Source organism: Flavobacterium frigidum (assembly GCF_048286735.1).
Taxonomy (GTDB): Bacteria; Bacteroidota; Bacteroidia; order Flavobacteriales; family Flavobacteriaceae; genus Flavobacterium.
The window spans coordinates 1-57,671 of sequence record NZ_JBLVPU010000016.1 but is presented as its reverse complement, the minus strand read 5'-3'; the positions used below and the strand labels follow the sequence as shown (position 1 = coordinate 57,671).

Below are 57,671 nucleotides of genomic sequence, written 5' to 3'. Positions count from 1 at the left end.
ATGTAAAGCAGTAGAACACGTTATAGAATGTGAGATTTCAGGGCCGGAACTTTGCAAATCATGGGCAACCCATGAAGAAATGTTTCCCAAAGTTGTCGTTGGAGAAGCCAAAGTTTGTGCTTTGCCAGTTTTTAAATACTCCTTATAGTGTTTTTCAAATAAATCTGTTGCACCACGAGAGGAACCCATGTTGATTCCAAAAACGTCGTTTGAAGACCAACCTGCCTGCTGAACTGCTTTTCGGGAAACTTCGATAGCATAAAGAACCGATTTGTCAAGGAATTTATATTTGGTATCTGACATTTTAAGCGCTTCTATTCCATCAACAGCGTCTACACTTAGTGGTGCTATAAATGTTGCTGCATTATCTATTATTTCTTTAACAAAATAATGTTTATCATTGAGATAATTTTGCCAGATTACAGTAGGATTGTTCCCTAATGGAGATATTGATGAAAGTGCGGTAATAGATATTATTTGTGACAAGATGTTTGGATTTTATTACGCAAAGATTCGCAGAGCATTTTCGCAGAGATTCACAAAATTCAAAAAGAGAAATCAGCTTGGCGAAACTTAATTTTTCACTTTATGACTTTGAGAAATAATTTTTTATTTACCCATAAAGGTCGCAAAGTTTTTCGCAAAGTGCGCAAGGTTTACCTCCGAATAGCGAACTTTAGATTACTTTGACTACTTTATATTTCTAATATTGACTTACAAGTCCGAGACATTTTTAGATTTCACAGCAGTATCTTATTGAAAACGGGGTCCTTTTTAGCCCTGATAGCAGTGAAAATCCTTTATTGCCTCCTTTCTTTAAGGAGGCAATAAAGATTGTAGCGAATAGCAGGAATAGCTACAAATTTAAACTATTTCAAGGGCTTCTTCGACTACCTGATATACTTTCTGCAACTGTTGTTCCGTAATGACATAAGGAGGTAAAATATAAACAATATTCCCGACAGGTCGCAAAATTACTCCGTTTTCGATAAAAAAATCATAGAGCTTGTTGCGTAGTGTTCCATAATAAGTCGCCGTACTTTCGGTTTTAATTTCTAAAGCAAAAATGACTCCCAAAACTCGGGTTGTCACTACTTTCGGATGGTTTTTCACGCGCTTTTCAAATTCCAAATGACTATGATTAACGCGAACAATATTGGCTTGCATTTCACTGGTTTGTAACAATTCTAAACTAGCTAATGCTGCCGCGCAACCCGTAGGATTTGCTGTAAAGGTGTGTCCATGAAACAAAGCTTTATTGATATCGTCATCATAAAAAGCATCGAATAAATCCTGTGTAAAAGTCGTAATCGCCATAGGAATAGTTCCTCCGGTTAAAGCTTTAGACAAGCACATCATGTCTGGTTTTTCTACCAAATAATCTGTAGCAAATATTTTTCCGGTTTTTCCAAAGCCTGTCATCACCTCGTCTGCAATAGTTAGAACGCCATTTTCTTTACAAATTCGCATCAATTTATCTAATGATTCCAGTTCGTACATCACCATTCCAGCGGCTCCTTGAACCAAGGGCTCATAAATAAAACCCGCACAATTGTTATTTTTTAGTATAGATTGTAAAGCATCGTAACTTTCCTGTTCCTGCCCTTTCACTGGAACGGGAATCCGAACTATATCGATAAACATACCTTGAAAAGCTTCGACAAAAAAGGAAATTCCACTAGCTGCCATTGCTCCAAAAGTGTCTCCATGAAAAGCATTTTCGAAAGCAATTATTGTCGTTTTCTTTTGCCCTTTATTGAAGAAATACTGCAAAGCGACTTTAATCGCAACTTCAACAGCTGTTGATCCATTATCAGAGAAGAATATTTTTTGTTGGTTTTTTGGTAAAATCTCCATCAGCTTCTCGGCTATTTCAATTGCAGGCTCGTGTGTAAAACCACCAAACAAAACATGTTCTAATGTTGTCAGTTGCTTGTAAATGGCATCGGCGATAAATGTATTCGAATGTCCGTAGGGATTAACCCACCACGAAGCGATTGCATCAATGTATTCTTTATTATTTTCATCCCAAAGCAAAGCTCCTTTACCTTTTTTAATGGCAATTGGCAACGCTGCAGTTTTATGCTGGGTATACGGATGCCAAAGATATTGGCCGTCTCTTTCTGTAAGCCCCCTAACCCCCGAAGGGGGAATGTTTGTGCTACTCATAATTATAAATTCAATAGTTGTTCCCGAAACAAATCAGCATATTCTTTAATTACATTTTGATCAAAATAGGGTTCTTGTTCTATTCTTCCAATACGTTTTAAACCCGTTTTAATCAAAATTATTTCTTCTGTAGCTTTGTTTTCATCTCCGGAGAAAACAATCCCTGCTACTGCTATTTTTCTGTTTTGCAAAGCTTCAATAGTCAACAGAGTATGATTAATACTTCCTAAATAATGCCGAGAAACAACAATTACTTTATAATCGGGCTGAATCAGATCAATTACACAATCGGTAGTGTTTAATGGTACGAAAACACCTCCCGCACCTTCAACGACCAAATGATTATCGGTTACGGGCTCACTAATTTTACTTAAATCAATGGTAATTCCATCACGTTCTGCAGCAAAATGTGGACTCGCAGGTGTATTCAAAGCATAGCTATTGGGATGAATTATTGTTTTTTCATTAGACAAAAATCGTTTGACTTTATGACTGTCAGAATTTTCTAAATCACCCGCTTGTATGGGTTTCCAATAATCGGCTTCTAAAGCTTCTGTAATGATAGCTGATGCAATGGTTTTACCTACGTCGGTTCCAATTCCTGTTATAAATAGTTTCATGATTTATATTTAATCGCAAAGGTCGCAAAGTTTTTTGCAAAATTCTTAGCCTTTTCTAATAAAAAAACAGCTAATTAAAGCTGTTTTCTAAGTTATTCTTTTAATTCGTCCAATACTTTTCTGATTTGCTTAGCATATTTCCCGTAAAACGACTGTACCCAGATTTCTGTTACAAATCCTATAAGAATAATAGCGAAAATTAAAATTAGAAGTGGTACAAACAATTTATTTTGCTGTATTTGACCTGATAGAAGGTCGGCAAATTTTGGAATTTTATGATATATATATCCAACAAAAAATAGCACAAAAAAAGGGAGAAGTGAAAAAGTAAATGTTTTATACAACTCCATATTTAATCGTATATCAAAATAAGTTTCATATAAACTATCTTTTGTATTCAGAGTACTTTTATTTAACCTATTATAAAAGAAAAGTAATTTCCCTAAATAATAAATACTAATAGCGACCATGATTGCATAAATCAAATAATACGGTGCAATCATTGGTGCTGGGAATCGAGGCCCCATTGGAATAAACCCAAAGCATATCATTGCTATTGTTTGTATGATAAGTTCAAAACGTAGATTTTTTCTAACCTTATCAATAGGCATATTAGCCGATTTTAATTTTTCTAAATTATTAGGAAGTACAATGTTTTCTGAATTATCGTTGCTCCAAGCGGATTGTATGTCGTTAAAGTCCATATCCTTGATTTTTAATTATTTCTTTTAATTTTTCTTTTGCTCTGTTTAATTTAACTCTTGCATTCCCTTCAGAGATACCTAAATTATCTCCTATTTCCTTATGCGAAAAACCCTCCAGTTGATAAAAAATGATAGCCTTATCTATTTTTTCTAATTTCTGAACTGCTTTGTAAAAATGTTCTATTTGGCTCTCCTTAATTTCTGAATCATCAGTTTCTTCTTTAATGTTTTCAGATGCTATTTCGTATTTATCAACTTTCCTTTTTTCTTTCTTTAGAAAAACGATAGCTGTATTAATGGCCACCCGATACATCCAAGTCGAAAACTGGCTTTCATTTCTAAACGAATCATACGATTTCCAAAGTTGACAAACAATCTCCTGAAACAAATCCTGTTGATCATCATGATTGTCCATATACATTTTGGAAACCTTGTACAGTATTCCTTTATGCTTTTCGATGCGTGTTAAAAAATCTTGTTCTTTTGCCTTCAAAATATTAGTTCAATATAGGTTTTACAGTATAACCCGCTTTTCTCAATAAGTTTATTACTCCCTGTTCCCCCAATAAATGTGCGGCTCCTACTGCAAAAAAAGTGCTTTTATCTTTCATCATATCTGGCATTTTCACAGCCCAGTTTGTATTTCGAACCTCTGACATCCATTTTTTTGCGTTTTCATTCATCACCTTTGGAGCCGTAATGTCTTTATATAATTCTGGAAGGTCTTCCTGAATGTAATTTTGAACTAACTTTTTTGTAGTATCGTCATTTGATTCCTGTAACATTGTAATCATTTTCGCATCAGAATAAGCTTTGCTTAAGAAATCCATTTGTGCTTGAAGTGTTTCAAATCCAGTAACATTTATATTAGAATCTTTGGCCATTGCAATAAATTCCATTTCATAACTTTTAATATCAACACACCCAAAAGATTTCATCGTCATTAAACTCATTACTGTCATTAAACTAAACTTGTCAACTTGTTTGACTGTCATTCCTGTTCGCTTTTGTAATAAAGCATCAAGGACATTCAATTGTTCTGGGCTCAATTTTTTACTTAATGGTTCTTTTCCATATGCCAGTTGTTGAGCGGCACTCAATTCCTTAGGATCTGATAAATTAACCTCTAAGACTAAATTATCAGAAGCAGTAAATGCTTTTTTCGTTTTATCAGATAGGAAATAATCATTCCCACAAATCATGTGAATGGTGCCATATAAATAAGAGGATTTCGACAACCCATTTCCTGAAATTTCCCACAAAAGAGATTTATCATTTGAATTGTCTGACACTGATTTTTTTGTTTGCGCAAAAACTCCACTTGAAATTAATAATACTGCTACTACTGCAATTGATTTAAATAATTTTTTCATAATAATTTGATTTTTGATTGATTTAGATGATTGAAACTCGTTAAGATTATTTAGTATATTTAGTTCTTAAAACAGAAAACACGCCTGCCATAAAGAAGCAAGACATTATCAATAGCCTATCCAAAATTGGTTTATCATAAACATATTGGTTTACTATAGCGTAGCTAAGTCCAATTGAACTGATAAAAATCATAACAGGTCCGAAATCATTTCTTTCGCTAAATTTATTTGTGGTTTTTGTTTTCATAATGGTTTTGTTTATTTGATTACCACTCGTAAGTGATTAAACAAGCAAAACGTTACAAAAAAAATTAAAATTTTTTAAAGAAGTGAGAGAATACAATGCATAACAGCCGAAATTTCTTCGGGCGAATTATAACTATGCAAACAAAAACGCAAGCGTTCCTGACCCTCTGGCACGGTTGGCGAAAGAATGGCTTTTACATCAAATCCATTTTCCTGCAATTGGGTTGCTATCGCTTTTACTTTTTCATTTCCGGGAATGATGGCGGATTGTATGGCGGATTTGCTGCGGACAAAAAGTGGTTTTAATCCCAGCAAATTTTTTTTCTGATTGAAACAAATGATGTTTTCTCGCAGTATTTCTATATTGTTTTTCTGTTTTTCTAAGTTGAAATACGCAACCAAAATCGTGGCAACAGAATGAGGCGAAAGCCCAGTGGTATAAATAAAACTTCGGGCAAAATTTATTAAATAATCCCTCAATTCAATCGATCCTAAAATCGCAGCACCATGACATCCCAATCCTTTCCCGAAAGTCATAATTCGAGCAAAAACGTGATCTTGCAATCCAAGCATTTGAACGAATCCTTCGCCTGTTGATCCAAAAACACCCAAAGCATGCGCTTCATCAACAACAAGATAACACTGGTGTTTATTTGAAACCAAAATTAATTCTTCTAGATTTGGACAATCACCATCCATTGAAAAAACAGATTCAGTGACAATATAAATAGTGGTATCTGGATTCCGTAAAATCAGCTTTTCTAAATCTTCAAAATCATTATGATTAAACTTGTAGGCTTTCTCTTTTGAGAGCTGGATTCCGTCCCGAATAGATGCATGACACAATTCATCGTATAAAATCAAATCTCCTTTTTGTGGGACTGATCCAAAAAAACCAACGTTAGCATCGTAACCAGAATTGAAAATTAACGCGGTTTCTGATTGGTGGAAACTGGCAATAAAGTCTTCTGTTTCTTGATACAACTTATGGTTACCAGATAATAATCGGGAACCGGTTGCTCCGTTTATTTTGATTTTTCTATTCAATAATAATTGATGTACTTCATCAAAAATACCTTCGTTTTTCGAAAAACCTAAGTAATCGTTAGAAGCAAAATCAGTCATTTTACTTGGCAAAGACAATTGTCGCAAAGCATTATTTTGCTTTCGACTCTCCAATTTAGCGGACAGAGAAGATGGAAATTGTTTCATAGGCAACAAAAATACTAAAGTTGGATGAATTTAGCCCAGATTGAAATGGTAAGCCTCGCAAAAGGAAACACTATTTTTTGTAGAAGTGGCACAGCGACAGAAGGAAGCTCGTGGCGGTAATAACAAAAAAGTGTTTCCTTTAAGAGCTAGTATTGAAAAGCGGGACAGCTCCAAAAAAAAAGCCTAACAATTACGTTAGGCTCTATTTATATTCTGAATTGTTTTAGTCAACTAGCACAATTACTTTATTATCTTTCATCTCAATTGTTCCAGACTGGATAGCTATCGTATAATTTTGTTCATCTAGCTTCGTAAATTTCACAGATACTTCCTTGGCCAAGGCAAAAGTAGAAGCTGTAATTTTCACAACACCTTTTCCTAAAATAGAGACAATTGGAGCGTGATTATTCAAAATCTGAAAGCTTCCATCAACTCCTGGTAGTGTAACCGAAGTCACTTCTGCCGAAAATAATTTTGCCTCTGGTGATACTATTTCTAATAACATATTTCTTTTTAGTTTAAAGTTTAAAGTTTAAAAGTTTAAAGTTACGAGTGAACCTTAAACTTTAAACTTTTAAACTAATTTTAAGCTTCCGCTAACATTTTTTCTCCAGCTTCGATAGCTTCTTCGATAGTACCTTTAAGGTTAAAAGCTGATTCTGGCAAGTGATCTAATTCACCGTCAATAATCATGTTAAATCCTTTGATAGTATCTTTGATATCAACTAACACCCCTTTTAATCCTGTAAATTGCTCCGCAACGTGAAAAGGTTGAGATAAGAAACGTTGCACACGACGCGCTCTTGAAACAGATAGTTTATCTTCTTCAGATAATTCTTCCATACCAAGAATTGCGATAATATCTTGTAGTTGTTTGTACTTTTGTAAAATTTCTTTTACTCTTTGTGCACAGTCATAGTGCTCATTACCTAAAATTTGAGGAGTAAGGATTCTTGAAGTTGAATCCAATGGATCCACTGCAGGATAAATACCTAACTCAGCAATTTTACGAGACAATACAGTAGTAGCATCAAGGTGAGCAAAAGTTGTAGCCGGAGCCGGATCTGTTAAATCATCCGCAGGTACGTAAACCGCTTGTACAGATGTAATAGACCCTTTGTTTGTAGAAGTGATACGCTCTTGCATCGCACCCATTTCAGTTGCCAATGTTGGTTGATATCCTACCGCAGATGGCATACGACCTAAAAGTGCCGAAACTTCAGAACCTGCTTGTGTAAAACGGAAGATATTATCCACGAAGAACAATACATCTTTCCCTTGATCAGTTCCTGCTCCATCACGGAAATATTCAGCGATAGACAATCCAGAAAGTGCTACACGAGCACGAGCTCCTGGAGGCTCATTCATTTGTCCGAAAACGAAAGTAGCTTTAGACTCTCTCATTCCTGGCATATCTACTTTAGATAAATCCCATCCTCCATTTTCCATAGAGTGCATGAATTCATCCCCGTATTTTATAATTCCTGACTCTAACATCTCACGAAGTAAGTCATTCCCTTCACGTGTTCTTTCTCCTACTCCTGCGAATACTGAAAGTCCACCGTGACCTTTTGCAATATTGTTGATCAACTCTTGAATCAATACTGTTTTACCAACACCAGCACCACCGAACAATCCAATTTTACCCCCTTTTGAGTAAGGCTCAATTAAATCAATTACTTTAATACCTGTAAATAAAACTTCAGATGAAGTTGAAAGGTCTTCGAATTTTGGCGCTTGTCTGTGAATAGACATTCCGTTTTCTCCTGTTTTTGGTAAATTACCTAAACCGTCAATTGCATCTCCAATTACATTGAATAAACGACCGTAAACATCGGCGCCAATTGGCATTTGGATAGGATTCCCTGTTCCAACTACTTCATAACCTCTACTCAAACCATCTGTTGAGTCCATCGAAATGGTACGTACCGTGTTTTCACCAATGTGAGACTGTACTTCAAGCACTAATAAAGTACCATCTTTTTTTGTGATTTCTAACGAATCATAAATTTTTGGAAGTTCAACATCCTTACCGTTGAAAACGACATCAACTACTGGTCCAATGATCTGGGCAACTTTTCCTATTACTTTTGACATTACTTATGTGTTTATTAAATAGCTATTTAGGTTTATGAAATTATACCAATCGAAACGTATCGATTAAATGCTTTTTTCAGAGCGCAAAGATAATTTTTTAAAATATAAAATCAATTATTTTTTTACAAAAAAAAGGATTTTTTTAGTAAATTGTCCTTAAACAACTAAGCAAAATAAAAAAGTCCCCTATTATTCTCAATAAAAAGAAAGACCACTTACAAAGCGTAAGTGGTCTTTAAAGTATGATTACTAATTATAATCTATAATACTTCTGGAAATAAAATACGGTATTTACTTAAATCAACACCTTTAATATTTGAACCGTATTTAAGATTAATTGCTTCAATAAATTTATTGGCTATTAAAGCATAGCCCCTTGGTGAAGGATGAACTCCATCTAAAGAGAATCCACCTCCAGTTACAAAAGCCGAAGTCACATTAAAACCATTCGCATTAATTCCTCCAGAATCTATTTGTCGTAAAAAAGCATTAGCATCAACAAACGCCAGACCTTTTGTATCTGCCAAAGATTTTATAATTGTATTATAAGAATCGGTAGCTGTTTTTAATTCGGCAACTTCAGTTGGAATTAAAATATATTTATCTTGCAAAGGATATGTAATACCAAATTTATTCAAAGGAGCAGGTGGTGCAATACCAATTCCTGAATTGAGTGCTATAGGCGCTGTACCAATTGCTGACTGAGTAGTCAAAAGAACTAAATCAGATGAATTTGCCTGACGTGCCTGCCCAAAAACATTGCCATAAAAAGCTGCAGTCTGAGCACCTAATGAAGGTGTAAAAGCCGCAGTAAGTTGAGCTGACAAATTAGTTAAAGTTTCATCTTTCATAAGTAATGGATTTGAAACTGTAGTTGATAATAAATTAATTCTATCTCCCGCACCAAAAGCAGTTAGTGCTTGTTTAAGCGGTCCATATAATTGAGCATTCAACGCATTGACAGTAGCTGTACCAATCGCAACATCTCCTCCGCCTAAAACACTAATTGACAACGGATTGTGAGGAACGGTTTTGAAAAAAGGAATGGAAGTAACGTAAGGTATGTTTGCAACAACACCTTTTGCCCCAGCGGAAGTTAATGTATTTACTAGTGCAGTGTACGTACCATCAAAACCAACACCTGGAGCACCAGTTACAGGAGTAATAGGGTTTGAACCATCACCACCTGATGTCGCATATCCTAAAACATCGTTATTCCCTATCCATAAAGAGAAAAAGGTAGGCGTTTGACTCATTGCATAAGCCAACACAGATGTAGACCCGTTAGGAGCAAAGCGAACATAGTATGGATTTGCTGTACCAGCGGCTAGTCCAGCAGCACTGCCATAAGTAGGTGACAATAAATGAAAACTTTTTGCGCCAGGAACTCCTGTGTTATTGTAAGGACCAGCAGCAGCAATTGCAGGATTAAAAACTTCTGTTGATGGATTACCCGGAACATTCATAGGAACAGGCCTTAATGGAGGTTGACGAAGAAGTAGGTACAATCTTGAGCCAAAAGCCGGATTCGTTTGCCCTCCAAATAACAATCCACCAATATTATCAGCCATAAAAGGAATTTTAAACTCTCCTCCACCAACAAGTTTAAATTGTTGAGCCATAACATTTGTATAAGAACCTTCTTGACCTTTTATAAAAAGTGCATTATCACTGAAACCAGCTGTTAAAGAATTTCCTAACGCAACGTATTTTGAGAAATTTGCTGTGCCAGAAGTCAAAGGCTTACCGTCAGATGAATTTGCCTCTACAACAACTTCATCATCATTATTACATGCTACAAATGCTAGCGAAGCAAATAGTAACCATTTAAAATTTTTTATCATTGTTTTTTAAATTTAAATTTATTGAATTACGGATTGATAGTCCAAGATGCAAAATATTGTTGACCAATTAAACCAGCTCCTAATACTTGACCATATTCTTTACCTCCAATGTTTGATGCTCCGACTTTTAATGTTGACTTCAAAGAAGGAATATTGTAATTTAACTGGGCATCTATAACTGTTGCTGATGCTATTGTACCATCTGCAAAAGAAGACTGCCATAAGTATTCGCTATTCCATCTTCCGCTAACATTAAATCCAAAATTTGGAAATAACTTTTCGTTTCCAATAGACGCTTTCACACGATGTTTTGGCGTGTTGAAACCCGCTTCAAAACTCGGATCTTTAGATTGATCAAAACCAAACTCTGCAAAATTATAATTAGCACCAATTTCAAAATCCTTATACACTTTTCTTGATAATCCAAGACCGAAACCTAGCGATTTAATTTCTAAAGGGGTATTAGTGTATAATTGAAATGCTCTTGTATTTCCTGTTCGTATAGCATGTACAGTTTGAGCACCTTGATCAGTAGGAAAAACTGTTAAATCTGCAGCTGTAGGATTAGGTGAATCTTGAGCAGTACCATATAATGGAGCCAAAACATTTAAGTTTCCTATGAAATTATTATAAATGTTATAGTATCCGTTAATATCAATAGATGTTTTGTTGATAAAAGAACGGTAGCCAAGTTCAAAAGCCTTAACCTCTTCAGGTTTTACTAATCCAGCAGTTGTTTTTCTTAACAATGTTGCATTGCCAGATGAACTAAAAGCTACAACAGAAGCAGCAGTATACGAATTATTGTAAGCGTTCAATCCATTGATGGTAGTCGTTGACCCCACTGTAGATACAGCCGCTCCTGTAATAGGTAATGTCTCTGTAAAACGAGTCAGGTTATCAGGTGCTGAACCTAATAAAATGGCACTTCCTACATTAAATCCTATGTACTGATCCTGTGTAGAAGGGTTTCTAAAACCTGTTTGGAACGACCCTCTAAAGTTATGATTTTTGTTCTGACCACCAGAATACACAACAGAAAGTCTTGGAGAATAATTTCCATCAAAATTTTGTGCTTTGTCGTAACGAATGGATCCAGTAAATTTTAGGCGATCATCCATTAATTTTTTCATTATTTGTGTATAAGCACCGTATTCATTATAATTGATTGGACCATTAGTATCGGTATAAATACGACCAAACGAATTTAACTGATATTCTCTGTATGATCCACCTACCTGAATTTCAGCAAATTTAATTAAATCTTTAAAATTATAATTCGCATCAGAATGATAAATTCTTGAATTGTCAACTAATTTAGAACCTGTTAACACACTTGCTTCGTTAGTTACTTGACTAAAAGCATTTCTAAACTCAGGAGTACCTGGCAAGAATCTACCCTGATCTGCTCTTGCTCTAGCGGCTATGTGTGCATCTGCTGGTAACATACCTCCAAGTGTAGAATTGGCAAATGTAGTACCATAATCTGTAAACCATTGGCGATCAGACTTCCACTTTCTATTTATATTGATACCTGTAAACAACATGTCATACGATTGTCCACCATCTTCAGTTGTAGTATATCCTCTAACAAAGAAGTTTTTCCCTTTGAATTCAATTTTATGTTGCTGCATAAAAAAGTTATTCAAATAATAACGGTTTGCACCTTGATATACTGTATTTCCGTAACCAAATTTACTTTGAACAATTACTTCTAATCTTTCGTCACCGAAAGGGCGAACATGTAATGAAAGGTCAATTTTTGTATTTGAAACTCTATTATCAGTTAAATCTACCTCATTATAACCTGTTCTTGATATTTTATCACTTGGTAAAGTAGGTGCGCCAATAACTGTTGACACTTCGTCACCATATACATTGATTCCGTCATATCCATAATGAGATCTATCTCTACCTGCTACCGTTTTATCATCATAATTTACTGCATGCCACTCTGTTCCTCTCATGTAAGTGAAATTCACTTTACCTGCAACATATTTATTAAATGCTTTGGCCATACGTACTCCATAATCAATGTAATCATTTGTACCGGCTGCTTTTTGGGAAGTTTGTCCAAATTTTGCATATCCCGTAATACCTTGGCTTGTAAATGGACTTTTACTGGTCATAAATAAAATTCCATTAAATGCATTTGCCCCATATAAAGCAGAAGATGCTCCGGGAAGCAATTCCACACTTTGAACATCAACTTCAGATAACCCTATTAAGTTTCCTAATACGAAGTTCAATAACGGAGAGGAGTTATCCATTCCATCTACCAACTGCATAAAACGAGTGTTGGCAACAGATGCAAATCCACGTGTATTAATTGATTTAAATGACATACTTGACGTATTCATTTGTACTTCTTTCATGTTTTCTAATCCATCATAGAAAGAAGGTGAAGCCGTTTTCTTAATTTCGGCAATACCCATTCTTTCAATAGTTACTGGAGACTCTAAAACTCTTTCAGGAGTTCTTGACGCAGAAACTACAATTTCATCTAATTTATTCTCTTCATCTACCAGTTTAACTGAGATTTTTTGATTAAGAGAAGAAACAGCTACTCTCTGAGATGCAAAACCTACACTTGTAACCTCAATAGTGTACGGTGGCTTTCTAGAAGATTTCAAAATAAAAGAACCATCTACATCAGTAGTAGTACCAGCGGAATCACCAATGATTTTAATGTTGGCTCCAGGAATAGGTTGGTTGTTACTGTCTGTAACAATACCTGAAATTGAGTTTTGTGCAAAAGTCAAGCTGCAAAAAAACAATGTCAAAAAAAGTAAATACACTCTCATTGGTTATAATTTGTTGGTTTATGTGGCCAAATTACAAATATTTTTGATATTAATAAAAAAGGACCTTTAAAATTTCATATTTAGCAGTTAATTTGCGCCATTTAAACTTATTCACTATTGATTTTTTAAAATTATATGTTAAAAATTATGTAATAACAACAGAATATCATTATGCGCGCATATAAAAAATACACATATCATAAAAAATTTATTAATTTTTAAATATTTGATAAAAATAACAAATAACACAAATTCGCATCTTTTTCGTAGTCTTTTCGAGCATTTAAAAGGACTTTTGCAAAAAAAATAACAAAAAACAGCCTTGAAAAAAAATCTTTCAAGGCTGTTTTTATATAATAAGGATTTAAAAATTTATTCTACTGTAACTGATTTGGCCAAATTACGAGGTTGGTCTACGTTGCAACCACGCAGTACAGCAATATGATACGACAATAGTTGCAATGGAATTGTCGTAATAAGTGGTGATAAAGCATCCGAAGTTTCTGGAATTTCAATCACATAATCGGCTAACTCACGTACTTGTGTGTCCCCTTTAGTAACTACCGCAATTATTTTCCCACTTCTGGATTTTATTTCTTGAATGTTACTTACAATTTTGTCATAATGCCCTTGTTTTGGTGCAATAACAACTACTGGCATACTTTCGTCGATTAAAGCGATAGGACCGTGTTTCATTTCAGCTGCAGGATACCCTTCAGCATGAATGTAGGAGATCTCTTTTAACTTTAAAGCGCCTTCTAAAGCAACCGGGAAATTATATCCTCTTCCAAGATACAAACAGTTAGGAGCATCCTTGAATGTTAAAGCAATTTCTTTTGCTTTTGCATTGGTTTCTAAAGCTTCTTTAACTTTTTCAGGAATAATTTCTAGTTCCTGTAAATACATATGAAAATCACCATGCGATAAAGTTCCCTTTGCTTTTGCTAAACGCAAAGCAATCATGGTTAATACTGTAATTTGAGTCGTAAACGCTTTGGTAGATGCAACTCCTATTTCAGGACCCGCATGCGTGTAAGCTCCTGCGTGAGTTTCTCTAGAAATTGAAGAACCCACAACATTACAAACACCAAACACAAATGCACCATGTTCTTTGGCTAATTTTATAGCAGCCATGGTATCTGCTGTTTCTCCAGATTGAGAAATAGCAATAACGATATCTTTTTTGTTTATAATTGGGTTTCTATATCTAAACTCCGAAGCATATTCTACTTCAACAGGAATACGAGCAAACTCTTCAAAAACATACTCGGCAACTAATCCGGCATGCCATGACGTTCCACAGGCTACTATTATAATTCGATCCGCATTTAGAAATTTTTCTAAATTATCTTCTACACCTGCCATTTGAATAAGACCTTCATTCGCGTGCAATCTCCCGCGATAAGTATCTTTTATAACACTTGGCTGCTCGTAAATTTCTTTTAACATAAAGTGATCATATCCCCCTTTTTCAATTTGCTCTAAGTTCATCTGAAGCTCTTGAATAGTAGGATTGACTAATGAGTCATCTTTAATCTTACGCACTTTCATTTGTTTGTGCAATCTAATATTTGCCATTTCGCCATCTTCAAGGTAGATCGCATTTGACGTGTACTCTATAAAAGGAGACGCATCTGAGGCTATAAAAAATTCTCCTTCACCTACCCCAATGGCTAGTGGACTTCCTAATCTTGCAGCAACAATTTCATTTGGATTTTTTTTATCAAATACAGCAATTGCATAGGCACCTACCACTTGATTTAAAGCAACTTGAACTGCTTTTCCTAATTTTAATCCGTCTCTTTTTTGAACTTCTTCTATTAGGTTAATTAGAACTTCAGTATCTGTGTCTGAATGAAAAACATAGCCTCTTTTTGTCAATTCTGCCTTCAAAGGAGCATAATTTTCAATAATTCCGTTGTGCACAATGGCTAAATCTCCAGAATTTGAAATATGCGGATGAGAATTTACATCGTTTGGCACACCATGTGTTGCCCAACGTGTATGACCAATGCCAATACTTCCATTCGTTGTGATCTCTTTTGAAGCTTTCGCCTCTAGATCTACTACTTTCCCTTTGGTTTTAGAAACCTTTAACTGCTCACCGTCATACAGCATTACACCGGCACTATCGTAACCTCTATATTCAAGCCTCTTCAATCCTTTTATAACTATAGGGTAAGCTTCTCTAAATCCGATATATCCAACGATTCCACACATATTTGTATCTTAATTAGGTTTTGTAAAAATAATTTCTAGTTTTAATCTTTTGTCATCAGTCGAAGATTTACCACCATACAAAATGGTTCCAAATGGATTCATAACCGACGGTTTTGGTGCTCCCGTAATAAAAGCATTTGGTGTTTTTACCTTATAGAATATAGGATTGTTAATGTCTTCAGTTACTACCAAACCTAACTTAATATTAGTTGAATCTTTGAATTTGATAAGGTTCCTTATATGGTTTGTAATTCTAATTTTATAGGAGGTTCCTCTTTTGGTAGTAGCATTTGTAATTAGATTACCATCAAAAATGATTTTATCTTTTTTGGAATTGAGACTATTGGTAGTTCCATCTAAAAAATAATCCACAATAGGTCGATTGTTTTTTAAATCATAGACATACACCCTCTGAGGTTCTATATTTCCCGACATAGCCGCAGCATCAATATGAAAAACAAGATTGGCCTCATTAACCAACCAACCACTTTTTCTAATAGATTCTAATTCACCTGGAGTTTCAAAAAGGCTTATTACTGCTAGAGATCCTTCTCCTCCTTTGAGATACAGCTTGTCATCTCCTTCTACACTATTTCCTGTTTTTGGCAAAGCATTATAAGCAAGTCCGCTATTGGAATAATTAGTGTTTTGCAAGCTCACTGAATTTCCTGTGAAATCTAAAACAATAGTTTTTGGGACACGTGTAACGGTAGTCACAGTACCTACTGTCGTAGAAAGATCTTCGTTGTATTTTATTGTAATTTTACCTGCTTTAAAATTCAACATTGCTGTATTTCCAGCACTGCTTCCTGATTTTTCCATCTTAAAATAAAGACCTCTAAAATATTCTTTGAATACAGAATTTGAGGCCAATTTACCTAAAGCCACGGCATCAAGAATCTTGGTTTTAAAAAAACTTTTGTTTAAGTTCAATTTCATCCCAGGAGGAGTTCTTGTTGTGGTAACTACTTTTGTATCTGCATCGGTTGAAGTAACCACGTGTTCTGCTGGATCAAAGAAAAATTTATCGTTTTGAGCCAAATTGGCATCGTCATTAAGGCGATTTGGATTTTTATCATTATCAAAATCGGCATTTTGATCTGTAAAATATTTTTGAGGTTGCACAAATCCGCCCATTGGATCGGTGTCTCTCATGAAATATCCGGACTCATAAATACTTAACTTCATTTCTGCTTTATCAGGCCCATAAATGGAGTCAAGCGTATACTCACGACTTCCATCTGTATTTAATACTGTTTTAGAAGCATCAATATAATATGGAATTGTTAAAATAACACTTTCAATGTTCGGACTTGTGCCAATGCTTGTAGGTGGTGCAGTTATGGTTAATTGAGTTGCAAAATTTGCGGTAGTTTCACCAAAATTGGGATTATTATAAATTCCTAACGGATTTACTTCAAGATTGTTGGATTGTATTGGACCCGTCTTGTGCCCGTAAGCTAAAACATTGTAGATTTGTTTTTCTAGGCCAAAATTATTTTCACCAATTAAATCACCACCAATTTCATTATAATCCTTGTCGCAAGAATATAAAAAAACAACACTTGCAACTACCAGAATTTTCTTAAAAAAAGAATTATTGTACATATTAAATAGAAAAGTTTAATTTAAAGAACCTCGTTTGTATAGAAATTAGTATACAGCTCTGCGAAAGCATCTTTCGGTGCGAAAGGTAAAAAAGGTTTTCCTGAAGATTCTATAAATTTTGTTAAACTTGGAGACAGGTTTTCTGAGGCAATAATCACTGCATCGGAATGCTTAATAGTAGCTTTAATGATATTTTCATAGCTTGGTATTTCCAAATCAACTATTGCTTCATCAGGAACACCGTCAAACTTTACTTTATTAATCATCTCAACATCGAGAGTCCCATCAAAAGACTGACTGTATACAGAAGTAACAATCTTAGTTTCTGAAAACAACGCCTCATTTTTGTAAAAATGTTTCATGTATATGGGTAACATCGCAGCCATCCAGCCATGAACATGAATAATATCTGGAACCCAGTTCAATTTCTTTACCGTTTCAACAACTCCTTTTGCGAAGAAAATAGCACGCTCATCATTATCTGGATACATCACTCCTTCTTCATCAGCAAATGTGGCTTTTCGCTTGAAATACTCATCATTGTCAATAAAATAAACCTGTATTCGCTCTTTTGGTATCGAAGCCACTTTAATAATCAAAGGCATATCCAAGTCATTCACTACCAAATTCATCCCCGAAAGTCTAATTACTTCGTGCAATTGATGTCTTCTCTCGTTAATATTTCCATACCTTGGCATAAAAATTCTTATTTGTCCGCCTTGATCATTGATCATTTTGGGTACGTCATAAGACATTAAAGAGACCTCATTTTCAGCGAGATAAGGCACCACTTCAGATGATACATATAATATCCTCTTATCTTTCATATTGTAATTTACTTAATTTATTGGCAATAAAAACCATGCAAAATTACAAAAATTTATGCAGTTATTAACTAAAATAGTAAGTTTGCATTTAATTTTAATAAAACAGCCATGCCTATTTTCTACGGAAAAGCACCTTTGATCGACTATATGAAATCGATAAAAACGGTAAATTCTACAGTTGGATTTGTTCCTACGATGGGTGCTTTACACCAAGGTCATTTGGCATTAATGCAGCAATCACTTCTAGCGAATGAGAATACTGTTGTAAGTATTTTTGTTAACCCAACACAATTTAACAACCCAGAGGACTTAGCAAAATACCCCCGAACATTTGATGCAGATGTACAAAAATTGACAGATTTGGATCCAAAAATTATTTTGTACGCACCAACTGTTGAAGATATTTATGAAGGAAAACCTACTTCACAGTCATTTGATTTTGATGGTCTTGAAAACCAAATGGAAGGCAAATTCAGACCCGGCCATTTTGACGGGGTTGGCACTATTGTAAAGCGCCTTTTTGAAATAGTAGCGCCTACAAACGCATATTTTGGCGAAAAAGACTTTCAGCAATTGCAAATTGTGAAAAAAATGGTTGCCAAAAATAACTTATCTGTAAACGTAGTTGGTTGTCCAATTCACCGTGAAAGCAACAACCTGGCAATGAGCTCTAGAAACGAACGCTTAGCTCCAGAAGAAAGAGCTGAAGCGGCTCTCATCTACAAAACACTAGCCGAAGCAAAAGAAAAATTTGCAACCAAAAGTATTTCAGCTGTTTGCGAATGGGTACAAAAAACGTTTCAAGACAATCCTCATTTTACTTTAGAATATTTCACTATTGCTGATGAAGAAACACTTTTGTCTAGTTCTCGGAAAAATAAAAATAAAAAATATCGCGCTTTTATAGCAGTACTTGTCAATAACATTCGATTGATTGACACCATTTCATTAAATTAATTTACTTTTGTAGCATGCAAATTCAAGTTTTAAAATCAAAAATTCACCGAGTTAAAGTAACCGGCGCCGATTTAAATTATATTGGTTCCATTACTATTGACGAATCATTATTAGAAGCTTCCAATATAATCGAAGGGGAGAAAGTCGCTATCGTAAACATCAACAACGGAGAACGTTTTGAAACCTACGCAATCAAAGGGGAGAAAAATTCTGGCACCATAACACTTAATGGACCTGCAGCTCGAAAAGTACAAAAAGACGACATCATTATTATTATTTCCTATGCGACAATGGAATTTGAAGCCGCTAAAACATTCAAACCATGGGTTATTTTCCCAAATGAAAACGATAACTCATTGACATAGTCGCGTAAATATGAATATCTGATTACATTTGTTTATGATTCCTGGGTGTTATTTTTCAATAAAAGTCACCCAGAAACAACACCTTTAACAACAAATTGAATAATTAAGCATCTTAACCTCACGTTTTCTGGACCCAATTTATAGCAAGCTATACTTCAAATATATATATTTTGAAGCGAGGTTACCGATCTTGTTTTCGAATTAAAAGTAAATAAAGTATTATATTGCTCTCTTAATTTAGATGTATTTTAATCTCTAAACACGCCTTATTATGAAGCAATTACTACTCTTATTTTTCTCGATCGCAGCATTTTCACAAAAAACCACCGAGCCATTTGATTCTAATGCACTAGGTGAAAGTCGTGAAATTACAATTGCCTTACCTGCTTCTTTCGAAAAAAATCCCACAAAAAAATATCCACTTCTTATTTTACTGGACGGGGATTACTTGTTCAATCCGTTTTATGGAGCACTATCTTATGGCGCCTATTGGGATGATTTACCTGAAATGATCATTGTTGGCATCAGCCAAAATAAAAATAACGAACGCATAGAGGACAGTACTTATGATGAAGCTGACGGTGTTCCTACAGAAAAAGGAGCCAAATTCTTTGAGTTTATTGGTGCCGAATTACTTCCTTATCTCGAAAAAAAATACCCTATTGCTCCCTTCAAAATCATAGCGGGACACGATACGACAGCTGGATTTCTGAATTTTTTCCTTTATAAAGACAAGCCGCTTTTTAATGGTTATATTTCCTTAAGCCCCGAACTAGCGCCCGATATGGAAAACCGAATTGCAGAAAAAATTTCCGCAACCAAACAACCCCTTTTTTATTATCAATCTATTGCAGATGGCGACATTAAAGAAATTCAAGAAACTGTGAAGCAATTAGACAAAAATATAAAACAAAGCGACAACCCTTTACTACATTATAAATTTGATACCTTCAAAGAGGCCTCACATTATTCTTTAATTTTGTATTCAATACCCAATGCGTTATACCATATTTTTAATGTGTACAAACCCATATCATCTGCAGAATTTAGTGATAAAATTGTTGTTTTGCCTTCGGGATACGTAGATTATTTGGTAGATCGATACGCTACATTAAACAATAGTCTTGGTTTAAAAATTCCGATTCGTGTTAACGATTTTAAGGCCATTGAAGCGGCCATACTAAAAAATAAAGCGTACAATGAACTGGATCAATTGGCCGAAATTGCCAATAAAAATTATCCAAAGTCAATGCTCGCCGAATATGAATTGGGTCTAATGTATGAAAAGCAAGAAGATTTTAAAAAAGCTGCCAAACGCTATCAAAATGCCTCGCAGATGGAAGAAATAGGAGATTTATCTAAGACGATGATGACTAACAAATACGAAGATATGATTGCCAAAACACCTAAAAAATAATGTCTAAAGTAAAAACAACTTTTTTTTGTCAAAACTGTGGTGCCCAATATGCTAAATGGCAAGGACAATGCAACTCCTGTAAAGAATGGAATACAATTGCTGAAGAAATCATTCAAAAACAAGAGAAAACAGCTTGGAAGAGTGAATCAGCTACCACTAGCAAAGCACCTAAACCTTTACGAATAAACGAAATCGATTCTGCTCAGGAAATCCGTATGGATACAACTGATGCAGAGCTCAATCGCGTGCTAGGTGGTGGAATCGTTCCGGGTTCTTTGATTTTATTGGGTGGCGAACCTGGAATAGGAAAAAGTACTCTTTTACTACAAATTTCTTTAAAATTACCTTATAAAACCTTGTATGTATCTGGCGAGGAAAGTCAGAAACAAATAAAAATGCGTGCTGAACGCATTACACCAAGCGGAGACAATTGCTACATCCTAACCGAAACAAAAACCCAAAATATTTTCAAGCAAATTGAAGCCATCGAACCAGAAATCGTGATTATCGACTCTATTCAAACGCTTCATACGGATTACATAGAATCTACCCCGGGAAGCATATCACAAATTCGGGAAACAACAGCCGAATTGATCAAATTTGCCAAAGAAACTAATATTCCTGTCATTCTAATTGGGCATATTACAAAAGACGGAAACATTGCTGGTCCTAAAATTCTGGAACACATGGTCGACACCGTTTTACAATTTGAAGGCGATAGAAATCATGTATACCGTATTTTACGCTCTCTAAAAAACCGTTTTGGTTCTACTGCCGAAATTGGGATTTATGAAATGTTAGGCAATGGGTTGCGCGAAGTTTCTAACCCATCCGAAATATTAATTTCGCATAAAAATGAGGAATTATCTGGAACCGCAATTGCATCTACACTTGAAGGCATGCGCCCATTAATGATCGAAATTCAAGCACTCGTAAGCACTGCAGTGTACGGAACTCCACAACGCAGTACCACGGGTTACAATGCCAAAAGGCTCAATATGATTTTGGCTGTATTAGAAAAAAGAGCTGGTTTTAGGCTTGGTGCCAAAGATGTTTTCCTAAATATCACGGGAGGAATTTCAGTAGATGATCCCGCGATAGATTTGGCTGTAGTTGCTGCCATATTATCCTCGAATGAAGATATTGCAGTGAACAAAGATTTTTGTTTTGCTGGCGAAGTGGGACTTTCTGGTGAAATACGTCCCGTAAACCGAGTAGATCAACGCATTCAGGAAGCAGAAAAATTAGGTTTTTCGACTATTTTTGTTTCTAAATACAATAAAATTGCCCTGAAAAATACTGGAATACAAATTAGGATGGTCGCTAAAATAGAAGATGTAGTTAGTGAGTTGTTCGGGTGATATTTAAAATAATATTCCTTTTATAGGTTCATTGCTGCAAGAAATTACGAATGCTTGGTAAATGAAGTATAAGCTTTAGTTTTAGATTTGTTTAGTACAGAGATTACGAGTATGCACTACAGGGTTTAACAAATGTTATCTTTTATTTTACTTTTTTAAAATTTTATTACTTACTAATTACTGGTATTGGTGATAACTAATTTAAAAAAAAATTAAAGGCAAATTACACTGTTACAGAAAAATGTGAGGAATAATTGTTGTACCTCAATACAGGCACAATAAACTAAAGAAAAATAATCATACTGAAATTAATAATAGATAAAGTAAAACATCAAAATATGAAGACTCTAGAAAATGATCATGAAATAGAACGTGTAAATGCATTGATAGCGTTCGATATAATGGATACTCTTCCGGAAAAAATGTTTGATGATATCACAAAAATTGCTTCTTCAATTTGTAATACGCCAATATCACTAATCAATTTTATTGATAGCGAACGTCAGTATTTCAAGTCAAATTTAGGACTTGAAAAAGGTGAACCAGCACCATTGGAGCATTCTTTTTGTACACATGCGATTGCAGATCCTCAGTCGCATTTCGAAGTTACAGATGCTCGTATAAATTCTCAATTTGCCTCGAACCCATTGGTGACGGGTCACCCCAATATCGTTTTTTATTATGGCATTCCACTGGTTACTTCGGAAGGTTTTGCATTAGGTTCATTGTGCGTCATAGACCAAAAGCCAGGTAAATTATCCGCAGCACACTATGAAGCAATGTAAAGTTTATCAAACAAGATAATGTTTTTATTAGATCTTAGAAAGAAAAATAAATTGTTAATCTCTTATCAGCAAAAATTACAGGAATACTCTTCAGACATGGAAGCTTTTTCGGCAATGGTATCACATTATTTGAAGCAACCGTTGGGTTCTGTTCAAGCAGCGCTAAAAATTATCAAGGTAAAACACGAGGATTTATGGGACGATAGCGACCAAACAATCTTTGAATTAATTAACAACACTACTAAGAGAATGAACCTTTTGATACATGATTTACTGGATTATGCAAAAGGAGGTTTTATTGCCAAAGAGTATGAGTCTATCGATGTAAACTTATTGATTAGATCTATTTTTGAAGAACTAACTGAAAATATCGGTGGCCACAAGCCAGAGATTAATATTGATAAAATGCCGGTAATAAAAAGTTCACGTACGGCACTGATCGTTATATTCAAAAATATATTGAGTAATGCCTTAAAATATCAAATAAAAGGCACACGCACACAATTACATGTAAAGCTCAAAGAATCGAACTCTAACTTTACTTTTTCAATAGAAGATAACGGAATAGGCATAAAACCAGAATACCTCAAAACTATTTTTGAACCATTCAAACGTTTACATAATCAAGAAGAATTTGACGGTAGCGGCTTAGGTTTAGCCTCTTGCAAAAAGATAGTTGAAAAACTAAATGGAGAAATCTGGGCAACATCAGAATTAAATAAAGGGACCACAATCCACTTTACAATAAAACAAAACAAATTGTAAGAAAAAATATTTTATATCCACAACATAAAACCCCACGGATCGGGCATATTAACACAGCTATAGCGAAGATCTGCAACCCATTCCCATTACAGTCAGCACATAACATAAAATAGTTATACCTAAAATGAAATCGTATACTGAACATTTACAAATCGTCAATACCTTTCATGAACTTGGAGAAACTATCGCTGCAGCACAGTTCTTGATAGAGGAATACGGACTTACACACCCAAACTTTAAAGGTTTTGAACTCAGAGAAAAAGCAAAACCAGAATTCATCCTGATGACTACCGAAGGTGCATTGGGTGAACCACAAATTATTCGGATACCTGAGAATACTTTTGAATATCCGCTACATTTAATGCTCAACTTACTCCTGCATGAGATGATTCATGTGACACAAAAAACGTCTGAAAACACCATTCATGATAAAAACGAACGGGAATGGCAGGCTTATTATGAAATGCTTTTTCATGAAAAATATCCCCAAGTCCCTGAACTCTCTCAATTTCACAAACGCTTTTTTGCAAATAAAGCACTAGAGTATTATAACCGAATGGGCGAAAGCACGCTATTGCAAATAAAATATGCAAATCAAAAACAAAAAGTAGACCTATTACTGCTAGATGTAGCTTAGAAATATTCATTTAATGTGGTACAATTGAGCACACTCCAGCAGTTTTTAAAAAAAATACAAACCAAAATAATCTATTTGCTAATGGTTTATTAAACTTTGGTTTAACCATACACAAAAGACTTAAAAAGTTGCTATTTTAGCCACCCCAAATAAATGTACGCTACATGAAAACCACAAAACAAAAAATTGGTCTTTTTTTTAAGATATTCCTCGTGGTCATGTGCCTTATTGTAGGCGGTTTTTTTATATTTAGAGATGCTGTTTTACAACAAACACTTGACAAAATATCAAATGAAATGACGGTGGACTACAACAGTACATTTACGGTGAAAAACGCTTCTTTTGACGGTTTGTCTGGTTTGAACTTGTCTGAAATAACGCTAGTTCCAAAAAATGCCGATACCCTATTTAAAATAAAAAAACTAAAAACTAGCGTCAACTTGTGGCAGCTACTTACAGGAGATGTGCAGTTAGGAACTCTAGAAGTTCAAAATGGCTTTGTCCAGCTAATAAAAAAAGGAAAGTCGAGAAATTTTGATGCCTTCTTGAAAAAAGATTCCTCCGCCGAAAAAACAAATGAAAAAAGGGATTACGCAGATTTAGCTTATGCCCTTATCACCAAAATATTGAATTTAGTCCCAACAGATATGGTGCTAGACAATCTTGCTTTTAAAATTGATGATAACGGCAATAAAACAAATATCAATTTTCAAAAACTACGTTTAACCAACAAACAATTGGAGACTTCCATAAAAGTAGAAACCAACACCATATCACAACGATGGAAAATCAAAGGGTTTGCAGATCCTAGGAACAAAAAAGTAGATATTCGTTTGGTAAATATTGATACTGGCGCTATCAAAATACCGTATTTAGACGAACGGTTTAACCTCAAATCGAGCTTTGACTCCATCCGATTGAGCATTGCAAATATTGAAAGGGATGGCGACGAACTGCATCTAGATGGCTATATGGCTATTGCCAATTTAAAACTCAACCATCCTAAAATTGCTAGTAAAGATGTAGTTTTAAAACACGCTAAATTTGATTATCGTTTTCTTTTGGGGTCAAATTTTATCTCTATTGATAGTAGTTCGACCTTGCAACTAAACAAAATTAAATTTCATCCGTACTTGACCTATGAAACCGAAAAAGACACTGTTTATAAACTGAAAGTGGATTTGCCCAAAATGAAAGCACAAGATTTCATTACCTCATTACCTGATGGTTTATTTACTCATTTCCAAGGTATGGAAGCCACCGGGAGTTTTGATTATAAATTAGACTTTGCTTACAATAAAAACAAACCGAATCAACTAGTTTTTGACAGTAAACTAAAAAAAGAAAATCTACGAATCACAAAGTATGGCGAGGCGAACTTGAACAAACTCAATGGCGAATTTGTTTACCGCGCACTGATCAAAAATGTATTCCAGCGCCCAGTTTTAGTTGGATCAGCCAATCCAAACTATACACCGCTTGACCAAATTTCAACCTATTTACGTAAGTCGGTTTTAACCACTGAGGATCCTTCTTTCTTCTCACATCGTGGTTTTATCACTGAAGCTTTCAAGCAATCCATTGTTAAAAACATTAGAACCAAAAAATTCGCACGTGGCGCAAGCACTATCAGCATGCAACTAGTGAAGAATGCTTTTTTGAGTCGGGAGAAAACCGTATCGCGCAAACTAGAGGAAATATTATTGGTTTACATCCTTGAAAACAATAGGATTGTGAGCAAAGAACGCATGCTGGAGGTGTATTTCAACATTATCGAATGGGGTCCAAATGTGTATGGAATAGGCGAAGCAAGTCAGTTTTATTTTCAAAAAACGCCATCAGAATTATCGCTGAACGAATGCTTGTATCTCGCCCGAATTATTCCAAGTCCAAAAAAGTTCATGTATCAGTTTAACGATCAAGGGATGTTGAAAGATTTTGCTGTAAAACAAGAATCGTTTTTGACCAATATTATGTTTCGAAGAGGACTTTTAACTCCTGAAGACACTATTTATAAATCCTTACCCATACTGATTTCAGGACCTGCAAGATCTTTTATTAAATTCATAGTACAAGATTCAACACAAGTAAAAGTGGATTCCTTAGCCGTTGAAGATGAATTTGATCTTTAATACTTAAAATAACCCTGTCAGATTTTAAAACTCTGACAGGGTTGTTAATTTACGGTGCTGGATCTGGAATTGCTGCTTGTACTGTATCAATCGCTTTTAAAACCTCCTCCGAAAGTGTCACTAGAATCGTGTCTATATTTTCTTTTAACTGTTCTACTGTTGTCGCCCCAATGATCGTGCTGGTTACAAAAGGCTGTTGTTCTATAAATGCCAAGGACAATTCAGTCAAAGTCAAACCATTTTCAGTTGCAATTTTGTGATACATACGAGTAGCTTCGCCACATTGTGCGCTATTGTATCGCGAATATTGTGGGAACAAAGTAAGACGCGCTTTTGGATGTGATTCACCCGATAAGAATTTCCCAGATAAAATACCAAAAGCCATAGGCGAATACGCAAGTAAGCCCACATTTTCGCGCAAACAAACTTCGGCGGAAGCATTTTCAAAAAGTCGGTTCAATAAGGAATACGGGTTTTGAATCGTTTTTACCCGAGGTAGATTATTGTATTTGCTTTCCTCCAGAAAACGCATCATTCCCCACGGATTTTCATTCGACAATCCAATATGCTTAATTTTTCCAGCTTTTACAAAACCATCTAGAGTTTCCAAGACAGAGTGAATGTTATCTTCCCAAGCATCCTCTTGTACTGTGTAGCCGCGTTGCCCAAAATAATTCGTTTTGCGCTCTGGCCAGTGCAATTGGTACACATCAAGATAATCGGTTTGCAATCGTTTTAGACTTTCGTCTAAAGCGAACTTGATACTAGCTGGCGAGAAATCTAACTTTTCTCTCATATACCCAAAATTAGGATTGGGTCCCGCGATTTTACTTGCCAAAACAATCGCTTCTCTTTTGCCTGATTTTTTTAGCCAAGTTCCTATAATTCTCTCTGTATTTCCGTAAGTATCTTTATTCGCTGGAATAGAATACATCTCAGCAGTATCAAAAAAATTAACTCCGTTTTCTAATGCATAGTCCATTTGGGCGTGACCCTCAGCTTCTGTATTTTGTTGACCAAAAGTCATCGTTCCAAGACAAATTTTGCTGACTTTTATATCGGTATTAGGTAAAGTAGTGTATTTCATATTTAAGGAAATTGTATTATATTTTCAAAAACAAAGATAAAATTAGTTAATGGTTACTATTTAGTGTTAACAGAAAATTGAGAAAAGTTTACAGGATGTAAAAAAAATATAACCGCGAATTCGCAAATTAAAAACCCCTCAAACGAAAGATACTATTAGCGAATTTGCGGTTAAAATAGGTTACTTCTTAAACCATTAAGAAATTAAGTTTGATTAAGAATTCACGCCTAATTTTCTTAATTCCTTACTGGTTAAACGTATAACAGTTATGTTTACAATTAATCGATGTCATTCAACATTTGGGCAATTTCATCTAATCTTGGAGTTAGAATGATTTCGATTCTACGGTTTTTTGACTTCCCGTCAGCGGTTGCATTGCTTGCTAATGGAGAAAACTCTCCTTTACCTGCTGCTGTTAAGTTTTCTTTATTGATTTTTTTGTTCTCACTTAAAATAGCTACAATAGAGGTCGCCCTTTTAGTTGATAAATCCCAATTGTCAGCAATAGGACCAGAAGCTGTAAAGGCATCGTCATCAGTATGACCTTCTATTAGTACCGCAATATCAGGATTGTCGCCCAAAACTTTACCCAGTTCTACTACCGCTTTTTTCCCTTCGGAACCTACAGCCCAACTCCCTGAATTAAATAGCAGTTTGTTCTCCATAGACACATATACTTTTCCGTTTTTTTGCTGAACGGTCAATCCTTTTCCTTCGAAACTGTTCAACGCTTTCGATAAGGTTTCTTTCAGTTTTTTCATGCTCGCTTCTTTTGCCGCAATCAAGTCTTCTAATTCTTGTAAACGCTGTGCACTTTTACTTAATCGTTCTTGTTCTAGCGCTAATGCTTTTCCTTTTTCATCTAGCTGATCCAGTAATTCACGATTTTTTTTCATGTTGCTTTGTAGCGCATCGTCACTGTTTTTTTCTAACGCATTATAGGAACTTTGCAAGGCTTTTAATTGAGCTTGAGCTGCTGCATACTCCGCTTTTGCTTTTGCTAATGCTGCTGTAGCATTGCTTACATCCATTTTTAAACCATCTCGATCTAATTCTAATTGATTTTTAGCTTTTGCTAACGCTGTATTATCATCCGCTAGACTTCTATTTTCTTTTTTTAAATCAGTGTATTTGCTTTCTAAATCATTGTATATTTTCTTGGATACACATGAAGTAGATAGTGCCATTACCAATAATCCGATGGAAACTTTTTTAATCATATTAAGTAGGTGTTTATGGTTTTCTTTTGTTGTTTTTGGAATCAAAAATTTATTCTAATTCGACCAAAATTGGACAATGATCCGAATGCATTGCATCTGACAGAATCACGGCCCTTTTCAATTTATGTTGAAGCGAATCGCTGACTAAATTGTAATCAATACGCCATCCTTTGTTATTTCCCCGAGCTCCAGCACGGTAACTCCACCACGAATATTGGTGTGGATCACTGTTAAAATGACGAAAACTATCTACAAAGCCAGACTTCATAAATCCATCAAGCCATGATCTTTCTTGAGGTAAAAACCCAGATACATTTTTGTTGCGCACAGGATCATGAATGTCAATCGCCTCATGGCAAATGTTGTAATCCCCACAAATAATCAAATTTGGTGTTTGCTTTTTTAGTTCGTTAATGTAGTTTTGAAAGTCATCCATAAACTTAAATTTATGATCCAATCGATCTATATTTGTCCCTGAAGGCAAATACAAACTCATCACCGAAAAATCATCAAAATCAGCGCGTAGATTTCGACCTTCAAAATCCATGTGGTCAATTCCGGTTCCGTAAGCAACATGATTCGGTTTTATTTTAGACAAAATTGCTACACCACTGTATCCCTTTTTTGTTGCAGAATAATAATATTGATACGGATAGCCCGCATTTTTAATAGCTTCAACAGGAATTTGATCTTCGGTTGCTTTAATTTCCTGAAGGCAAATAACATCTGGATTTGCTTGTTGCAACCATTCAATAAAGCCTTTTGAAATCGCCGCTCTGATTCCGTTTACATTGTATGAAATAATTCTCATTATCTATTTTTTTGAAATTCAAATGTAACAAAAAAGAAGAAGTTTGATTCAGAAAAATAGAGAAAATGGAGTTTTTTGCTATCTTTGTTTCTTGCTCTAAAAAAAGAAAAATTCATGGGTTTAGTCACCGCCAAAGAAGTTGCAAAAGCAATAAATGCAGACAAATACGGAGTTCTAGGTACTTTCTCCGGCTGGATGCTGATGAAGGTGCTAAAAATCTCTACCTTAAATAAAGTATACGATAGGAATAAACATTTAAAGGATGTTGATTTCCTGAATGGTATATTGGATGATTTAAAAATAAAATTCGAAATCCCAGAGGAAGATTTAAAACGACTACCAAAAGAAGGTGCTTACATTACGATTTCAAACCATCCGCTGGGTGGCATTGACGGTGTTTTATTATTGAAATTAATGTTGGAAAGAGAGCCCAATTTCAAAATTATAGCTAATTTTCTTCTGCATCGTATAGAACCCGTAAAAAAATACATCATGCCGGTGAATCCTTTTGAAAATCATAAGGATGCGAAGTCTAGCGTAGTGGGCATCAAGGAAACGCTTCGCCATCTAAGCGATGGAAAACCATTGGGGATGTTTCCCGCTGGTGAAGTTTCTACTTATAAGGATGGAAAATTAATGGTCGACAAACCCTGGGAAGAAGGTGCCATTAAAGTCATTCGAAAAGCTCAAGTCCCTGTTGTTCCTATATATTTTCACGCAAAAAACAGTCGGTTATTTTATTTGCTTTCTAAAATAAGTGGCACTTTCAGGACGGCAAAACTCCCTTCGGAAGTGTTTAGCCAGAAAAGACGCGTGATCAAAGTGCGTATTGGCAAACCCATCTCTGTTAACGAGCAAAACGAACACACCACACTAGAAGAATACTCAGAATTTTTGCGGAAGAAGACTTATATGTTAGCGAATCCTTTCGAAAAAGAGAGCCCGTTTTTGCCAACACCCACTTTAAAAATTCCTAAAAGTCCCAAAACAATTGTTACCCCGGCGAGTCAGGATAAAATGATCAAGGAAGTAGATGCGCTGCGCAGCACGGATTGCCGACTTTTGCAAAGTAAAAACTATGAAGTTTTCTTTAGTGAAGCTGCTAAAATTCCAAATATTTTACATGAAATTGGGCGTCTTCGTGAAATTACTTTTCGAGAAGTAGGCGAAGGAACCAATGAACCTATTGACTTAGACAAACACGATCAATACTACCACCACTTATTTTTATGGGATAACGAAGCAAACAAAATTGCTGGTGCCTACCGCATGGGATTGGGCTCTGAAATATACCCGAAGTACGGAATAAATGGTTTTTACCTCAACGACTTGTTTCGTTTTGAACCAGAATTATATGATATGATGCACAAATCGATCGAGATGGGTCGCGCTTTTATCATCAAAGAATACCAACAAAAACCAATGCCACTTTTCTTGTTATGGAAGGGAATCATGCATACCACCTTGCGTTATCCAGAACACAAATTTTTATTGGGAGGCGTGAGTATTAGCAATCAATTTTCTGATTTCTCGAAATCATTGATGATTGAGTTCATGAAATCGAATTATTACGATCCCTATATTGCACAATACATACACCCCAAAAAAGCGTACAAAGTAAAACTAAAAGATGCCGATAAAGATTTCATTTTTAATGAAACGGAGGCTGATTTAAATAAGTTTGATAAAATAATAGACGAACTGGAGCCAGGAAGCTTGCGTTTACCGGTATTAATAAAAAAATACATCAAGCAAAACGCAAAAGTGGTGGCTTTTAATGTAGATCCGTTGTTTAACAATGCCGTTGACGGCTTGATGTACATACGAATTGCTGATATTCCAGAAAGCACAATGAAACCCGTAATGGAGGAGTTTCAAGCGGAATTAGAACGAAAATTAGCCGACAAAGAGGATTAAATCCAAATAGCTTTTCATAAAAAAATCCCGATTTTAAAATCGGGATTTTTTATGTTTTAGAACCAAGCTTTTTTACCTACTTGATACGTCTGATAGAACTCTTCATCTGATTTTGTTAAATAGATAATTCCTTCAATTATTCCCAACAAATAGGTTAAAGTTCCACACGTAAATACACTAAGCACCAACCAAATAATCCCTTCGGTTGTGTAACCTAACAAAAATTTGTGTATTGCTAAAGGTCCCAATAGAATAGCTAGTAATCCTGCTGCGAGTTTCTTATTGTCTTGTCTGTTGGCTGGTGGTTGATTCCATGCTTCGTGCTTTGCGTTTTCCATAATTTGAGTTTATCAAGGTATTTATAAGTTAATTACTATTTAAAATTTTATTGAAATACGGTATCAATTGGCTCCCACAGTTCGATCTTATTTCCTTCGACATCTAGTATCCAACCAAATTTACCATACTCATAAGACTGCACATCACCTATAATTGTTACACCTTCATCAGATAATTTTTTTAAAAGCTGCTCGAGATCATCCACTCTGAAGTTTTGCATAAACTGTTTTTCACTTGGTTCAAAATAATTTGTATCTGCTACAAAAGGCGACCATTGTGTGCTACAGTCATTTCCTTCTCTGTCTTTCCACCAAAAAGTGAAACCATATTGATCTGTTTTTAAACCTAAATGTTTTCCGTACCAAGCCACCAATTCTTTGGGATTTTTTGATTTGAAAAAGAAACCCCCAATACCCGTAACCCGTTTCTCTATCGCTTCAACTTTGACCTGACCAAAATATTTTGCTTTTATTTTATCTACAATTACTTGGGCAAGTCGCTCGTGGCTTTCAAAGGTCCAACCAGCAATATGCGGACTAAGTATCACATTTTTGGCTTCTAATAAATATTGAAAAGCCTCTGGTGTATTTTTATCCTGAAAAAGGGTTTCAAAAGACAATTTCTCGTATTCTAAAACATCCAAACCTGCACCGAGAACTTTACCTGATTTTAGAGCAGTAACTAAATCTGCCGTTACAATGTTCTTGCCACGTGAAGTATTTATTATCCAAAAAGGTTTAGCAAAACCATTTATAAAATCAGTATCGACAATCTTATCTGTTTCTGGAGTCCACGGAATGTGCAAACTTAACACCTCTACCTCCAGCTGCAATACTTCAAATGAAACCTGCTTTGCATTACTATCGCCTACATTTTCTTGAATGTCATAGCACAACACTTTTACATCAAAACCCCGAAGTTTTTTAGCAAACGCTTTACCCATGTTGCCATAACCAATAATCCCAACGACTTTACCATCTAGTTCGTGACCCCGATTGCTTTCTCGGTTCCAATGTCCGGATCGAATTTCACGATCGGCTTCATTTAATTTATTGAACAAGGACAAAATCATGCCCAACGCATGCTCTGCTACAGCATTCCTATTGCCTTCTGGACCGGCGATCAGTGTAATGTTCTTAGACTCGGCATAATCACAATCGATGCTTTCGAGACCAGCACCCACACGTGCGATAAATTGTAAATTTGTAGCTTTATCTAAGAATATTTTGTCAATTTTAAAACGACTCCGAATTACAATTCCTTGGTATTCGTTTATTTTAGCTTCAATTTCCTCTTTTGAAGATGTAAAATCGCTGTGATTCACAAATCCAGATTGTTGCAATTGATCCCACAGTACGGAATGGTTGCTATCGATATGTAGGACTTTGATATCCATAAAGTAGTGTTTTTTTAATACTTCAAATAAACAAAAAAATTACGGTTTATTGTTTTACCAAAGGGAATAAGCTTTGAAAATTGTAAATTAGCGTTCTGAATTTTTTGCTACCCATTGTATTTACGTAGCAAATAAAATCTTAAAAATGAAATTAACTAAAACATTCCACGCTTTTTTTGAAAGCGAAAAATCCGGTGGTCTTTTACTACTTTTTGTGACAATACTATCACTTGTATTAGCTAACTCTCCTTTTCAAACCCAATATATTGCGTTTTGGGAAACGCAACTTGGAAGCCATTCCATAACTCATTGGATTAACGATGGGTTGATGGCAATCTTTTTTCTGTTGATTGGTTTAGAGTTAGAGCGCGAAATATATCAGGGAGAATTATCGAGCCTTAAAAATGCTGCACTACCTATTTTTGGCGCTTTAGGCGGCATGGTTGTTCCCGCAGGAATTTTTTTACTGTTAAATATTGGAACCATTACACAAAATGGCGCTGGTATTCCTATGGCTACTGATATCGCTTTTGCAATTGGAATTTTATCTCTTTTGGGAAGTCGCGTTCCTACTTCGCTCAAAGTATTTTTGACCGCGCTTGCCGTAATTGATGACTTGGGTGCTATTTTAGTTATTGCAGTTTTTTATACAGAAACCATTGCTTTTATAAATTTGTTTATTGCCTTTGCCATTATGGGCGGCTTATTCATTCTCAACAGACGAAATGTACATAGCCTTTTTCCGTACTTAATTGGAGGCGTAGCCATGTGGTATTTCATGCTGAATTCGGGAGTTCATGCTACAATTACAGGCGTATTGCTGGCATTTGTGATTCCGTTTGGCAATGGAGGCAAGAAAACATTCTCGTATCGACTGCAGCATTTTTTACACAAGCCTGTCGCCTTTTTTATTCTTCCCCTATTTGCAATAGCAAACACTTGTATTCCTATAAATTCGAATTGGTATGAGGGATTAAATCACTCCAACACGCTTGGTATTATGCTTGGTCTGGTGATTGGAAAACCACTTGGTATCTGGTTATTTTCCTTTGTTGCAGTAACTTTAGGAATTTGTACGTTACCAAAGGATCTAAAATGGAGTAATATTCTAGGTGCCGGAATGCTGGGCGGTATCGGGTTTACCATGTCTATTTTCATAACGTTACTAGCGTTTAAAAATGATGGAGAAGAAGTAATTACATATTCAAAAATTGCGATTTTGATTGCTTCTTTTATTGCAGGAACTATTGGTTTCTTATGGTTAAAATTTAGTTTGAAATCCGGCAAAGCAAAGAAAAAGAACTAGGTTCTTAATTACATACACTTCATCAGCAATTTGCACCGCATAACGCCTTAGCTTATTATAAACGCTACTACTTTTAAACATTCGAATTATACTTGTACTTTATTGTACAATTGTTTTTTTGTTTATACCGTTGTAAGTAACCACTATTATTATTCTTAAAGTATCTTTTTGTCCTTTCTCTACTTTGAATTCTTGTTTGTTACCTCCATCAAAACAAATGCATAAGCACTACAAAAATCCAAATGTTATAAATAGCAATGAGCAATATTGATGACTATAATAATTACTAATGTATCGCATTATGCATCTAACAAACACATTGAATTCAGCATTAAAACTTTCACACTACTTTACATTTTAAAATCTGTATATCAATTACTTAACAATATGTCAATGTTACAAATTTAAAAAAAAATTGTGTAAAAGTTATATCGTAAAGTATGCCGACATTTGTGTAAGTGAAAATTAATTCACTTAATAAATACAAAAAAGATGAACACAGAAAAATCAATTGAGATATTAAATTCGTTAATCCAAATCAATAACGACCGAATAAATGGGTACGAAACTGCTTCAAAAGAGGCTGATGAAACAGACTTGAAAACATTATTTTCTCATTTTACTGAAACAAGTTTAAAATGCAAATCAGATCTTGTTGCTGAAGTAAAAAGACTAGGCGGAACAGCAACTGAAGGAACAACTACATCAGGTAAATTGTTTAGAGTATGGATGGATATTAAATCTGCCATGACTGGTAGCGACAGAAAAGCGATAATCAATTCCTGTGAATATGGAGAAGAAGCTGCACTTGACACCTATGATGACGCATTAGCTCATACCGAAGATTTATCATCAGAACAATTAATGATGATTAAAGAACAACAAAGCGCTATAAAAGCAAACCAGCAAAAAATAAAAGATTTAAGCAATCATATGGCTTAAGTTTTTGCTTGTTGGAACGGGATTTAGCCAAAAATCATATTTACTAACCCGTTTGTTGTATATATCTCTATTAAAAATTATTGCTTAAGCATTTATCAAGGTTCTGAAATTAGGTTCTTGAAAAATGCCTTAGCAATATTTATTTGGAATACTATTAGAAATTATTTCGGACCTTTTAATACATTTTCATGCAGTAAAAGAACATCTTAAGACCTAATTTGACTTTTCATTTACAGAGCAAGGTTCGCTCTAATTTAGTCTATCCCTTAATTTGTTTCAACGAAGTTTTGATTCCTCGTATTAAGGACGAACTAAAACCGTGCATTTCCATTTCGTTCAATCCTGCAATAGTGCAACCTTGTGGTGTGGTTACACGATCAATTAATTGTTCCGGATGTACTTTTTCTTCGAGAAGCATTTCAGCGGCTCCTTTTACGGTTTGTGCTGAAATTGCCAAAGCAGTTTGCCAATCGAATCCAATTTCAATACCCGCTTGCATTGAGGCTCTGATGTAACGCAACGCAAAAGCAGTTCCACTAGCGGCTAAAACAGTAGCTGCATCCATTAATTTTTCGTCAATAATGGGAGCGGTTCCTAAACTCTGAAAAAGAGCAACTACACCTTGCGCCTTATCTTTGTCTTTTTCGTGAAATGCTATACAAGTAGCTGATGCACCAAATTGTGCCGCAATATTAGGCATAATTCGCACGGCACTATTTGTAGCACCAATTTTGGCTTGCAAATTTTCAATGGATAAGCCACTCACTGCCGAAGCGATGATTTTATTCGAAATTACAGGAAGAATTTCGGCTAAAACCGCATCTACTTGATAGGGTTTTACAGTCAAAATTAAAACGTCAGCCTCTTGAATTTGGTGCGTATTATTACTGGAAACTGTTGCTCCTAATTTTTCTAGATATAGAATACTAGAGGTGTTTCTGCGCGTAATTGTGATTTGGTTTTCAGATGCAAATTTAGATAGTCCCAGTGCTATAGAAACGCCTAAATTACCACCGCCAATGATGTGTACTTTCATACTAGTTTTGGTTTTCCTATCCCCAACTGTCTCCAAAGGATAGGGAGCCAATTTGGGAAAGTGTTCGTTTTTATTGGATTTTTTAGATTCTTTTATAAAAATTAGGATCTAATTTCCTTTTGATTTCTATTGTCTATCGTCTAATTTTTTATTCCGTTTTATTATACAAAAAATTAAAAAAACGTTTAAAAATTATCCTTCCAATTTCTTTCCTCTTTGCACTCTAATCTTGTTTCTTTCTTAAAACCCTAAAATCATTTTTGCTATCGAAAAATAAATCAGAATTCCGCAAATATCGTTGCTAGTAGTAATAAAGGGTCCAGTGGCTAAAGCTGGGTCAATGCCAAATTTATCTAGCAATAACGGTACAAAAGTCCCTATCAATGAAGCAATAATAATTACCGACATCAATGCTACAGTAACAATAACACCAATGATCAATTCGACATTCAGAAGAAAATGACTTCCTAAAAACAATATTGTAGCCAGAATTAGTCCGTTTAATAAACTTAGTGATACTTCTTTAACCAATCTATTAAACAAGGATCCGCTCAACGTATTGTTTGCCAAACCTTGCACAATAATTGCCGAAGATTGCACTCCAACATTTCCTGCCATTGCCGCAATCAATGGTGTAAAGAAAAATAAATTTCCGTGTTGTAGCATAGCGCCTTCAAACAAACCTAGCACTTTTACCGAAATAAAACCGCCTAATAACGCTAAAACTAACCACGGCAAGCGCGCTTTTGTGTGCTCAAAAATACTGTCATCGGCCTCAACATCTTGTGATATACCTGCTGCCAACTGGTAATCCTCATCGGCCTCGTCCTTAATTACATCAACAATATCATCAATGGTGATGCGCCCTACTAATCGTCCTAATTCATCAACTACCGGAATGGCTTCTAAATCGTATTTTTGCATGATACGAGCCACCTCAACATCTTCAGTATCTACTTTAACCGAGTTCAATTTCCTGATGTACACATCATTAATTGGCGTTCTGGAAGAAGTTGTCAATAAATCTTTAAGCGACAAACGCCCTTTGAGTCTATCTTCATCATCAACGACATAAATCGAATGAACTCTAGAAATATTTTCGGCTTGTATTCGCATTTCTTTTACACAAGTGAGCACATTCCAATTTTCATTGACTTTAACCAATTCTTTGTGCATGATTCCACCAGCGGTATCCTCGTCATAACGCAATAAATCGACAATATCTTTAGCATGTTCCACATCCTGAAGCTCAGATATTACTTCGGCTTTCAAATCTTGCGAAAGCTCTGCAATAATGTCAGCCGCATCATTGGTTTCCAACTCGTCTAATTCTTCCGCGATCTCCTTTGGCGAAAGCCTGCTTAATATATTTTCCCGCAAATCATCTTCTAATTCTAAAAGAATTTCGGCTGTTTTTTCACTGTCTAAAACTTTAAAGATATAGGTCGCTTCATTAAAGTCCAGCTCATCTAGGATTTCGGCAATATCAGCATGGTGCATATCATTCAATAACACTTCCAGTTGCTGGTCGTTTTTGTTTTGAATGAGTTGCTCTAATTCCTGAATTAGTACTTTGCTGATTTTAAACTCCATCGGCTTCTATTTTTTGAGTAAGTGAAATAAATTGTTCTACATTTAACTGTTCTGGTCGAAGGTTGAAAATTTCATCTTCCCGCAAAGAATCCGACAAATTCAAGGTCTTTAAACTATTTCGTAACGTTTTACGTCGTTGCTGAAAAGCCGTTTTTACGACAGTAAAGAATAACTTTTCGCCGCAAGGCAAGCTATAATCTTTCTTCCTGCGCAATCGTAAAACACCCGATTTTACCTTTGGTGGCGGAATAAAAACATGTTCGTCTACGGTAAACAAATATTCCGCATCATAAAAAGCTTGAACCAAAACTGATAAAATTCCATAGGCCTTTGTTCCTTTTTTTTCGCAAATACGTTGCGCTACTTCTTTCTGGAACATTCCTGCAAATTCTGGAATTTGATCGCGGTATTCTAAAGTTCTAAATACAATTTGCGTCGAAATATTGTATGGAAAATTCCCAATGATCGCGAATTGCTTTCCTTCAAAAATTTCGTTGATGTTGTATTTCAAGAAATCTTTTGAAATGATTTTATCTTTTAATTTGGGATAATTTTGATCTAGATACGTTACTGATTCGGTGTCGATTTCAATAACGTAAGTATTCACCGGTTTTTCCAACAAATATTTTGTCAAAACACCCATTCCCGGACCTATCTCCAGTAGATCATCATATCCTTCTAAATTCAAGGTGTCTGCAATGTCTTTGGCAATGCTTTCATCTTTAAGAAAGTGCTGACCGAGGTGTTTTTTGGCTGTTACTTTTTCCATGCTTATGCTGAATACTTTCAGTGTTTTTTATTGTTCTAATTTTATTGGTTTTTGTTTATTTCTCGCAATTGCTGAATATCCAATAAATCCTTAGGTCTGTTTGCTTTAATTTTGCTTATTATTAAATCCTCTAATGAAAGTACATTCCATTTTAAAAAAAGATTGTCATTGACTTGTACTTCTTCACTACTTTCAAATGCTTCTTCAAAAGTTTTATTTACAGAAAATTTTGTAATTAATTCTAAATCCAAGTCTATAGGAGAGAATTTAACGGAAATATTTTGTTCCTGTTTTTTTACATTTTCGGGGAAATCATCAATTTCATATCCCATTTCATTAAAAACGGCTACTAATTTTTTAAAGTTTTCATCCGTGGTCTCTATCCAGAAATCCACATCCGCGGAATGACGCTGGTACCCATGAAAATTTACCGCTCCTCCGCCAACCATCAACATTCTTACATTATGTTTATTGGCAGTAAAAATGAATTGATTGATATTTTCTTCCCATTTTTGAAACATATCAGCTAGCTTTTATTTGAATAATAAAATTCGGATTAATGTCGTTTTTATGCTTCATTGGAAATTGATTTACTTTTTCCATCAAACGCAAAAATTGATAAAAACGTTCTGTTTTGGACAATTTCAAAAAATCCTCCAATTGTTTTCTGTTGCTTTCTTCTTTGGTTTGAAAATGGAGTTTCATGGCTATTTATAATCTGCAACCAGTTCTAATTCTGTTCTAAATGCCAACATTTTGTCACCAAATAATTTCGTTCCTTCTTCTCGAAAAGAGGGTGCGTCTTCTTGGTAATATTTCTCCAAAGTTTCTTTGCTGTCAGTAGTATATTGAACGGAATAGGTTACTCCGCCCATTTCTTCTTCAATTAAAACACGAACCATTCTAGCAGCAGTGAATTTTCCTGTTGCCAAAATTTCAGGAATGTGTTTGTGTTGCATCCAGATCATCCATTGATCGTGCACACTTTCATGTATGTTTGTTGTAACGTTGTATAATATCATTTTTTTTGTTTAACTGGTTAGTTGTTTAACTAGTTAATCGAATGGACAATTAAACAGTTAAACTTTTTTACAAATTGGTATCGCCACGCAATTGCCTGAATTTTTTCCTAGCTTCTACAAAATAAATACTGTCTTCGTGACTGAATATTATTTTTTCGTACAGGGGCTTAGCTTTTTCAGGAAGTTGCTGCTTATTGTAAATTTCTGCCGAATAATATAAAGCTTCATCTATGTAAATGCCATCGTTGTGTTTTTCAATAATTGTCTGATACTGGCTTAAAGCTAAAGCAAAATCACCTCTCTTTTCATAAATTTTACCCAATCGCAATAAAGTCACCGCCTCTATTTCCTGCCCAGTATAATTTTTAAGAATCGTTTGATATTGCCGTATTGCTTCCTCATTTCTATTTTGATAGAGCAAATAATCGCCTTTGGCAAACTCTTTCAAAGCTGTCTGTGTCGAATCTGCAGCTGTATTGTCATTAATCAATAAAAAATATGCTAGGGCATCATTGGCAATCAACTGCGTATTTGCCGATTTTAATTCCTTAAATTGTTTGAGTGCCCATGCAAAATCCGTTTTAAAATAACTCGTTTTTGCTGCTTTCAAGCTGGCTTCATGCGCAACTACATCGTTCTTTAAATCCAATTCAATCTGTGAATAATAAATCAGCGCTTGGTTGAATTTTTCTTCATAAAGCAAAATATCTGCTAGTTCCATTTTGGCATTGGCCACTTGGTATTCGTTCAATTGCAATTCTAACGCTCTTTTGACTATAGCTTTTCCTTCTTCTGGTTTCTTTAAGCTAAAAGTCATGAAATGCGCCTGTATCAGCTGCAAAGATAAAGTAAAAGGTGTTGTTTCAAATTGTTTTAACATCCCGTCTAATTCTGTGCTGATGGCTGCAAAATCTTTTTCTATTGCTTTTTCAATTTTCATAGTAACCAAATACGAATTGGCCTGAATAAGCAGTTCTAAATCTTGCGTGTTTTGCAAGACAAAGCCCAGAATTTCCTTTGCAGCTTCCTCATTTCCGTCTTCGATAGCCAGTTGTCCCAAATTTACGATATTGGTCAACGATTCTGGATTGCGTTTGTAAATGGCTTTTTCTTGAATAAAGGCTTTATCAAATTCTTTCTGTTGTACATAAAACCAACTTAAATACCGATTCCAAAATACATCTTGATTTTTTTGTGTTTTTAAAATTAATGCTTTCCGCAAGAGTTCATTGAAATTTGCATCCCCTTCATCAACCATAAACCGAACGAGTTGGTTTTGGATTCTGATGGAGTTTTGAGGATTGGTATAGGCATCCTCCAAAAAGGTGGCAATCATCATTTCCATATTAGCCATCTGGCCGTATAGTAAACCAATTTGGTAATTAAAATTAAAATCCTCGTCAGATCCTGAGGCAAGTTGATAGGATTTTAATGCGTATTCCAAAAGTACTTTTCGTTCAAAAGCATTTGCTATTCCATACACTTCTTTTGGATTTTTCTTGATGCGTTCTAAAGCTTGATCGAAATAAGTATTGGCTTTAGCATCTTTTTTTTGCAATAGATTGTTATAACCCAATTCCACTAATATATTCCCTTGTTGGTATTGAGCAAATCGCTGTTGAAGAGCTTTTTCGACACTTTCATACTGCTTTAATTGCTGGGAACAATCAATTATTCTTAGAAAATACTGTGAGTTCTGAGGGATTTCTTTCAGCAGTTCTTCATAGCTGATTTTTGCTTTTTCAAAATCACCTTTGTCGTAATAATACTGCGCTAATTGTTCGTTTTGCGAAAAACAAACCAATGAAAAAAACAGTGTGATATGTAGAAAGAGTTTTTTCATTATTAATTGCAGTTTGCCTTGTCAAACATCTATTTTTTTTAAACATCTAAGTCATATAAGACTTGCATCGCTTTCCATTTTAAACTTTGCAAAAACTGATATGACTTATATGTTAAATTTTTTAGTTTATAATATCAAACCCACAATACGGGCGCAATACCTCTGGAATTACAATCCCTTCTGGAGTTTGGTAGTTTTCTAAAATTCCTGCCAAAACCCTTGGCAAAGCCAATGCACTTCCGTTAAGAGTGTGTGCCAATTGATTTTTTCCGTCTTTGTCTTTGAAACGCAATTTCAAACGATTCGCTTGAAAAGTCTCAAAATTAGAAACCGAACTAATTTCTAACCAACGATCTTGTGCGGTAGAAAATACTTCGAAATCATAAGTCAATGCTGATGTAAATCCCATATCACCACCACAAAGACGCAATATTCTATAGGGTAATTTCAATTCCTGTAATATGTTTTTAACATGCTCGACCATTCCGTCCAACGCTTCATACGATTTATCTGGATGTTCTACACGTACAATTTCGACTTTGTCAAATTGATGCAAACGGTTTAATCCACGTACATGCGCACCATAAGAACCTGCTTCACGACGGAAACATGGCGTGTAAGCCGTAGTCAAAACGGGTAGTTCGCTTTCGTTTAAAATTACATCACGAAACAAATTTGTTACTGGAACCTCAGCCGTTGGAATCAAGTACAAATCATCCGTTTTGTCATGGTACATTTGACCTTCTTTATCCGGCAATTGTCCCGTTCCATAAGCCGACGCTTCGTTTACCATGTGCGGAACTTGAACTTCATTATAGCCTGCAGCCGTATTTTTGTCCAAGAAATAATTGATCAAGGCACGTTGTAATCGTGCTCCTTTTCCTTTATATACTGGAAAACCTGCTCCTGTGATTTTTACACCCAATTCAAAATCGATGATGTCGTATTTTTTTACCAATTCCCAATGTGGTTGCGCGCCTTCATGCAAAACTGGAATTTCGCCTTCTTCAAAAACATTTAGGTTTTCCTCTGGAGTTTTTCCAACAGGAACAACATCAGCCGGAAGATTAGGCAACGTATATAATTTCTCTAACAATTCAGCAGCAAGTGCATCAGCAGTTTCTGCTAAAGCCTTGCTTTTCTCTTTGTTTAAAACGGTTTTTTCTTTTAGAATAGCGGCTTTCGATTTCTCACCTGCTTTCATCAATTCACCAATGTCTTTGGATAATTTATTAGATTCAGCAAGGATATTGTCTAGCTCTACCTGCGTAGCACGACGTTTTTCATCTAGTTGAATCACCTCTTGGACAACACTTGTAGCATCGATGTTTCTCTTTGCTAAAGCGGTGATTACTTTTTCCTGATTCTCTCTAATAAATGCAATTTGTAACATAGCTTGATTTTTTTAACGCTAACTTTTATAATTATGGAAGCAAATTTAAGGAAATGTTTGATAGTATGAGATAAAAGTTTTATCAAAAAGCGAATTAAAAAGGGGAATTGCAACGCTTTTTTTATACATCTATAGATTTGAATAAAATAAATAATCGAGAATGTTTATTGGGTAATTTTCTAATTACCTGTTTATGAATTTTTACGGTAGTTTGAACAATAAATTATTTAAGTACATCATTTATAATACGTTGAACGTATTGTAAAAAAACATATTTTTGAATACCTATTTTTACTTCATAGAAAACAATAAAGTAGTAGGGAGTCGATTGTACAAATAAAATTTGAAATCGTTATGAGTAATACTATCAACCGTAGAAATTTATTCAATTTAATATTTAGTAAATTAAAAATAAATCAGGACCCTAAAGATCCGTTATTTGAAAAATATTCCCGAAAAATATTTACAGGCAGAAGATATCAAAGCGTTAAAAGCGCTGCAAAATCTGGTTTTACTGATAGAGTAGTTCCTGTTATCAGTGGATTAAATCCCTACAGCGGTAGTTGGGGCAAGCAAGAGGTACTGCATTTACTAAAACGTACTGGTTACGGTTTTAAAAAAAATGATGTAGATGCATTACTAGCTTTAAATATGACAAATGCGGTCAATGCTGTGTTGAACATCAGTACTACTGCGCCTTCGCCTCCCGTAAATTCATACAATAATTATTCGCCAGATGAGAGCAACTTGCCCTACGGTGCTGACTGGACAAATGACCCATTACCTGCAGGAACCAATACCACTAACTCGAGAAGAATAGATTCATTATCACAGTGGAATTTTGGTTTAGCTTGTGATCAAAATGTGACTATTAAGGAAAAAATGACTTGGTTTTGGTATCATTTTATTCCAGTAGATTTCGACACCGTGCGTAGTGCACCATTTTCATATGCGGGCAGTAATTCAAGTCGCATATTGTACTCCTACATGAAAATGTTTCGTGATAATCCGCTTGGAAATTACAAAACACTGATTAGAAAAATGGCTACACAGCCCGCTATGATGTACTATTTAAACAATCAAGCCAATACAAAAACATCTCCAGATGAGAATTTTGCACGAGAGCTTATGGAGCTTTTTACTTTAGGAAAAGACCCATTAAGCCAGTATACTGAAGTTGATGTGATACAAGCAGCAAAAGTTTTAACAGGATGGAGAGTGGTAAACTTAAATACTGCAACACCCAGTACTAATTTTGATATCAATTTTCATGATACGAGCAATAAGCAGTTTTCCTCGTTTTTTAATAATACCGTCATTAACAGTGCTGGTGCTTCAGAGTTAGATGCTTTTATTGATATGATTTTCACAAAATCACAAGTAGTTTCAGAATATATTTGCCGCCGATTATACCGCTATTTTATCTATTATGATATTGATTCCACAATTGAGTCCAACATCATTATACCCTTAGCACGAACATTTGTGGCTAACAATTGGGAAATCGAACCGGTACTAAACCAACTTTTCAAAAGCCAACATTTTTATGATATGGCCAATAGAGGTGTTTATATCAAATCCCCTTTTGATCTGGTCATTGGTAGTTTGCGTACTTTTAACTTGAACCATACGGTGACCGATGCTACTAACTTTGAAGCACAATATAGAGTTTGGAATTACTTTAACAACAATGTTTTAACCGGCTTAGAACAAACTATGGGGAATATTCCAAATGTTTCCGGTTGGGTTGCTTTTTATCAAAATCCATCTTTTCATGAATATTGGATCAATTCCAGTACCACACAAAAAAGATTCGATTTCTTAAATAGACTTTTTAACGGTTACAATCTTACTTACAACTCGCTCACAACTCGCATTGAAGTAGATCTAATAGGTTTTATTCAACAATTTGATCCCGCTATTTGCTCTGACCCCGATTTACTTGTCTCGGAATGCATAAAATTTTTATTACCAATTGATATTAGTAGTACTCAAAAGGAACAAATAAAAATACAATCATTGCTTTCTAATCAAACAACGAATAATTACTGGACTTCAGCTTGGTCACTTTATCTCAGTGATACTTCAAACACTACCAACAAAAATAGTGTAAAAACAAGATTGAAATCTTTGCTAGTTACACTTACTCAACTTGCTGAATACCAATTAATGTAACCTTTTGAAGTTATGAAAAGAAGAAGTTTTATAAAAACAAGTGCGTTAGCATCGATCCCTTTAGCTTTGAATGGAATTCCAGTAATGGCATCAGCTTCAATTGAAAGTAATGCATTAGATGTTTTGGCAAACGCAGCGGTAAATTGCGGAAAAATTTTGGTTATCATTCAAATGAATGGGGGCAACGATGGGTTAAATACCGTTTTCCCTTTAGATAAATGGACAAATTTAAATAACGCACGTTCAAATATATTGATGAACCAAAGTTCTGTTCTGCCATTGGCTAATAATGCCACTACTGGCCTACATCCTGCAATGTCTGAAATGAAAAATTTGCATGATAATGGCAAATTAATGATTGTTCAAGGGGTGTCCTATCCCAATCCGAGTTTCAGTCATTTTAGAGCAACTGATATTTGGTTTACAGCTTCTAATAGCAATCAAACTCTTGATAGTGGCTGGTTAGGACGATCGCTAGACACCATATATCCTAATTTCCCTATTGGTTATCCTAATAGCGCCATGCCGGATCCATTGGCTATTCAAATAGGTTCTACTTTGCCTTTTTCGTTGCAAGGACCTACTATCAATATGGGATATAATGCTCCAGATCCAAATGCACTTTTGAACGTTATTAATCAAATTACAGATCCCGCACCTAATTCTGATTACGGTACGGAGCTGACTTTTTTACGTTTAATGAAAGACCAAAGCAATGTATATCGCACTGCAATACAAGCTGCTTTTAATACTGCTCAGTCACAAACCGAAACATATCCCAGCGCTAATAAATTAGGAGATCAATTAAAAATTGTTGCCAAATTAATTAACGGCGGCCTACAAACTCCTATTTACATTGTCAATCACCCTAATACATCAGATTTACACAGTGGTCAAGTAGATGCTGCAGATAAGACCAAAGGTGCTCATGCCACAAATCTCAGTATTTTATCGCAGGCAATACAAGCCTTTCAACAAGATTTAGAGCTTATGGGGAAATCAAATTTAGTAACAGGAATGACGTTTAGTGAGTTTGGTCGAAGAATTAAAAGCAACGGTAGCCTTGGTACCGATCATGGAGCTGGAGCACCTGTAATTTTCTTTGGAGCCGCATTGAATACTGGATCTAGTGCTATAAACGCTCAAAATCCCGTTTCAGGTATGATAGGCAGTTCACCAAACATACCGTTAAACGCAAGCGTATCAGACCAGATTGCAATGCAATTTGACTTTAGACAAATTTATTCTTCGATTATGCAAGATTGGTTGTGTATGAGTGAAGCACAAACTGCGGAAGTTTTGGGTGGCACTTTTACAAAATTAGCCCTGTTCAAAACTGCAACTTTAGATACTGTTTCATATGAAAATGAACACTTTTTTGTTGTTTATCCAAATCCAATTACAAACAATACTATCAATATTAATTTTAAAGATAGTTTAAGTGATAACGTAAATGTGCAGTTGTTTACGATTCAAGGAACAAAAGTCTTCCAAAAATCGTTCAAAGTGTATGGAAATACCTTAACATTTTCGCCAGATAATACCTTGGCATCTGGAATCTACATATTAGAAATAGAATACAACAACTATAAATTCCACACCAAAGCGATTGTGTCTTGATAAATTAAGAATGGCAAATTTTAAGGTACTTTCTAGATAAAAACACAAGGGACGACACAAGGATTCTCTGCGTTATACTTTAACGCACTCTGCGTTTATTAGTGCTTTTTCTATGTAAAATAACTACTCCCTTTTAATCTCATGTCCTATAAACTCCTCTAAAACTTCAAACATTTCATCTACAGTGAGCACTTCTAAATCGGGATGGGTTTTTAAGAAATTAGCGTTCAAAGCAACTACATTTTCTTCTATTTCAAAAAAAGTGTCGGTATTGAGCAAATCTCTAATTGGGTTTACGCCTTCCAGTTTTCCTTTTAAGAACTTATTTAGTTTTACACTGCTCATTAATTTTACTTTTTTGGATTGCTGTTGAAACAATTCCAAATGCTTTTCGGCACCAATCAAAGCCAAACCTTCTTCTATCAACTCGTTTAATTCTTTATTCCAACCCGAATTGTAGACAAATTGCGCAAAATTACCTTCAGTGTATTGGGAAGTGTAATAATCTAAATAATAACTCATCAGCGCGTCTTCATGAATTAGATCATCATCTATTTTTTCCTCTCGCATCAGGTTAATTACTGAAATATTAGAGTGGATGACATCTTGCGGGTTTTCGCTGTTTGAGGCGGTTTCTGAGATAATTATTCTACCGAATTCCATAGATTTTGTGTTAGAATGTTTGGTACAAATTTCGGGTAAAATACTGAGGAATCGAAATGTTTTTTTTTAGCCACAGATTACAATGATTAACACAGATTTAAATACGCTACAGATTAAATCTCATCAGATTTGTCACTACTCTTTTTCTGATTCATTTTTGTAACCAATGCCTTCAAGCGTAATGCTTTTGCTGCTTTTCCTTCTTGAAGTTTAGTCTTTTTCCGATTAAGCAATTTGGCGTGTAACGCCTTGTTTTTGGTGTTTTTTTCGGGTCCTTTTGCCATAAATCATACTCCTCTTAATTACTTTTACAAAGATAAAAAAGCATCTCTATTTCTGGATGTGTTATCTATAAAAACAGAAACTATCTTTTAAAAAAATAAGTTATCTTAGCAATATGAAAATGAAAGAGTCTATACAAATAAAGTTAGCGGAATTTTTGACATTATGCAAAAGCCATAATGTTAAAAATATTTATGTTTTTGGTTCTGCTGTGACTGAAAATTTCAACGATGAATCCAGTGATATTGATTTATTAATCGAAATTGATACTACAGACCCTATCGAACGTGGGGAAAATTTGATGGATATTTGGGACAAACTAGAAGAATTTTTTCAAAGAAAAGTTGATTTATTGACCATTTCATCCATTAAAAATCCAATTCTTAGAAAAAATATAGACGCTACAAAAATTTTACTTTATGACGGAAAAGAGCAAAAAGTATCTTTATGATGTCTTAATGGCGATAACATTAATTCGCGAATTTACTTTTGAGATTACCGATTTCAATATGTATGACAAAGACAGAAAAACTCAAAGTGCCGTTGAAAGGCAGCTGGTAATTATTGGGGAAGCATTAAATAAATTAAGACAGACTGAAAATATTTTTATAATTGAAAATGGCAATCAAATTATTGGTTTCCGTAATCGTTTGGTTCACGCTTATGACAGCATTGACAATTCAATAGTTTGGGCAATTCTTAATCGTCACTTAGAAAAATTAAAATTAGAGATTGAGAATTTAGAAAACTACAAGTAGCATCCACTTGATCCATTTAAAGCAAAATGTAGACAGCTCTTGTTCCAGACAAAAAATAGCCACAAATTAGAATGATTAACAGAGATTTAAATACGCTACAGATTAAATCTCATCAGATTTGTCACTATATTTTTTCTTATTCATTTTTGTAACCAATGCCTTCAAGCGTAATGCTTTTGCTGCTTTTCCTTCTTGAAGTTTAGTCTTTTTCCGATTGAGCAATTTGGTATGTAACGCCTTATTTTTGGTGTTTTTTTCGGGTCCTTTGGGCATGGTTTACAGTCTTCTTTAATTACGGTTACAAATGTAGATAATCATTTTACATTATCCCAAAAAACGTCTTTCACGAACAAATCCTTAGCCCCGATAGCAGTGAAAATCCTTATTGTTTTTTCTTTAAAAACAATAAGATTGTAACGTATAGCGGGAAATAGCTCCAGATTGCCATGTTCCTAGCAATGACAAATAATAATTACTTATTTTTGCAGTACGTTTTGAATTAATTTCAGAATCTAAAAATAATTTTATGATGCAGAATCCAAAAAGATATACGATTACAGCGGCATTGCCGTATACGAACGGACCGATTCACATTGGTCATTTGGCGGGTGTTTACGTGCCTTCGGACATTTATTCCAGATATTTAAGATTGCAAGGAAGAGACGTTTTGTTTGTTTGCGGAAGCGACGAACACGGCGTGGCGATCTCTATGAAAGCCAAAAAAGAAGGCATTACGCCACAGGAAGTAATCGATAAATATGATGGTATTATCCGCAAATCATTCTCTGATTTTGGAATTTCGTTTGATAATTACTCCAGAACTTCGGCTAAAATTCATCATGATACGGCTTCGGAATTTTTCAGAAAACTGTACGAACAAGGGGATTTTATCGAAGAAGTAACTGAGCAATTGTATGATGCAAAAGCAGATCAGTTTTTAGCAGATCGTTTCGTAATGGGAACTTGTCCAAAATGTGGCAACGAGGAAGCGTACGGTGACCAATGCGAAAAATGTGGTTCTACGCTGAATGCTACCGATTTGATTAATCCAAAATCGACTATAACAGGAGAAACTCCAATCATGAAAGCGACGAAACACTGGTTTTTGCCTTTGGATCGTTATGAAGATTTCTTGAAAGAATGGATTCTTGTAGGACATAAAAATGACTGGAAACCAAATGTATACGGACAAGTAAAATCATGGATTGACGGCGGATTAGAGCCTCGTGCGGTAACCCGTGACTTAGATTGGGGAATTGATGTTCCCGTTGAAGGTGCCGAAGGAAAAAAATTATACGTGTGGTTTGATGCACCGATTGGCTATATTTCGGCTACCAAAGAATGGGCTTTGCGCGAAGGAAAAGATTGGGAACCATACTGGAAAGATCAAGAAACAAAACTGGTACATTTCATTGGGAAGGACAATATTGTTTTTCATTGCGTGATTTTTCCAGCGATGTTGAAAGCCGAAGGAAGTTATATTTTGCCTGATAATGTTCCTGCCAATGAGTTTTTGAACTTAGAAGGAAATAAATTGTCTACGTCTAAAAACTGGGCAGTTTGGTTGCACGAATATTTAGAAGAATTTCCGAATCAGCAAGATGTTTTGCGTTATGCATTGACATCGAATGCACCGGAAACTAAGGATAATGATTTTACCTGGAAGGATTTTCAGGCGAGAAATAATAATGAATTAGTTGCGATTTATGGTAATTTCATTAATCGTGTCGTGGTTTTGACTAATAAATATTACAACGGAATTGTGCCTCATTCGAATGAATTTTCAGCTGTCGATGAAGCAACTTTAACCGAATTGAAAGCCTATCCAGCTGTGATTTCAAGTTCACTGGAGCGTTTCAGATTTCGTGAAGCGTTGAGCGAATTAATGAATGTGGCTCGTTTAGGAAATAAATATTTGGCTGACGAAGAGCCTTGGAAAGTGATAAAAGACAATCCGGAACGCGTGCAAACACAAATGTATGTAGCATTACAAATTGCGGCTGCGTTGAGCTCCCTTTGCGAACCTTTCTTACCTTTTACCGCTAAAAAATTATCAAGAATTTTAAAAATAGAAAGTCCGTTGAACTGGAATACTATTGCTCAAAATTCTGATTTGATTCCGGCTGGTCACCAAATTGGGGAAGCTGAATTGTTGTTTGCTAAAATTGAAGACGAAGAAATTCAAAAACAAATAGACAAACTAGAAGCAACTAAAACGGCTAATAAGGAAGAGATTGCTTCGTCCCTCGCAATGCCACAGAAAGAAGCCATTCAATTTGAGGATTTTGCCAAAATGGATATTCGTACAGGAACAATCTTGGAAGCCGAAAAAATGCCTAAAGCAAACAAGCTTTTAATTTTGAAAGTAGACACCGGAATTGATGTTCGCACCATCGTTTCAGGAATTGCAGAGAGTTTTAAACCTGAAGATATTATTGGTAAAAAAGTTACTGTCTTAGTGAATTTGGCTCCAAGAAATCTTCGCGGCGTAGAAAGTCATGGAATGATTTTGATGACAATGAATGCCGAAGGAAAACTAGTTTTTGTAAATCCGGATACGGATGGAGTTGCCAATGGAGAGACGATCAATTAAAGAATTTTTACAAATAGTATAAAATTGCGTGTATTAATTAAGATCTTAATTAATACACGCAATTTGCTTTAAAAAAGCATTTTTTAACTAATAATATTTAAAAAAAATAAGATATTAGCTAAAAATTAACCCCATCAAAAAATGATAAAAAAAACACTTCTTGCGTCATTAATTTTAAGTAGTTTACTTTCTTTTTCACAAGAAATAGTTTCGTCTATTTCTCTTGAATTAAAAAAGAGCGATAATGTTTTTCAGACCATAAATAAGGACAAAAAGGAAATAACTTTATTTATCAGTGATAAAGTGAAAGTGAAAGCCATACAACTTGATGACAAAATGAAAATTGTTGATAGTATTTCATCAGAAAGACCAAATGCTAAAATTTATCCGAGAATGATTGGCTATACCTATAACAATAACAATACAAGACTTTTTTGGTCATCAAATGATTATAAGGAAATTTTCACTGAACTTTATGATTTTAATGCCAGAAAAACACTAACTAAGCAGCATTCTTTAGCTTTAAAAGAAGAAAAATTTATACAAAAATTTAATGATCAAGATTTTTTTTATATTCTTACAGTTGCCAAAAAAAATAGCGATCTTAAACTTTATATTTTTGACAAAGAAGGAGATTATACTGTAAAAAAAATCAATTTGAGCAGCACTACTTTTTATAAAACAGATTCTACACCGTCAAACTTGTATGATGCCTTAGCGGAAAGTTTACTCCCTTTAGAATTATCTTTTTCTGTACAAAATATTAATACCGACAACCCCACATCTCTAACAGATAGTGCTAAAAAAAGAAAATGCTATTTCAAAAACCATCAGATCATCATTACTCTCGATACTAATGTTGAATTCACACATGTGATTAAAGTTGATTTGCAAGATTTTACAGCTACTGAAAAAAAAATAAAAACTACTGAAATAGACAAAGACCGAATGTATGTGAACTCTAATTCTTTTTATTTCGAAAATAAGTTATACCAATTAAAAAGTTCATCAGATTTATTTTATCTCACAATAAAAGATTTAGACGGAAATATAATAAAAGAACATGCGGCAAAAGCGTCCGAATCAATTGATTTTAAAAATTCAGAAATCCAATTAGAAGGCGGAGACTTTGGAGGAAATAGAACCTTAAAAAATTCATCACAATTTATTCGAAAAGTCAACAATTTATACCCAGGTATTAGTTGCTATACAATTGATCAAAATACTTTAATTACTTATGGAGGCGTCTCAGAAGCTCAGCAATCAGGTAGTCAGTTTGCTATGAGTCAATTTGGTTTGATCGGAGCATTAGTTTCAATTGCTATTTACAATCCAGCGGTAGAAAGTTTTAATTCTTATTCCAATAGAAAAGTGGTTAAAACCGAAGGAATATTTGACCAGGACGGTAATCATGTGAAAGGAGATTTACAACCGCTAGCTTTCGATCAAATTCGTGCTTTTTTTGAAAAAAATTCGGACGTTTCATCACAAACCTTATTTAAAAGTGATGCGTATTATTTAGGCTATTACTACAATAAAACAAAAGAATATTCTTTTAGAAAGTTCACTGATTAATAATTCAAAAATCACAGCATTTTCTATATTACCAAACCGTTTATAAATCCCAAAAAAATGTTTAAAAAAATTTCAACATTAGTCTTTTTCTTAATGAGTAGTGTCGCTTTTTCGCAGGAGATTGTTAATTCGTTACCGATTGAATTGAACAAAACAAGTCAGATATTTCAGACTGTTGATGAAACTAAAAACGAATTGACCTTGTTTGTGGCAGACAAATTTAAAACTACAGCAATTAAGTTGGACAGTAAAATGAATATTGTTGATTCCTTATCAACTGAAAAGCTTGACAAAGCACAGAATAAAATAATCGGAAACATAACCCAAGCAAACAAAACAACCTTATTTTTGGCATCCACCAATCCCAAAAAAATTGTTTCACAATCATTCAACTTTAATGACCGGACGTTGGTCAAAAAAACTTTTGATTTGGATATAAAAAACGAAGTTTATCTTGAAAAATTCTCCGTGAATAATTCATTTATAATTTTGTATTTGGAAAAGAACACTAATGATTTTAGATTGTATGTGTTTGATTCTGCTGGTAATCAAGAAGTGAAAAACATTAGCACTAATGAATTGAAATTCTACCATAGGTCTAATTTATATGATACTTTTGCTGATGATTTTCTTCCTTTTGAACCCGCATTTTCCTTGCAAAAAATCAATCCAGAGAGCCCCACTTCGCTTACTGACGCTGCAAAAAAAAGAAAATGTTATTATGACAAAAATAAAATCCTAATAACAATTGACACAAATCCTAACTTTACACAAATTATAACTATTGATTTGGAGACATATACCTTGGCAGGGAAAATAATCAAAAACACCCCGTATAAATCATTCAATACAACTGAATTAAATTCCAATTCGTTTTTAATGGAAAATCATTTATATCAGATAAAAACATCTTCAACTAAATCCATTTTAACAATCAAAGATTTAGAAGATAATTTGATAAAAGAATATGAAATGACAGCCAATAAAAATATTGATTTCAAAAACTCAGCTATAATCCAACAAAACAAAAGCGATAAAAGTAAGAAAACGATAGAAGAAACAGGACCGTTCATCCGAAAAATCAACAACCTAAATCTTGGAATATCTTTATACAAAATAAATGATACGTACTTTACAACTTTAGGAAGCGTATCTGAAATAAGAGATAGCGGGCCTGCTGTAAGTGGAATTTTTGGTGTTGTTGGCGTATTAATGTATTATGCCTTAAGTAATCCTACACTAGAAAATTTTAATGCTTACACCAATAGGAAAGTCGTTTACTTCAATAGTATATTAGACAAAAACGGGGACCATGTAAAAGAAGAATTAAAACCACTTGCCTTTGACAAAATCCAGTCTTTTATTATGGATAAAAAAGTTAACAGTCCTCAAACAATTTTTAAAATAAATGAATCTTACTATTTAGGATATTATGAAAACAACCAAAAAAAGTTTAATATTTTAAAATTCACAGACTAAAAAAACTTAATATGAAACTTAAAGTAATTGCTTTCGATGCCGATGATACCTTATGGATCAACGAAACGTATTTTGATGAAACCGAGCAAAAATTCTGTGGTTTGATGGAAGACTATTTGTCCCACCAAGGCATTTCTAAAGAGTTATTTAAAGTCGAAATTGACAATTTAAAATTATACGGCTACGGAATCAAAGGCTATATTCTTTCTATGATAGAAGCGGCGATGACTATCTCGAACAATACTATTCCGATTGAAATCATCGAAAAAATTATCCAATACGGAAAGGAACTACTCGAAAAGCCAATTATTTTATTGGATGGTGTCGAAGAAACTTTGGAAGCTTTATACGGAAAATACAAATTAGTGGTTGCCACTAAAGGCGATTTACTAGACCAACGCCGAAAATTACACAATTCGGGTTTGGGTCATTATTTTCACCATATCGAGGTGATGTCAGACAAACAAGAAGTTGATTATTCTGATTTAATTAAACGTCTCGAAATACAACCTGAAGAATTTTTCATGATTGGAAATTCTCTAAAATCAGATGTTTTACCCGTTTTAGCCATTGGCGGACATGCTGTTCATATTCCTTTTCACACGACCTGGGCGCACGAAAAAATTGATCACAAAGTAGAACATGAAAACTTCAGTGCTTTCGAAAAAATAACCGAAGTACTAAAAAAGCTGGAACACTAAAATAGCAACGAAACACAACTCATAAAACGGGTTGATTCCGCGGTGGTCCTATGCATAAACATGTCATACAAAAGCATTTTTTACTATAATTATTCCCTATTTATTTTTAAAAATTAAAATACGACCGTTATTGAAGCTCATTCAGCTTGGTTTTTTAACATTATTTATATGATACTTTTAAAAAAGTACATTGTCAAGGAACGAATTTTCACTTATTTACAAGATTATTAGGAATGTTTGTATAATTAACTGATGCGCCACTTTAATCAAAAATAGTGATGTAGATTTGCTTCGAATTTAAATAAAGAAATAATGAAAAAAATCATACTTACGTTTGTTTTTGCATCTGCATTAACAACAATGAGTGCCCAAACTGGGACTACACAAACTAAAGAGGTTGCTGTAGAAAATAATTACAACAAATGGTCTGTTGAATTAGCTGGAGGTTTAAACAAACCGATGAGACCTATGACTGCTGGATATAGAACTGCTGTTACTAGTGCTTATGTAGCTGATTTAGGTGTACGTTATATGTTCAATAACAAATTTGGTTTGAAAGCTGATTTTGGATATAACAGTTTTAAAGAAGGTGAAAATTCAATAGGATTTGATTCTAAGTACTACAGAGCTGATTTACAAGCAGTTGCTAACTTAGGAAGAATCATGAGCTTTGAAACTTGGACAAACACTCTTGGTTTATTAGGTCATGCTGGTTTTGGATTAGGTTTTGGTGAATCTGATAACTTTTCAGGAACTGATAGAATGGGTAATTTTATTGCTGGTGTTACTGGTCAAATCAAATTATCTAATAGAATTGCATTGACTGGAGATTTTACAACAATTCTTAATGCAAAACAAAACCGTACTTTTGATGGTGCAAGTACAATAGGATCTCCTGGTTTTGGTGGTGTACTTTTTAATGGTACAGTAGGTTTAACTGTTTACTTAGGAGGTAATGAAAAACATGCTGACTGGGTAATTGATAATTACAGCGAAATAGAAAACTTGAGACAACGTATTGCTGATATTGAAACATCAATGTTGGATACTGACAAAGATGGTGTTGCTGATTACCTAGATCAAGAGCCTAACACTATCGGTGGTGTAATGGTTGATTCAAAAGGTAAATCAATTGACTTGAACAACAATAATGTTCCTGACGAATTAGAAAGCTATTTGCTTAAGACTTACGGACAAAATACTGATAAATCATCTATCGTAAACAATAGTACATTAATCAAAAACTTAATCAACGAAGGATATGTAAGTACTTATTTTGATTACAATAAATCTACTCCAACTAACGTATCTACGGAAGGTATCGATTTTATCTTGACGTATTTAAGAAACAATCCTTCTGCATCAGTTGACATTATTGGTCATGCTGACGAATTAGGAAGATCTGAATATAATGATAAATTGTCTACAGCTAGAGCAAACAGTGTTAAAAACACTTTAATGAAAGCGAACATAGATGCTTCAAGATTGAATGTTGTTGCCGCTGGTGAAGACTCTTCAGTTGAAAAAGATTCAGATGCAGCTAGAAAATTAGTAAGAAGAGTTACTTTCAGAATAAAATAAGCTCCTTATTTCATATTATAAAGCCCTAAAAGAAATTTCTTTTAGGGCTTTTTTTATGTCTTTTTAATTTTAGTCTACTGCAATTTTAATCGCTTAGATTTAATAGAAGTTCTTTTAAATTGAATTTTAGATTTCAAAGATTAGAAGTACTTTTGAAAAAAAATAAAATCATCCCATTTTGAAAACCCTTTTAGACATTGAAAACTGGTCCAGAAAAGAACATTTTCATTTTTTTAGACAATTTGAAGAACCATTTTTTGGCGCTACTGTAGAGATCGATTGCACGCAAGCTTATGCTACTGCAAAATCACTAAACACTTCATTTTTCATCTATTATTTGTACAAAACATTAAAGGCCGTTAATGCTACCGAATCTTTTCGCTATAGAATTTCAGGAGATCAAATATTTGTTTGTAAACAAATTAATGCATCGGCAACAATAAGTCGCGGCGACGGTAGTTTTGGGTTTTCTTTAATCGAATTCAACCCTGATTTTGAAATTTTTACTGCAAATGCCTTAGCAGAAATAGAAAGAATACAAACTACAACCGGATTATTTACCCGAACTTTTGAGGCTGACAATGTGATCCATTTTTCGGCTATTCCCTGGCTCGATTTTACTTCCTTATCACATGCCCGAAGCTATACTTTTCCCGATAGTTGTCCTAAAATCTCTTTTGGAAAAATGAAAATTAATGAAAACGGAAAAAGAACCATGCCCATGTCAGTTCATGTGCATCACGGACTAGTAGATGGCTTGCATTTAGGACAATTTGTCGATTATTTTCAAGAAATAATGAATCAATAAAACACTAGACTCTTTCAGAATAGCATTTTGCTTTACTTATCAACTACTTCTGTTGAAGAACCACAAGCTCAAAAATATTTATGTTTCCAATAGCATTTCATCCTATTTATCAGCATCCGTTGCCCGAGGGACATCGTTTTCCTATGCTGAAATATGAATTGCTCCCCCAGCAATTAGTTCATGAAGGAACTGCCTCAGAAGCTGATTTTTACGAACCTGAAATGTGTGATTTAGCTCCCGTTTTGGCTATTCATACCGCTGAATATGTGAATGATTTACTGCTACTCACATTAGATACAAAAGCAGCTCGAAAAATTGGTTTTCCGCTTTCAAAAGAATTGGTAGAACGAGAATTGATAATTGCGCAAGGAACCATTACAGGAGCACAAAAATCATTTGATAGCAAGGTATCGTTTAATATTGCAGGCGGCACACATCATGCCTTTACAGATCACGGAGAAGCTTTTTGCTTGTTGAATGATCAAGCCATTGCTGCTCAATTTTTATGGATCAATCCCAAAACCTGTGGGGAAGCAAAAATTAAGCATAAATATTAGTTAGTCTAAAAAGGAAGAATTCTATATTTCTAACTCCTCTGAATTGAGATCTAAATGCTTTT

Annotated in this window: 51 protein-coding genes and 1 pseudogene (1 of these 52 running past the window's edge); 22 read left to right on the top strand and 30 right to left on the bottom strand. The window is 34.7% G+C overall.

What is annotated here, in order from left to right; translation table 11 throughout:
- The 14 genes from ACNQGO_RS10575 to ACNQGO_RS10510 all read right to left on the bottom strand — a co-directional run.
- Positions 1-486 carry the beginning of a beta-ketoacyl synthase N-terminal-like domain-containing protein gene (locus ACNQGO_RS10575; RefSeq protein ID WP_417985238.1) on the bottom strand. It extends 669 nt beyond the left edge of the window, so only the first 486 of its 1,155 coding nucleotides appear in the window; the start codon lies at positions 484-486; its stop codon lies off the left edge, out of view.
- Between the two features lie 378 nt (positions 487-864).
- On the bottom strand, positions 865-2,169 hold the full coding sequence (gene bioA / locus ACNQGO_RS10570; protein ID WP_417985237.1) for an adenosylmethionine--8-amino-7-oxononanoate transaminase: 1,305 nt from the start codon (positions 2,167-2,169) through the stop codon (positions 865-867).
- Positions 2,170-2,171: 2 nt separating this feature from the next.
- Positions 2,172-2,789 (bottom strand): dethiobiotin synthase, encoded by a 618-nt coding sequence (bioD, locus tag ACNQGO_RS10565; RefSeq protein ID WP_417985236.1) that lies wholly within the window; start codon positions 2,787-2,789, stop codon positions 2,172-2,174.
- A 92-nt stretch (positions 2,790-2,881) separates the two neighbouring features.
- Positions 2,882-3,493 carry a hypothetical protein gene (locus ACNQGO_RS10560; RefSeq protein WP_417947865.1) on the bottom strand — a complete coding sequence of 204 codons (612 nt, stop codon included), beginning with the start codon at positions 3,491-3,493 and terminating at the stop codon, positions 2,882-2,884.
- Positions 3,483-3,986, bottom strand: a complete 504-nt coding sequence (locus tag ACNQGO_RS10555; RefSeq protein ID WP_309757597.1) for an RNA polymerase sigma factor — start codon at positions 3,984-3,986, stop codon at positions 3,483-3,485. Before ACNQGO_RS10555 ends, ACNQGO_RS10560 begins: the two co-directional genes overlap by 11 nt.
- Positions 3,987-3,990: 4 nt before the next feature.
- On the bottom strand, positions 3,991-4,866 hold the full coding sequence (locus tag ACNQGO_RS10550; RefSeq protein ID WP_417985235.1) for a TraB/GumN family protein: 876 nt from the start codon (positions 4,864-4,866) through the stop codon (positions 3,991-3,993).
- Positions 4,867-5,187: 321 nt separating this feature from the next.
- A complete protein-coding gene (locus ACNQGO_RS10545; protein WP_417985234.1) occupies positions 5,188-6,324 on the bottom strand; it encodes an aminotransferase class I/II-fold pyridoxal phosphate-dependent enzyme in 1,137 nt (378 codons plus the stop codon).
- A 223-nt stretch (positions 6,325-6,547) separates the two neighbouring features.
- Positions 6,548-6,829, bottom strand: coding sequence for a FoF1 ATP synthase subunit delta/epsilon (locus tag ACNQGO_RS10540; protein ID WP_417985233.1), 282 nt, complete (start codon positions 6,827-6,829; stop codon positions 6,548-6,550).
- A gap of 80 nt (positions 6,830-6,909) precedes the next feature.
- Positions 6,910-8,421: a F0F1 ATP synthase subunit beta gene (gene atpD / locus ACNQGO_RS10535; RefSeq protein WP_417968498.1), complete on the bottom strand. Its 1,512-nt coding sequence runs from the start codon at positions 8,419-8,421 to the stop codon at positions 6,910-6,912.
- A gap of 260 nt (positions 8,422-8,681) precedes the next feature.
- Complete coding sequence (locus ACNQGO_RS10530; RefSeq protein ID WP_417968496.1) at positions 8,682-10,265, bottom strand: SGNH/GDSL hydrolase family protein; 1,584 nt, start codon at positions 10,263-10,265, stop codon at positions 8,682-8,684.
- A 26-nt stretch (positions 10,266-10,291) separates the two neighbouring features.
- The gene (locus ACNQGO_RS10525) at positions 10,292-13,069 is read right to left on the bottom strand and encodes a TonB-dependent receptor domain-containing protein (RefSeq protein WP_417985232.1); all 2,778 of its coding nucleotides are present in this window, start codon (positions 13,067-13,069) and stop codon (positions 10,292-10,294) included.
- Positions 13,070-13,441: 372 nt separating this feature from the next.
- Positions 13,442-15,289 (bottom strand): glutamine--fructose-6-phosphate transaminase (isomerizing), encoded by a 1,848-nt coding sequence (glmS, locus tag ACNQGO_RS10520; protein WP_417968493.1) that lies wholly within the window; start codon positions 15,287-15,289, stop codon positions 13,442-13,444.
- A 9-nt stretch (positions 15,290-15,298) separates the two neighbouring features.
- Positions 15,299-16,897 (bottom strand): DUF4270 domain-containing protein, encoded by a 1,599-nt coding sequence (locus tag ACNQGO_RS10515; RefSeq protein ID WP_417968490.1) that lies wholly within the window; start codon positions 16,895-16,897, stop codon positions 15,299-15,301.
- A gap of 20 nt (positions 16,898-16,917) precedes the next feature.
- Positions 16,918-17,724 carry a glycogen/starch synthase gene (locus tag ACNQGO_RS10510; RefSeq protein ID WP_417944250.1) on the bottom strand — a complete coding sequence of 269 codons (807 nt, stop codon included), beginning with the start codon at positions 17,722-17,724 and terminating at the stop codon, positions 16,918-16,920.
- 108 nt (positions 17,725-17,832) lie between these two features.
- Between ACNQGO_RS10510 and panC the strand changes: the two genes are divergently transcribed.
- From panC to ACNQGO_RS10470, 8 genes are all read left to right on the top strand, one after another.
- Complete coding sequence (panC, locus tag ACNQGO_RS10505) at positions 17,833-18,681, top strand: pantoate--beta-alanine ligase (RefSeq protein ID WP_417968488.1); 849 nt, start codon at positions 17,833-17,835, stop codon at positions 18,679-18,681.
- Between the two features lie 14 nt (positions 18,682-18,695).
- Entirely contained in the window at positions 18,696-19,046 is a 351-nt protein-coding gene (gene panD / locus ACNQGO_RS10500) for an aspartate 1-decarboxylase (protein WP_417979667.1), read from the top strand.
- A 271-nt stretch (positions 19,047-19,317) separates the two neighbouring features.
- Positions 19,318-20,463, top strand: a complete 1,146-nt coding sequence (locus ACNQGO_RS10495; RefSeq protein ID WP_417985231.1) for an alpha/beta hydrolase — start codon at positions 19,318-19,320, stop codon at positions 20,461-20,463.
- Positions 20,463-21,824 (top strand): DNA repair protein RadA, encoded by a 1,362-nt coding sequence (radA, locus tag ACNQGO_RS10490; protein WP_417944254.1) that lies wholly within the window; start codon positions 20,463-20,465, stop codon positions 21,822-21,824. Before ACNQGO_RS10495 ends, radA begins: the two co-directional genes overlap by 1 nt.
- A 338-nt stretch (positions 21,825-22,162) precedes the next feature.
- Complete coding sequence (locus ACNQGO_RS10485) at positions 22,163-22,609, top strand: GAF domain-containing protein (protein ID WP_417985230.1); 447 nt, start codon at positions 22,163-22,165, stop codon at positions 22,607-22,609.
- A gap of 18 nt (positions 22,610-22,627) precedes the next feature.
- On the top strand, positions 22,628-23,374 hold the full coding sequence (locus ACNQGO_RS10480; RefSeq protein ID WP_417985229.1) for a sensor histidine kinase: 747 nt from the start codon (positions 22,628-22,630) through the stop codon (positions 23,372-23,374).
- 124 nt (positions 23,375-23,498) lie between these two features.
- Positions 23,499-24,011, top strand: coding sequence for a hypothetical protein (locus ACNQGO_RS10475; RefSeq protein ID WP_417985228.1), 513 nt, complete (start codon positions 23,499-23,501; stop codon positions 24,009-24,011).
- 164 nt (positions 24,012-24,175) lie between these two features.
- Complete coding sequence (locus ACNQGO_RS10470) at positions 24,176-26,143, top strand: transglycosylase domain-containing protein (protein ID WP_417985227.1); 1,968 nt, start codon at positions 24,176-24,178, stop codon at positions 26,141-26,143.
- A 49-nt stretch (positions 26,144-26,192) separates the two neighbouring features.
- Here the strand turns inward: ACNQGO_RS10470 and ACNQGO_RS10465 are convergent, their stop codons facing one another.
- The 3 genes from ACNQGO_RS10465 to ACNQGO_RS10455 form a co-directional block, all read right to left on the bottom strand.
- Positions 26,193-27,230 carry an aldo/keto reductase gene (locus ACNQGO_RS10465; protein WP_417947853.1) on the bottom strand — a complete coding sequence of 346 codons (1,038 nt, stop codon included), beginning with the start codon at positions 27,228-27,230 and terminating at the stop codon, positions 26,193-26,195.
- A 278-nt stretch (positions 27,231-27,508) separates the two neighbouring features.
- Positions 27,509-28,450 carry an OmpA/MotB family protein gene (locus ACNQGO_RS10460; RefSeq protein WP_417944265.1) on the bottom strand — a complete coding sequence of 314 codons (942 nt, stop codon included), beginning with the start codon at positions 28,448-28,450 and terminating at the stop codon, positions 27,509-27,511.
- Between the two features lie 49 nt (positions 28,451-28,499).
- Entirely contained in the window at positions 28,500-29,261 is a 762-nt protein-coding gene (locus tag ACNQGO_RS10455; protein WP_417985226.1) for an exodeoxyribonuclease III, read from the bottom strand.
- 114 nt (positions 29,262-29,375) lie between these two features.
- Between ACNQGO_RS10455 and ACNQGO_RS10450 the strand changes: the two genes are divergently transcribed.
- On the top strand, positions 29,376-31,178 hold the full coding sequence (locus ACNQGO_RS10450; RefSeq protein WP_309759253.1) for a GNAT family N-acyltransferase: 1,803 nt from the start codon (positions 29,376-29,378) through the stop codon (positions 31,176-31,178).
- A 56-nt stretch (positions 31,179-31,234) separates the two neighbouring features.
- Here the strand turns inward: ACNQGO_RS10450 and ACNQGO_RS10445 are convergent, their stop codons facing one another.
- Both ACNQGO_RS10445 and ACNQGO_RS10440 read right to left on the bottom strand, forming a co-directional pair.
- Positions 31,235-31,516 carry a TM2 domain-containing protein gene (locus ACNQGO_RS10445; protein ID WP_417968474.1) on the bottom strand — a complete coding sequence of 94 codons (282 nt, stop codon included), beginning with the start codon at positions 31,514-31,516 and terminating at the stop codon, positions 31,235-31,237.
- A gap of 458 nt (positions 31,517-31,974) precedes the next feature.
- A pseudogene (locus tag ACNQGO_RS10440) lies at positions 31,975-32,913 on the bottom strand (2-hydroxyacid dehydrogenase); the annotation flags it as partial.
- 145 nt (positions 32,914-33,058) lie between these two features.
- Between ACNQGO_RS10440 and nhaA the strand changes: the two are divergent.
- Complete coding sequence (gene nhaA, locus ACNQGO_RS10435) at positions 33,059-34,219, top strand: Na+/H+ antiporter NhaA (RefSeq protein ID WP_417985225.1); 1,161 nt, start codon at positions 33,059-33,061, stop codon at positions 34,217-34,219.
- Positions 34,220-34,711: 492 nt separating this feature from the next.
- Entirely contained in the window at positions 34,712-35,161 is a 450-nt protein-coding gene (locus ACNQGO_RS10430) for a PA2169 family four-helix-bundle protein (RefSeq protein ID WP_417985224.1), read from the top strand.
- 259 nt (positions 35,162-35,420) lie between these two features.
- Here ACNQGO_RS10430 and proC read toward each other — a convergent pair whose 3' ends face one another.
- The 8 genes from proC to serS form a co-directional block, all read right to left on the bottom strand.
- A complete protein-coding gene (proC, locus tag ACNQGO_RS10425; protein ID WP_417968466.1) occupies positions 35,421-36,197 on the bottom strand; it encodes a pyrroline-5-carboxylate reductase in 777 nt (258 codons plus the stop codon).
- Between the two features lie 240 nt (positions 36,198-36,437).
- On the bottom strand, positions 36,438-37,790 hold the full coding sequence (gene mgtE, locus ACNQGO_RS10420) for a magnesium transporter (protein ID WP_309758739.1): 1,353 nt from the start codon (positions 37,788-37,790) through the stop codon (positions 36,438-36,440).
- Positions 37,780-38,559 (bottom strand): 16S rRNA (adenine(1518)-N(6)/adenine(1519)-N(6))-dimethyltransferase RsmA, encoded by a 780-nt coding sequence (rsmA, locus tag ACNQGO_RS10415; RefSeq protein WP_417985223.1) that lies wholly within the window; start codon positions 38,557-38,559, stop codon positions 37,780-37,782. Before rsmA ends, mgtE begins: the two co-directional genes overlap by 11 nt.
- Positions 38,560-38,600: 41 nt before the next feature.
- Positions 38,601-39,080: a nucleotidyl transferase AbiEii/AbiGii toxin family protein gene (locus ACNQGO_RS10410; RefSeq protein WP_417985222.1), complete on the bottom strand. Its 480-nt coding sequence runs from the start codon at positions 39,078-39,080 to the stop codon at positions 38,601-38,603.
- A gap of 1 nt (position 39,081) precedes the next feature.
- Positions 39,082-39,264 (bottom strand): hypothetical protein, encoded by a 183-nt coding sequence (locus tag ACNQGO_RS10405; RefSeq protein WP_417985221.1) that lies wholly within the window; start codon positions 39,262-39,264, stop codon positions 39,082-39,084.
- Positions 39,265-39,266: 2 nt separating this feature from the next.
- The gene (locus tag ACNQGO_RS10400; protein WP_417985220.1) at positions 39,267-39,581 is read right to left on the bottom strand and encodes a DUF4286 family protein; all 315 of its coding nucleotides are present in this window, start codon (positions 39,579-39,581) and stop codon (positions 39,267-39,269) included.
- A 67-nt stretch (positions 39,582-39,648) separates the two neighbouring features.
- Positions 39,649-41,424, bottom strand: a complete 1,776-nt coding sequence (locus ACNQGO_RS10395) for a tetratricopeptide repeat protein (protein ID WP_417985219.1) — start codon at positions 41,422-41,424, stop codon at positions 39,649-39,651.
- 121 nt (positions 41,425-41,545) lie between these two features.
- Complete coding sequence (serS, locus tag ACNQGO_RS10390) at positions 41,546-42,817, bottom strand: serine--tRNA ligase (RefSeq protein ID WP_417985218.1); 1,272 nt, start codon at positions 42,815-42,817, stop codon at positions 41,546-41,548.
- Between the two features lie 354 nt (positions 42,818-43,171).
- On the opposite strand from serS, the gene ACNQGO_RS10385 reads away from it, so the two are divergent.
- Together ACNQGO_RS10385 and ACNQGO_RS10380 are read left to right on the top strand one after the other, a co-directional pair.
- On the top strand, positions 43,172-44,992 hold the full coding sequence (locus ACNQGO_RS10385) for a DUF1800 domain-containing protein (RefSeq protein WP_417985217.1): 1,821 nt from the start codon (positions 43,172-43,174) through the stop codon (positions 44,990-44,992).
- A 12-nt stretch (positions 44,993-45,004) separates the two neighbouring features.
- On the top strand, positions 45,005-46,612 hold the full coding sequence (locus ACNQGO_RS10380) for a DUF1501 domain-containing protein (protein WP_417985216.1): 1,608 nt from the start codon (positions 45,005-45,007) through the stop codon (positions 46,610-46,612).
- A gap of 123 nt (positions 46,613-46,735) precedes the next feature.
- Here ACNQGO_RS10380 and ACNQGO_RS10375 read toward each other — a convergent pair whose 3' ends face one another.
- Positions 46,736-47,275 carry a DMP19 family protein gene (locus tag ACNQGO_RS10375; RefSeq protein ID WP_417985215.1) on the bottom strand — a complete coding sequence of 180 codons (540 nt, stop codon included), beginning with the start codon at positions 47,273-47,275 and terminating at the stop codon, positions 46,736-46,738.
- 113 nt (positions 47,276-47,388) lie between these two features.
- Positions 47,389-47,559: a hypothetical protein gene (locus ACNQGO_RS10370; protein ID WP_309759033.1), complete on the bottom strand. Its 171-nt coding sequence runs from the start codon at positions 47,557-47,559 to the stop codon at positions 47,389-47,391.
- 113 nt (positions 47,560-47,672) lie between these two features.
- Here ACNQGO_RS10370 and ACNQGO_RS10365 point away from each other — a divergent pair, with 113 nt between their 5' ends.
- Together ACNQGO_RS10365 and ACNQGO_RS10360 are read left to right on the top strand one after the other, a co-directional pair.
- Positions 47,673-48,008, top strand: a complete 336-nt coding sequence (locus ACNQGO_RS10365) for a nucleotidyltransferase family protein (protein ID WP_417985214.1) — start codon at positions 47,673-47,675, stop codon at positions 48,006-48,008.
- The gene (locus ACNQGO_RS10360) at positions 47,977-48,315 is read left to right on the top strand and encodes a HepT-like ribonuclease domain-containing protein (RefSeq protein WP_417985213.1); all 339 of its coding nucleotides are present in this window, start codon (positions 47,977-47,979) and stop codon (positions 48,313-48,315) included. Before ACNQGO_RS10365 ends, ACNQGO_RS10360 begins: the two co-directional genes overlap by 32 nt.
- A gap of 102 nt (positions 48,316-48,417) precedes the next feature.
- Here ACNQGO_RS10360 and ACNQGO_RS10355 read toward each other — a convergent pair whose 3' ends face one another.
- The gene (locus ACNQGO_RS10355) at positions 48,418-48,588 is read right to left on the bottom strand and encodes a hypothetical protein (protein WP_417985212.1); all 171 of its coding nucleotides are present in this window, start codon (positions 48,586-48,588) and stop codon (positions 48,418-48,420) included.
- A 253-nt stretch (positions 48,589-48,841) separates the two neighbouring features.
- On the opposite strand from ACNQGO_RS10355, the gene metG reads away from it, so the two are divergent.
- From metG to ACNQGO_RS10320, 7 genes are all read left to right on the top strand, one after another.
- A complete protein-coding gene (metG, locus tag ACNQGO_RS10350) occupies positions 48,842-50,908 on the top strand; it encodes a methionine--tRNA ligase (RefSeq protein ID WP_417985211.1) in 2,067 nt (688 codons plus the stop codon).
- A gap of 141 nt (positions 50,909-51,049) precedes the next feature.
- Positions 51,050-52,483: a hypothetical protein gene (locus ACNQGO_RS10345; protein WP_417985210.1), complete on the top strand. Its 1,434-nt coding sequence runs from the start codon at positions 51,050-51,052 to the stop codon at positions 52,481-52,483.
- A gap of 57 nt (positions 52,484-52,540) precedes the next feature.
- Entirely contained in the window at positions 52,541-53,962 is a 1,422-nt protein-coding gene (locus ACNQGO_RS10340) for a hypothetical protein (RefSeq protein WP_417947674.1), read from the top strand.
- Positions 53,963-53,973: 11 nt separating this feature from the next.
- Positions 53,974-54,663 (top strand): HAD family hydrolase, encoded by a 690-nt coding sequence (locus ACNQGO_RS10335; RefSeq protein ID WP_417985209.1) that lies wholly within the window; start codon positions 53,974-53,976, stop codon positions 54,661-54,663.
- A 312-nt stretch (positions 54,664-54,975) separates the two neighbouring features.
- Entirely contained in the window at positions 54,976-56,244 is a 1,269-nt protein-coding gene (locus tag ACNQGO_RS10330) for an OmpA family protein (protein WP_417985208.1), read from the top strand.
- 178 nt (positions 56,245-56,422) lie between these two features.
- Positions 56,423-57,052, top strand: coding sequence for a CatA-like O-acetyltransferase (locus ACNQGO_RS10325; RefSeq protein ID WP_417985207.1), 630 nt, complete (start codon positions 56,423-56,425; stop codon positions 57,050-57,052).
- 80 nt (positions 57,053-57,132) lie between these two features.
- Positions 57,133-57,609 carry an arginase family protein gene (locus tag ACNQGO_RS10320; protein WP_417948256.1) on the top strand — a complete coding sequence of 159 codons (477 nt, stop codon included), beginning with the start codon at positions 57,133-57,135 and terminating at the stop codon, positions 57,607-57,609.
- Positions 57,610-57,671: the final 62 nt, after the last annotated feature.

What these genes read in the sequence shown, in the direction of transcription:
- bioA (WP_417985237.1), bottom strand. Translation starts at nt 2,169, where the DNA reads ATGAGTAGCACAAACATTCCCCCTTCGGGGGTTAGGGGGCTTACAGAA.
- bioD (WP_417985236.1), bottom strand. Translation starts at nt 2,789, where the DNA reads ATGAAACTATTTATAACAGGAATTGGAACCGACGTAGGTAAAACCATT.
- ACNQGO_RS10560 (WP_417947865.1), bottom strand. Translation starts at nt 3,493, where the DNA reads ATGGACTTTAACGACATACAATCCGCTTGGAGCAACGATAATTCAGAA.
- ACNQGO_RS10550 (WP_417985235.1), bottom strand. Translation starts at nt 4,866, where the DNA reads ATGAAAAAATTATTTAAATCAATTGCAGTAGTAGCAGTATTATTAATT.
- ACNQGO_RS10545 (WP_417985234.1), bottom strand. Translation starts at nt 6,324, where the DNA reads ATGAAACAATTTCCATCTTCTCTGTCCGCTAAATTGGAGAGTCGAAAG.
- ACNQGO_RS10540 (WP_417985233.1), bottom strand. Translation starts at nt 6,829, where the DNA reads ATGTTATTAGAAATAGTATCACCAGAGGCAAAATTATTTTCGGCAGAA.
- atpD (WP_417968498.1), bottom strand. Translation starts at nt 8,421, where the DNA reads ATGTCAAAAGTAATAGGAAAAGTTGCCCAGATCATTGGACCAGTAGTT.
- ACNQGO_RS10530 (WP_417968496.1), bottom strand. Translation starts at nt 10,265, where the DNA reads ATGATAAAAAATTTTAAATGGTTACTATTTGCTTCGCTAGCATTTGTA.
- ACNQGO_RS10525 (WP_417985232.1), bottom strand. Translation starts at nt 13,069, where the DNA reads ATGAGAGTGTATTTACTTTTTTTGACATTGTTTTTTTGCAGCTTGACT.
- glmS (WP_417968493.1), bottom strand. Translation starts at nt 15,289, where the DNA reads ATGTGTGGAATCGTTGGATATATCGGATTTAGAGAAGCTTACCCTATA.
- ACNQGO_RS10515 (WP_417968490.1), bottom strand. Translation starts at nt 16,897, where the DNA reads ATGTACAATAATTCTTTTTTTAAGAAAATTCTGGTAGTTGCAAGTGTT.
- ACNQGO_RS10510 (WP_417944250.1), bottom strand. Translation starts at nt 17,724, where the DNA reads ATGAAAGATAAGAGGATATTATATGTATCATCTGAAGTGGTGCCTTAT.
- panC (WP_417968488.1), top strand. Translation starts at nt 17,833, where the DNA reads ATGCCTATTTTCTACGGAAAAGCACCTTTGATCGACTATATGAAATCG.
- panD (WP_417979667.1), top strand. Translation starts at nt 18,696, where the DNA reads ATGCAAATTCAAGTTTTAAAATCAAAAATTCACCGAGTTAAAGTAACC.
- ACNQGO_RS10495 (WP_417985231.1), top strand. Translation starts at nt 19,318, where the DNA reads ATGAAGCAATTACTACTCTTATTTTTCTCGATCGCAGCATTTTCACAA.
- radA (WP_417944254.1), top strand. Translation starts at nt 20,463, where the DNA reads ATGTCTAAAGTAAAAACAACTTTTTTTTGTCAAAACTGTGGTGCCCAA.
- ACNQGO_RS10485 (WP_417985230.1), top strand. Translation starts at nt 22,163, where the DNA reads ATGAAGACTCTAGAAAATGATCATGAAATAGAACGTGTAAATGCATTG.
- ACNQGO_RS10480 (WP_417985229.1), top strand. Translation starts at nt 22,628, where the DNA reads ATGTTTTTATTAGATCTTAGAAAGAAAAATAAATTGTTAATCTCTTAT.
- ACNQGO_RS10475 (WP_417985228.1), top strand. Translation starts at nt 23,499, where the DNA reads ATGAAATCGTATACTGAACATTTACAAATCGTCAATACCTTTCATGAA.
- ACNQGO_RS10470 (WP_417985227.1), top strand. Translation starts at nt 24,176, where the DNA reads ATGAAAACCACAAAACAAAAAATTGGTCTTTTTTTTAAGATATTCCTC.
- ACNQGO_RS10465 (WP_417947853.1), bottom strand. Translation starts at nt 27,230, where the DNA reads ATGAAATACACTACTTTACCTAATACCGATATAAAAGTCAGCAAAATT.
- ACNQGO_RS10460 (WP_417944265.1), bottom strand. Translation starts at nt 28,450, where the DNA reads ATGATTAAAAAAGTTTCCATCGGATTATTGGTAATGGCACTATCTACT.
- ACNQGO_RS10455 (WP_417985226.1), bottom strand. Translation starts at nt 29,261, where the DNA reads ATGAGAATTATTTCATACAATGTAAACGGAATCAGAGCGGCGATTTCA.
- ACNQGO_RS10450 (WP_309759253.1), top strand. Translation starts at nt 29,376, where the DNA reads ATGGGTTTAGTCACCGCCAAAGAAGTTGCAAAAGCAATAAATGCAGAC.
- ACNQGO_RS10445 (WP_417968474.1), bottom strand. Translation starts at nt 31,516, where the DNA reads ATGGAAAACGCAAAGCACGAAGCATGGAATCAACCACCAGCCAACAGA.
- nhaA (WP_417985225.1), top strand. Translation starts at nt 33,059, where the DNA reads ATGAAATTAACTAAAACATTCCACGCTTTTTTTGAAAGCGAAAAATCC.
- ACNQGO_RS10430 (WP_417985224.1), top strand. Translation starts at nt 34,712, where the DNA reads ATGAACACAGAAAAATCAATTGAGATATTAAATTCGTTAATCCAAATC.
- proC (WP_417968466.1), bottom strand. Translation starts at nt 36,197, where the DNA reads ATGAAAGTACACATCATTGGCGGTGGTAATTTAGGCGTTTCTATAGCA.
- mgtE (WP_309758739.1), bottom strand. Translation starts at nt 37,790, where the DNA reads ATGGAGTTTAAAATCAGCAAAGTACTAATTCAGGAATTAGAGCAACTC.
- rsmA (WP_417985223.1), bottom strand. Translation starts at nt 38,559, where the DNA reads ATGGAAAAAGTAACAGCCAAAAAACACCTCGGTCAGCACTTTCTTAAA.
- ACNQGO_RS10410 (WP_417985222.1), bottom strand. Translation starts at nt 39,080, where the DNA reads ATGTTTCAAAAATGGGAAGAAAATATCAATCAATTCATTTTTACTGCC.
- ACNQGO_RS10405 (WP_417985221.1), bottom strand. Translation starts at nt 39,264, where the DNA reads ATGAAACTCCATTTTCAAACCAAAGAAGAAAGCAACAGAAAACAATTG.
- ACNQGO_RS10400 (WP_417985220.1), bottom strand. Translation starts at nt 39,581, where the DNA reads ATGATATTATACAACGTTACAACAAACATACATGAAAGTGTGCACGAT.
- ACNQGO_RS10395 (WP_417985219.1), bottom strand. Translation starts at nt 41,424, where the DNA reads ATGAAAAAACTCTTTCTACATATCACACTGTTTTTTTCATTGGTTTGT.
- serS (WP_417985218.1), bottom strand. Translation starts at nt 42,817, where the DNA reads ATGTTACAAATTGCATTTATTAGAGAGAATCAGGAAAAAGTAATCACC.
- ACNQGO_RS10385 (WP_417985217.1), top strand. Translation starts at nt 43,172, where the DNA reads ATGAGTAATACTATCAACCGTAGAAATTTATTCAATTTAATATTTAGT.
- ACNQGO_RS10380 (WP_417985216.1), top strand. Translation starts at nt 45,005, where the DNA reads ATGAAAAGAAGAAGTTTTATAAAAACAAGTGCGTTAGCATCGATCCCT.
- ACNQGO_RS10375 (WP_417985215.1), bottom strand. Translation starts at nt 47,275, where the DNA reads ATGGAATTCGGTAGAATAATTATCTCAGAAACCGCCTCAAACAGCGAA.
- ACNQGO_RS10370 (WP_309759033.1), bottom strand. Translation starts at nt 47,559, where the DNA reads ATGGCAAAAGGACCCGAAAAAAACACCAAAAACAAGGCGTTACACGCC.
- ACNQGO_RS10365 (WP_417985214.1), top strand. Translation starts at nt 47,673, where the DNA reads ATGAAAATGAAAGAGTCTATACAAATAAAGTTAGCGGAATTTTTGACA.
- ACNQGO_RS10360 (WP_417985213.1), top strand. Translation starts at nt 47,977, where the DNA reads ATGACGGAAAAGAGCAAAAAGTATCTTTATGATGTCTTAATGGCGATA.
- ACNQGO_RS10355 (WP_417985212.1), bottom strand. Translation starts at nt 48,588, where the DNA reads ATGCCCAAAGGACCCGAAAAAAACACCAAAAATAAGGCGTTACATACC.
- metG (WP_417985211.1), top strand. Translation starts at nt 48,842, where the DNA reads ATGATGCAGAATCCAAAAAGATATACGATTACAGCGGCATTGCCGTAT.
- ACNQGO_RS10345 (WP_417985210.1), top strand. Translation starts at nt 51,050, where the DNA reads ATGATAAAAAAAACACTTCTTGCGTCATTAATTTTAAGTAGTTTACTT.
- ACNQGO_RS10340 (WP_417947674.1), top strand. Translation starts at nt 52,541, where the DNA reads ATGTTTAAAAAAATTTCAACATTAGTCTTTTTCTTAATGAGTAGTGTC.
- ACNQGO_RS10335 (WP_417985209.1), top strand. Translation starts at nt 53,974, where the DNA reads ATGAAACTTAAAGTAATTGCTTTCGATGCCGATGATACCTTATGGATC.
- ACNQGO_RS10330 (WP_417985208.1), top strand. Translation starts at nt 54,976, where the DNA reads ATGAAAAAAATCATACTTACGTTTGTTTTTGCATCTGCATTAACAACA.
- ACNQGO_RS10320 (WP_417948256.1), top strand. Translation starts at nt 57,133, where the DNA reads ATGTTTCCAATAGCATTTCATCCTATTTATCAGCATCCGTTGCCCGAG.